At 73.3% G+C, this 41,485-nt stretch carries 37 protein-coding genes and 1 tRNA gene; 11 read left to right on the top strand and 27 right to left on the bottom strand.

Annotation, left to right across the window (positions count from 1 at the left end; translation table 11 throughout):
* Positions 1 to 73: 73 nt before the first annotated feature.
* Positions 74 to 1,498, bottom strand: a complete 1,425-nt coding sequence (locus ACWGJO_RS26220) for a choice-of-anchor A family protein (protein WP_452187373.1) — start codon at positions 1,496 to 1,498, stop codon at positions 74 to 76.
* A gap of 299 nt (positions 1,499 to 1,797) precedes the next feature.
* On the opposite strand from ACWGJO_RS26220, the gene ACWGJO_RS26215 reads away from it, so the two are divergent.
* From ACWGJO_RS26215 to ACWGJO_RS26205, 3 genes are all read left to right on the top strand, one after another.
* Positions 1,798 to 2,505, top strand: a complete 708-nt coding sequence (locus ACWGJO_RS26215) for a 4'-phosphopantetheinyl transferase family protein (protein WP_387689576.1) — start codon at positions 1,798 to 1,800, stop codon at positions 2,503 to 2,505.
* 161 nt (positions 2,506 to 2,666) lie between these two features.
* Positions 2,667 to 3,149, top strand: coding sequence for a hypothetical protein (locus ACWGJO_RS26210; RefSeq protein WP_452187371.1), 483 nt, complete (start codon positions 2,667 to 2,669; stop codon positions 3,147 to 3,149).
* A gap of 181 nt (positions 3,150 to 3,330) precedes the next feature.
* The gene (locus tag ACWGJO_RS26205; protein ID WP_452187368.1) at positions 3,331 to 4,218 is read left to right on the top strand and encodes a helix-turn-helix domain-containing protein; all 888 of its coding nucleotides are present in this window, start codon (positions 3,331 to 3,333) and stop codon (positions 4,216 to 4,218) included.
* On the opposite strand, the gene ACWGJO_RS26200 is transcribed toward ACWGJO_RS26205, so the two are convergent.
* Both ACWGJO_RS26200 and ACWGJO_RS26195 read right to left on the bottom strand, forming a co-directional pair.
* On the bottom strand, positions 4,215 to 4,649 hold the full coding sequence (locus ACWGJO_RS26200) for a hypothetical protein (RefSeq protein ID WP_452187366.1): 435 nt from the start codon (positions 4,647 to 4,649) through the stop codon (positions 4,215 to 4,217). The genes ACWGJO_RS26205 and ACWGJO_RS26200 overlap by 4 nt on opposite strands.
* A gap of 170 nt (positions 4,650 to 4,819) precedes the next feature.
* Positions 4,820 to 5,812 (bottom strand): Lrp/AsnC family transcriptional regulator, encoded by a 993-nt coding sequence (locus ACWGJO_RS26195; RefSeq protein ID WP_452187364.1) that lies wholly within the window; start codon positions 5,810 to 5,812, stop codon positions 4,820 to 4,822.
* Between the two features lie 221 nt (positions 5,813 to 6,033).
* On the opposite strand from ACWGJO_RS26195, the gene ACWGJO_RS26190 reads away from it, so the two are divergent.
* The gene (locus tag ACWGJO_RS26190) at positions 6,034 to 6,837 is read left to right on the top strand and encodes an inositol monophosphatase family protein (protein ID WP_452187362.1); all 804 of its coding nucleotides are present in this window, start codon (positions 6,034 to 6,036) and stop codon (positions 6,835 to 6,837) included.
* On the opposite strand, the gene ACWGJO_RS26185 is transcribed toward ACWGJO_RS26190, so the two are convergent.
* From ACWGJO_RS26185 to ACWGJO_RS26160, 6 genes are all read right to left on the bottom strand, one after another.
* Positions 6,838 to 7,677 carry an amidohydrolase family protein gene (locus ACWGJO_RS26185; protein ID WP_452187375.1) on the bottom strand — a complete coding sequence of 280 codons (840 nt, stop codon included), beginning with the start codon at positions 7,675 to 7,677 and terminating at the stop codon, positions 6,838 to 6,840.
* A gap of 101 nt (positions 7,678 to 7,778) precedes the next feature.
* Positions 7,779 to 9,413, bottom strand: a complete 1,635-nt coding sequence (locus ACWGJO_RS26180; protein WP_452187360.1) for an acyl-CoA dehydrogenase family protein — start codon at positions 9,411 to 9,413, stop codon at positions 7,779 to 7,781.
* A complete protein-coding gene (locus tag ACWGJO_RS26175) occupies positions 9,397 to 10,128 on the bottom strand; it encodes a TetR/AcrR family transcriptional regulator (protein ID WP_452187358.1) in 732 nt (243 codons plus the stop codon). The genes ACWGJO_RS26180 and ACWGJO_RS26175 overlap by 17 nt, the downstream gene beginning before the upstream one ends.
* A gap of 176 nt (positions 10,129 to 10,304) precedes the next feature.
* Positions 10,305 to 11,825: a S28 family serine protease gene (locus ACWGJO_RS26170; protein ID WP_452187356.1), complete on the bottom strand. Its 1,521-nt coding sequence runs from the start codon at positions 11,823 to 11,825 to the stop codon at positions 10,305 to 10,307.
* Positions 11,826 to 12,049: 224 nt separating this feature from the next.
* Complete coding sequence (locus tag ACWGJO_RS26165) at positions 12,050 to 12,904, bottom strand: S1 family peptidase (protein ID WP_452187355.1); 855 nt, start codon at positions 12,902 to 12,904, stop codon at positions 12,050 to 12,052.
* 406 nt (positions 12,905 to 13,310) lie between these two features.
* On the bottom strand, positions 13,311 to 13,940 hold the full coding sequence (locus tag ACWGJO_RS26160; RefSeq protein WP_452187353.1) for a TetR family transcriptional regulator: 630 nt from the start codon (positions 13,938 to 13,940) through the stop codon (positions 13,311 to 13,313).
* A 120-nt stretch (positions 13,941 to 14,060) separates the two neighbouring features.
* On the opposite strand from ACWGJO_RS26160, the gene ACWGJO_RS26155 reads away from it, so the two are divergent.
* The 3 genes from ACWGJO_RS26155 (at position 14,061) to ACWGJO_RS26145 (ending at position 15,784) form a co-directional block, all read left to right on the top strand.
* A complete protein-coding gene (locus tag ACWGJO_RS26155; protein WP_224277104.1) occupies positions 14,061 to 14,216 on the top strand; it encodes a hypothetical protein in 156 nt (51 codons plus the stop codon).
* A gap of 57 nt (positions 14,217 to 14,273) precedes the next feature.
* Positions 14,274 to 14,657: a hypothetical protein gene (locus ACWGJO_RS26150; protein ID WP_452187351.1), complete on the top strand. Its 384-nt coding sequence runs from the start codon at positions 14,274 to 14,276 to the stop codon at positions 14,655 to 14,657.
* Between the two features lie 311 nt (positions 14,658 to 14,968).
* The gene (locus ACWGJO_RS26145; RefSeq protein WP_452187349.1) at positions 14,969 to 15,784 is read left to right on the top strand and encodes a metallophosphoesterase family protein; all 816 of its coding nucleotides are present in this window, start codon (positions 14,969 to 14,971) and stop codon (positions 15,782 to 15,784) included.
* 87 nt (positions 15,785 to 15,871) lie between these two features.
* Here ACWGJO_RS26145 and ACWGJO_RS26140 read toward each other — a convergent pair whose 3' ends face one another.
* The 10 genes from ACWGJO_RS26140 to ACWGJO_RS26095 form a co-directional block, all read right to left on the bottom strand.
* Positions 15,872 to 18,445, bottom strand: coding sequence for an ABC transporter permease (locus tag ACWGJO_RS26140; RefSeq protein WP_452187347.1), 2,574 nt, complete (start codon positions 18,443 to 18,445; stop codon positions 15,872 to 15,874).
* Positions 18,442 to 19,197 carry an ABC transporter ATP-binding protein gene (locus ACWGJO_RS26135; protein WP_452187345.1) on the bottom strand — a complete coding sequence of 252 codons (756 nt, stop codon included), beginning with the start codon at positions 19,195 to 19,197 and terminating at the stop codon, positions 18,442 to 18,444. Before ACWGJO_RS26135 ends, ACWGJO_RS26140 begins: the two co-directional genes overlap by 4 nt.
* Positions 19,194 to 19,511, bottom strand: a complete 318-nt coding sequence (locus tag ACWGJO_RS26130; RefSeq protein WP_452187343.1) for an SHOCT domain-containing protein — start codon at positions 19,509 to 19,511, stop codon at positions 19,194 to 19,196. The genes ACWGJO_RS26135 and ACWGJO_RS26130 overlap by 4 nt, the downstream gene beginning before the upstream one ends.
* A gap of 269 nt (positions 19,512 to 19,780) precedes the next feature.
* Positions 19,781 to 20,458 carry a response regulator transcription factor gene (locus ACWGJO_RS26125; RefSeq protein WP_359907250.1) on the bottom strand — a complete coding sequence of 226 codons (678 nt, stop codon included), beginning with the start codon at positions 20,456 to 20,458 and terminating at the stop codon, positions 19,781 to 19,783.
* Positions 20,455 to 21,699, bottom strand: coding sequence for a sensor histidine kinase (locus tag ACWGJO_RS26120; RefSeq protein WP_452187341.1), 1,245 nt, complete (start codon positions 21,697 to 21,699; stop codon positions 20,455 to 20,457). Before ACWGJO_RS26120 ends, ACWGJO_RS26125 begins: the two co-directional genes overlap by 4 nt.
* Before the next feature lie 106 nt (positions 21,700 to 21,805).
* Positions 21,806 to 24,358, bottom strand: coding sequence for an ATP-dependent Clp protease ATP-binding subunit (locus tag ACWGJO_RS26115; protein WP_452187339.1), 2,553 nt, complete (start codon positions 24,356 to 24,358; stop codon positions 21,806 to 21,808).
* A 198-nt stretch (positions 24,359 to 24,556) separates the two neighbouring features.
* Positions 24,557 to 25,261, bottom strand: coding sequence for a VIT1/CCC1 transporter family protein (locus tag ACWGJO_RS26110; RefSeq protein ID WP_452187338.1), 705 nt, complete (start codon positions 25,259 to 25,261; stop codon positions 24,557 to 24,559).
* 69 nt (positions 25,262 to 25,330) lie between these two features.
* Positions 25,331 to 25,900: an HAD family hydrolase gene (locus ACWGJO_RS26105; protein WP_452187337.1), complete on the bottom strand. Its 570-nt coding sequence runs from the start codon at positions 25,898 to 25,900 to the stop codon at positions 25,331 to 25,333.
* Complete coding sequence (locus ACWGJO_RS26100; protein ID WP_452187335.1) at positions 25,839 to 26,885, bottom strand: hypothetical protein; 1,047 nt, start codon at positions 26,883 to 26,885, stop codon at positions 25,839 to 25,841. Before ACWGJO_RS26100 ends, ACWGJO_RS26105 begins: the two co-directional genes overlap by 62 nt.
* A gap of 114 nt (positions 26,886 to 26,999) precedes the next feature.
* Positions 27,000 to 27,071 (bottom strand) — tRNA-Val (locus ACWGJO_RS26095).
* 172 nt (positions 27,072 to 27,243) lie between these two features.
* Between ACWGJO_RS26095 and ACWGJO_RS26090 the strand changes: the two genes are divergently transcribed.
* Positions 27,244 to 28,653, top strand: a complete 1,410-nt coding sequence (locus ACWGJO_RS26090) for a hypothetical protein (protein WP_452187333.1) — start codon at positions 27,244 to 27,246, stop codon at positions 28,651 to 28,653.
* A gap of 115 nt (positions 28,654 to 28,768) precedes the next feature.
* A complete protein-coding gene (locus tag ACWGJO_RS26085; RefSeq protein ID WP_359914456.1) occupies positions 28,769 to 28,987 on the top strand; it encodes an FmdB family zinc ribbon protein in 219 nt (72 codons plus the stop codon).
* A gap of 16 nt (positions 28,988 to 29,003) precedes the next feature.
* Here the strand turns inward: ACWGJO_RS26085 and ACWGJO_RS26080 are convergent, their stop codons facing one another.
* From ACWGJO_RS26080 to ACWGJO_RS26070, 3 genes are all read right to left on the bottom strand, one after another.
* Positions 29,004 to 29,837 (bottom strand): HAD family hydrolase, encoded by an 834-nt coding sequence (locus ACWGJO_RS26080; RefSeq protein WP_452187331.1) that lies wholly within the window; start codon positions 29,835 to 29,837, stop codon positions 29,004 to 29,006.
* Complete coding sequence (locus tag ACWGJO_RS26075) at positions 29,837 to 32,446, bottom strand: phosphoribosyltransferase (protein ID WP_452187330.1); 2,610 nt, start codon at positions 32,444 to 32,446, stop codon at positions 29,837 to 29,839. Before ACWGJO_RS26075 ends, ACWGJO_RS26080 begins: the two co-directional genes overlap by 1 nt.
* 191 nt (positions 32,447 to 32,637) lie before the next feature.
* Positions 32,638 to 33,897: an HpcH/HpaI aldolase/citrate lyase family protein gene (locus ACWGJO_RS26070; RefSeq protein WP_452187328.1), complete on the bottom strand. Its 1,260-nt coding sequence runs from the start codon at positions 33,895 to 33,897 to the stop codon at positions 32,638 to 32,640.
* 356 nt (positions 33,898 to 34,253) lie between these two features.
* Between ACWGJO_RS26070 and ACWGJO_RS26065 the strand changes: the two genes are divergently transcribed.
* Positions 34,254 to 35,438, top strand: a complete 1,185-nt coding sequence (locus ACWGJO_RS26065; protein WP_452187326.1) for a TerD family protein — start codon at positions 34,254 to 34,256, stop codon at positions 35,436 to 35,438.
* Between the two features lie 157 nt (positions 35,439 to 35,595).
* On the opposite strand, the gene ACWGJO_RS26060 is transcribed toward ACWGJO_RS26065, so the two are convergent.
* Positions 35,596 to 36,336 (bottom strand): Tellurium resistance, encoded by a 741-nt coding sequence (locus ACWGJO_RS26060; RefSeq protein ID WP_387689633.1) that lies wholly within the window; start codon positions 36,334 to 36,336, stop codon positions 35,596 to 35,598.
* 340 nt (positions 36,337 to 36,676) lie between these two features.
* Between ACWGJO_RS26060 and ACWGJO_RS26055 the strand changes: the two genes are divergently transcribed.
* Positions 36,677 to 37,852: a DUF2637 domain-containing protein gene (locus ACWGJO_RS26055; protein WP_452187324.1), complete on the top strand. Its 1,176-nt coding sequence runs from the start codon at positions 36,677 to 36,679 to the stop codon at positions 37,850 to 37,852.
* A gap of 89 nt (positions 37,853 to 37,941) precedes the next feature.
* On the opposite strand, the gene ACWGJO_RS26050 is transcribed toward ACWGJO_RS26055, so the two are convergent.
* The 4 genes from ACWGJO_RS26050 to ACWGJO_RS26035 all read right to left on the bottom strand — a co-directional run bounded on the left by ACWGJO_RS26050 (position 37,942) and on the right by ACWGJO_RS26035 (position 41,276).
* Complete coding sequence (locus ACWGJO_RS26050) at positions 37,942 to 39,036, bottom strand: DUF475 domain-containing protein (protein WP_452187322.1); 1,095 nt, start codon at positions 39,034 to 39,036, stop codon at positions 37,942 to 37,944.
* A 147-nt stretch (positions 39,037 to 39,183) separates the two neighbouring features.
* On the bottom strand, positions 39,184 to 39,762 hold the full coding sequence (locus ACWGJO_RS26045; RefSeq protein ID WP_359914478.1) for a TerD family protein: 579 nt from the start codon (positions 39,760 to 39,762) through the stop codon (positions 39,184 to 39,186).
* 226 nt (positions 39,763 to 39,988) lie between these two features.
* Positions 39,989 to 40,564 (bottom strand): TerD family protein, encoded by a 576-nt coding sequence (locus ACWGJO_RS26040; protein WP_359915653.1) that lies wholly within the window; start codon positions 40,562 to 40,564, stop codon positions 39,989 to 39,991.
* A gap of 253 nt (positions 40,565 to 40,817) precedes the next feature.
* Positions 40,818 to 41,276, bottom strand: a complete 459-nt coding sequence (locus ACWGJO_RS26035; protein WP_359915651.1) for a peroxiredoxin — start codon at positions 41,274 to 41,276, stop codon at positions 40,818 to 40,820.
* Positions 41,277 to 41,485: the final 209 nt, after the last annotated feature.

Below are 41,485 nucleotides of genomic sequence, written 5' to 3'. Positions count from 1 at the left end.
GGGCGAGTCGACCCGGGCGGCCTGCGCCACTGTTCGGCTGTTCGGCTCCTCAGCTCCTCAGCGGTACGGACCGTCAGCCGTGGCGGCCGCGACGACGGCGGGCGGCCAGCACGGCCAGTCCGCCGAGGCCGAGCAGGCCGACGCCCGCAACGCCGAAGACCACCGGGGCGTTGCCCGCGCCGGTGGAGGGCAACTCACCGCCGCCACCAGGGTGGTGACTGGTCGGCTGCCCGGTCGGACGGTGGCTGGTCGGGGCCGGACCGGCACTCGACGTCGTCGCACTGGCCGACGGCGAGGTGGGCGAGGTCGGCGACGGGGACGTCGGGGTCGGAGACGTCGGCGACGGTGACGGTGACGTGGGGGACGGCGAGGTCGGCGACGGGGACGTCGGGCTCGGAGACGTCGGCGACGGCGAGGTCGGGGACGGCGAGGTCGGCGAGGGCGAAGGCGTCGATGAGGTCGGCGACGGGCTGGGTGTCACGACGCAGTCCGGCAGGTCGCCGTCGAACGGGTAACTGTGGATCTCGTAGCCGCCGGTACCGGTGTGGATCAGGTTGCCCGCGAGGTACACCCGGCCGTTCATGCCCGGCTGGGCGATGGTCGTGGTGCCGCCGGGGTTGCCGGCCATGACCGAGCCCTGGAACTGTGCGCTGCCGAGGATCTGTGCCGAGGTCGCGGTCGGGAAGTTGTACATGAGCTTCGAGCGCATGTCGGTGGTCTGGTCGCCGGCCAGCCCGGTGCCGGTGTAGGTGTTGATGATCGGGCTGTCCCCGAGCATGTTCACCACGACGGTGGCGCCGGCCGGGATGTTGTTGAAGACCAGGCCGATCTGCCCGCCGGACGGCGAGGCGAGGTTCTGGGCGACGTTGAAGACCTGCTTCATGCTGGTCCCGTCACCGGTGAAGGTCGCCTGACTGGAGGAGATGTCGACAGTGCCGGTCGCGGTGGCCCGGCCGACGCAGTCGGAGACCTCCTCGATCTGGGTCAGCACCGTCTGGTACGGCGCGGCGGCGTTCGGGTCATGGATCGACTCGCCGGTGGGGTCGATGTTCACGGTGCCGGTGACGGAGCCCGCGTGCCGCAGGTTGCCGAAGGCCGGCCCGTGCGAGTCGCTGCCACCGATCAGGATCGCGTTGCCGGTCACCACGTCGACATTGCCGCCGGCGGTCACGAAGTCGCTGCCGTTCGGCGGCACCACGCGCGAACCGACACCGACGACGCCCATGTTGTAGACGCCGCCGCCGTTCTTGTCGACGGTCAGGTTCCCCAGTGCGACGATCTTGCCCTCGGCCTCCGCGGCCCGGCCGTTCACGGTGTAGTTGCCACCGGTGAAGACGTTGATGGTGGAGTCGCGGCCGGTGAAGTCGCCGTTGTTGGGCGGCGGCCAGGTGGCGGGGCAGTCGGGTCCCGTGCAGGCGCCCAGCGGCGGGGCCAGCGGAGCGGCCGAACCGACCGTCAGCACCGCGGCCAGCGGCAGCGCGGTGACGGCGGTCGCCACCGCGATCCTGATGGCCCGGCGCCCGCGCGTCGCCGGAGTTCTCACGGCGGTCGTTCTGTGATCCGGCGAACCGGTGGCCTGATCCATCGACAATTCCTCCGTGTACGAGAAAGGGCGAGACCGGATGACCCGCCATGTTTCATACGATCTGCTGGCGATCCCATAGATCCGGGATATCCAATACCAAAACGGACTTATCGCAGCCTACAGACCATCAGATCGGATCCGAAACTCACACGTACGGAGCAGGGATCCCCAGGGCGGGCGCCGACCGGCGGCAAGGGCCTAGGTTGGGAGGCATGACCACCGAGGCCCAGGAACAGAGCGCGCCGCTCGTCTCCGTCGCGTCCGCCGACGCCGTACTGCGGCACCCCGAGGCGGGCGAGCACCTGCTGACCGCCATGGAGCGGGAACGCGCCGCGCGCTTCCGGCACGAGTCCGGTCGGATCGACTTCACCGCCGGGCACCTGCTGGTCCGGCTCTGCGCCGCCCGGCTTCTCGACGTACCGGTGGCCGGCCTCGTCCTCGCCCAGCAGTGCCCGGACTGCGGGCTCGCCGACCACGGCAAGCCCTACCTGCCGGACCACCCCGGGGTGCACGTCAGCCTGTCGCACACCCGGGGCGTGGTCGCCGCCGGCGCCGGGTTCCAGCCGGTCGGGGTCGACGTCGAGCTGTCCGCCCGGAGCGGCTCGCTGCGTTCGGTCGCCCGCCGGGTGCTGGCCCCGGCCGAGCTCGCCCTGGTCGAGGCCGACCCGGAGCCGGAGCAGGCCTTCCTGCGGCTCTGGGTGCGCAAGGAATCGCTGATCAAGATCGGACGGGCCACCCTGGACACACTCGGCCGGGTCGACCTCTCCGCCCTGCCGCTGTCCGTCCCGCCGGGCCCGCCGCTGCGCAGCCGGTGGGAGGACCTGCACCTGCTCGACTGGACCGACCCAGAGCACGCCGCCGCCGTGGGCGCCGTCAGCACCGCCCCGCCCCGGATCGTGGAGCTCACGGCGGCGGGCTGAGCGGCCGGGCCGGGGGCTCGGCGCCGGGCCGGAGCGGGCTCCCCGGCGCCGACCCGCGCGGTGGGCCGGGAAATAAGCGGTGTTAGCGTGCCTGGTCGTGGGCACGCCGAACGCGCGTGCCCGCCCACCAGCTGCCCACCGGATCCAAAGGGTGCCCCGCCATGGCCAAGTTCCTGCTGAGCCTGCACGTCCTCGTGTCGGTCCTGTTCATAGGCCCGGTCGCGGTGGCCGTCAGCATGTTCCCGCGCCGGGCGAAGGCCGCGCTGGCCGGCGGCCCGGACCGGACCTCCGACGCCGGCGTGCTGCGCGTGCTGCACCGGATCACCCAGGTCTACGCGCTGCTCGGGGTCGCGGTGCCGGTGCTGGGCATCGGCCTGGCCCAGGTGATGGACGTGCTCGGGCAGTCCTGGGTGATCGTCTCGATGGTGCTGACCGCGATCGCCGCGCTCGCCCTGCTGCTCTTCGTACTGCCCGGCCAGCAGGCCGCGGTGGACGCGCTCGAACTCGACCCGTCGGACGAGCAGCACACCAAGGCCGTCGGCGGCCTGAAGATGCTGCCGATGACCGCCGGGGTGTTCAACCTGCTGTGGGCCGTGGTCGTGGTGCTCATGGTCATCCGCCCGGGGTCGAGCACCGGCGTCTGAGGCCCTGCTCTCCCGGCCCCTCCCGCTCTCCCGGTTCCCCCCGGTTCCTCCCGGCTTCTCCCGGCTTCTCCCGGCTTCTCCCGGCTTCTCCTGAGTTCTCCGGTCCGCTACTCTCGCCATGCCCTCCCGACCGCCGCGCCCCCTCCCGCCGACCGGGCCCGTTCGAGTACCGTCCTGGGCCATGACGATCATGGCGGGCATGGGCAGCCCGACGGGAACCGGCGTCGGCCCGCTGCTGCGCGGCTGGCGGGAACGACGGCAGCTCAGCCAGCTGCAACTGGCACTGCGGGCGGACTCCTCGGCCCGCCACCTCAGCTTCGTCGAGAACGGCCGCTCCCGGCCGAGCCGGGAGCTGGTGCTGCGACTGGCCGAGCAGCTGGACGTCCCGGTGCGCGAGCGCAACACCCTGCTGCTGGCGGCCGGCTACGCCCCGCACTACCGCGAGACACCGCTGGACGACCCGTCGATGGCCGCGCTGCGCGGCGGGCTGGAACGGCTGCTGGCCGCCCACGACCCGTACCCGGCGGTCGTGGTCGACGGGTCCTTCCGGGTGCTGGCGGCCAACCGCTCGCTCGGGCTGCTCATCGACGGCGTCGCCCCTCACCTGCTGGAACCGCCGTTCAACGCGATCCGCGTCACCCTGCACCCCGACGGGCTGGCTCCGCGCATCGTCAACCTGCGGCAGTGGCGGCAGCACCTGCTGGAGCGGATGGAACGGCAGCTGGAGCTGGTCCGCGCCGAGCCGCTGCGCCGACTGTACGAGGAGGTCCGCGGCTACCCCGAACCGCCCGCCGAGGACCCGGCGGGCGGACCGGACGGGAACGGACCGGCCGGGAACGGGTCGGCCGCGGGCGGACCGGTCACGGGCGGACCGGCCGTCGACGGGTTCCCGCTCGCGCTGCCGATGCGGATCCGGTACGAGGGACGGGTGCTCTCCTTCCTCTCCACCATCGCGACCTTCAACACGCCAGTGGACGTCACCGTCTCCGAGCTGGCCATGGAGACCTTCCTCCCCGCCGACACGGAGACGGCACGGTTCCTGCAGGCCGTCGTCGGGCCCGAACGCTAGGGCCGCTCCCGGGCCTCTCGCCGCAGGGCGGTGAACTGAAGGACGGCGAACAGGGCCACCGCCGCGGCCTGCACCGGGATCCAGACGGACCCGGCGGTGGTCGGCTCCAGCCACACCTCCATCGCGACCAGGCTGAGCACCACCCAGGCGAGGTTGACGTCGATCACGGCCCGCACCCCGAGCACCGGCGGCCGTCGGCGGGCGGCCAGCGCGCCGACCGCGAGCGCGTAGCCGAGGAGCAGCAGCCCGACATCGACCAGGGTGGTGCGGCCGGCGCCGAGCAGTTCGCCGAGCGGTCCGGAGAGGACCAGGTAGGCCAGGCCGTTGCCGCCGGTGACCAGGGCGTCCAGAGCCAGGGCGCCGCGCACCGTCCGGGGCGAGAAGACGGAACCGGGCCTGGCGGGGGTGAGGGTGTTCACGTGGGCGGACACGGCGGATCGCCTCCTGTCGGGGGTGGGAGCCCGGGACCGTGGCGGCCGCACCGGGTGCCACCACCCTGCCCGGTGCGGCGGCGGGCGTCGATTACCCCGCAGGTAACGGCCGTCGGATCCCCGGCGGACGCCTCCGCGCCGCGCACCCGACGGGAATTGTCAGACACGCCCTACGGCCTCCGGGGCGGCTGCCGGAGCAGCACTCCCGCCCGCTTCACCGCGCGGGCGGTGATGGTGGTCTCGGCGCGGGCGACGCCGAGCGGGCCGAGGGCGTCGGTGAGGAAGCGGTACAGCTCGCCGTGGTCCGGGCAGAACACCGTGGCCAGCAGGTTGGCCGGACCGCTGGTGGCGAACACCCCGTGTACCTGCGGGTGGCGGGCCAGCGCCGCCCCGACCTCGGCGATCCGGCCGGGCGGCACGTCCAGCCAGAGGTTGGCGTCCACAGCCATGCCGAGCAGCCGCGGGTCCACGGTGGCATGGGTGCGCAGCAGCCCCGCCCCGTCGAGCCGGTGCAGCCGGCGGCGCACCGTGGACTCGGGCGCGCCGACGGCCGCGGCCAGCACGGCGTGGGACTGCCGGGCGTCCTCGCCCAGCCGCTCCAGCAGCGCGCGGTCGAGGCCGTCCAGCGGCGGGGGTGCGGCGGGGCGCGGGACGGCGGGCCGGGCGAGCGCCTCGGCCTCCTCCTCGGTCAGGTACCCGGCCCGCCACTGCCCGGCGTCGGCGAAGGCGTGCAGCACCGCGTGGGTGGTGGTCTCGGTGACGGCGCCGGTCGCGGGCAGCTGCCCGTACAGCAGCCGGTCGCGGGAACCGGCGTCGGTGAGCATCACGGCACCGACCTCGTGGCCGCCGAGCATCACGTCGACGAACGGGACGTCGGGGCGGTCGGCGAGGGCCCGCGCGATGGCGTCCGCCCGGCCGCTCAGCACCCGGACCCGCAGCAGCAGCGCGCCCACCGTCGCGTCCTCGACGTCCGGCAGCCGGACCACCCGCAGCACCCCGGCCTGCCGCAGCCGGCCCAGCCGGCGGGTGACCGTCCGCGCGGACACGCCCAGAACCTCGGCGATCCGGCCGGGCTCGGCCCGCCCGTCCACCTGGAGGGCGCACACCAGGCGGCGGTCGAGGACGTCCAGCACGCTGTCCGGATCGGCGGTGGAGAGGTCCATGGTGTCCGATCTCCGTCACTCTCGGCGGCTGCTGCGTCCTGTTCGGCAGCCCTGACGGTACTCCTTGTCCCGGGCGGCCGGAGCACACACCGGCCCCGGGCCCCGGCCGGAAGCCCCGGTCCGGGAGCTCCGGTCGGGGAGCTCCGGTCGGACGCGTCGGCCCGGGGGCTCCGGTGGGGCACGTCGGCCCGGGGTGAGGAATCGAGGAGGAGGGAGTCACCGTGACGAACGAGCTGTGGACGCTGGCGGAGGGTGTGGAGGCCGCGGTGCGGGAGGTCGGTGCGGGGCTGGCGGCACGCCGGTCCGCCGACCCGGTCACCGCCCGGACCGCCGAGGAGGCGGCGGCCCGCTTCGCCGAACTGGACGGCCCGGCCGCCGCCGTACTGCGGGAGCGGCTGACGGCGCTGCACCCGCAGGCCGGCTGGGTGCCCGAGGAGCTGGACGGGTCGGTGCCCGCCGAGGGCGAGTGGTGGCTGTGCGACGCGACCGACGGCGCGGTGCAGTACCTGCTCGGGCAGCCGCACTGGGCGGTGACCGCCACGCTGGTGCGGGACGGCGCGGCGGTGCTGGCCGTGGTGCACGCCCCGGAACAGGACGGCCGCACCTACCGGGCGGTGCTCGGCGGCGGCGCCGAGCTGGACGGGCGGCCGATCGCGCCCCTGGAACGGGAGTTGGCCGTCACCGTCGCCGCCACCAGCCAGCCGCCCCGGGTGGCCGCCGACCCGGTCGCGCTGCGCCGGGCGGGCGAGTCGCTGTCCGCGATGGCGGGTGCCGTCCTGGCGGTGCGCAACCTCGGCCCGACCGCGCTCCAGGTGGCCCAGGTCGGCTCCGGCCACCTGGCGCTGTTCTGGGAGTACGGCCTCGACGCGGGCAACCTGCTGCCCGGCGCGCTGATCGCGCGCGAGGCGGGCGCCGCGGTGACGGACGCCGCCGGGTCGGCCTGGACGACCGGCTCCGACGGCTTCCTCGCCGCCGCGCCCGGGCTGCACGCCCGAGCGCTGCAACTGCTGCGGACGGTGCGGTGATCAGTCCTCGGACTTGATGCCGAAGAGGGCGGCCGCGTTGTCGTGGCAGACCGCCCGCAGCCACTCCTCCCCCAGCCCCAGCCCGGCCAGCGCCTCCAGCTGGTGCACGTACCGGTACGGGATGTTGGGGAAGTCGCTGCCGAGCAGGACGCGCTCCCGGAGCCCGCGCAGGCGCGGCAGCTCCCCGCGCGGGAACGGGACGTCGGCCTCGGCGAAGTCGGTGAACGCGATGGTGGTGTCCAGCCGGACGGCCGGATGGCGCTCGGCCAGGTCGAGGAAGCCGCGGTACTCGGGCATCCCGAGGTGGGCGACCACCAGGACCAGAGCCGGGTGCCGCTCCAGCACCGCGCCGATCGGGCCGGGGCCGGTGAACCTGCCCGGCACCGGCCCGGACCCGCAGTGGGTGACCACCGGGGTACCGGTCTCGGCGAGCAGCCCCCAGACCTCGTCCAGCAGCGGATCCGCCGGATCGTAGCCGCCGACCTGGAGGTGCGCCTTGAACACCCGGGCACCGTCCTCGATCGCCCGGGCCACGTAGCCGGGCGCCCCGGGCTCGGGGAAGAAGGTCGCGGTGTGCAGGCACTCCGGGGTGCGGGCGGCGAATTCGGCGGCCCAGGCGTTCAGCCAGCCGGCCATGCCGGGCTTGTGCGGGTAGAGCATGGACGTGAACGCCCGGACGCCGAAGTCCCGCAGCCGGCGGACCCGCTGTTCCTCGGCCTCGCGGTAGGTAATCGGCCAGGGCCGGTTCACCAGCGGGCCGGCCGCGTCGAAGTACGCCCACACCTTGTCGAGGACGTTCTTCGGCATGAAGTGGGTGTGCACGTCGATCAGCCCGGGCAGGCCGAGCTCCCGCCAGAACCGCCGTACGCCGTCCGCTTCCTGGTCGCTCGCCCGGTCCTGGTCGTTCTCCTGGCCCTGGTCGCTCGCCCGGTCCTGACCGCTCACACGATCACCGGGCGGGCGCGGTCGATGATCGCCGCGGTGTCGACCCCGGCCGGCAGGGTGCCGAAGGCCGCGCCGTGGTCGCCGCCCAGCCGGCTCGCGCAGAACGCGTCGGCCACCGCCGGGCTGCCGAACCGGACCAGCAGCGAGCCCTGGAAGGCCAGCGCCATCGACTCGACCAGCCGGCGGGTGCGGTACTCCAGGTCGCCCAGGTCGGTCAGCTCCTTGCGCAGCGCGGCGACGGCCGCGTCCAGCCGGCGGTCCGCGCCCGCGGCGGCGTCGAGTTCACCCAGGAACGCCTCGACGCTCTCGGGACGCCTGGCCATGGCACGCAGCGCGTCCAGGGCGGCGACGTTGCCGGAGCCCTCCCAGATCGACACCAGCGGCGCCTCCCGGTAGAGCCGGGGCATCCCGGACTCCTCGACGTAGCCGTTGCCGCCCAGGCACTCCAGCGCCTCGGCGGAGTGCGCCGGACCGCGCTTGCACACCCAGTACTTGGCCACCGCCAGGCCCAGCCGCCGGACCAGCGCCTCGTTCCCGTCCCCGGCGAGGGTCAGGTCGGTGGCCCGGGCGAGCCGCATGGCCGTGATCGTGGCCGCCTCGGACTCCACCACCAGGTCGGCGAGCACGTTGCGCATCAGCGGCTGGTCGACCAGCGCCTTGCCGAACGCCCGCCGGTGCAGGGCGTGGTGGACCGCCCGGGTAGCGCCGTAGCGCATGCCGGAGGCGGCACCGATGGTGCAGTCCAGCCGGGTCATATTGACCATCTCGATGATGGTCGGGACGCCCCGGCCCTCCTCGCCGACCAGCAGGCCGACGGCGCCGTCGTACTCCAGCTCGGCCGAGGCGTTGGACTTGTTGCCGAGCTTGTCCTTGAGCCGCATCAGCTGGAGGCGGTTGCGGCTGCCGTCCGGCAGGACGCGCGGCAGCACGAAGCAGCTGAGGCCGCCCGGGGCTTGGGCGAGGGTCAGGAAGAGGTCGGACATCGGCGCCGAGGTGAACCACTTGTGGCCGGTGAGCCGGTAGGTGCCGTCGGTGTGCGGGACGGCGGCGGTGGTGTTGGTGCGGACGTCCGAGCCGCCCTGCTTCTCCGTCATCGACATGCCGGCGATCAGCCCGCGCTTGGTGCGCGGCTCGCGCAGCCCGAAGTCGTACTCCCGCGCGGCCAGCAGCGGCTCCAGCTCGGCGGCCAGCGCCGGGTTGGCGCGCAGCGCCGGGACGGCGGCGTAGGTCATCGAGACCGGGCAGGTGTGGCCGGCCTCGACCTGGCCCCAGACGAAGAACCTGGCGGCACGCGCGGAGTGGGCCCCGGGGCGCTCGTCGCGCCAGGGCGCGGCGTGCAGGCCGTACGAGACGGCGGTGCGCATCAGCTCGTGCCAGGACGGGTGGAACTCGACCTCGTCGATGCGGTGGCCGAAGCGGTCGTGGGTGCGCAGCACCGGCGGGTTCTCGTTGGCCAGCCGGCCCCACTCGGCGGCCTGCTCGGAACCGGCCAGCCGGCCCAGCTCACGCAGCTCGGGCTCGGCCCAGCCGGCGTCGGCCCGCCGGAGGGCGTCGAGCAGGGTGGGGTCGGCGGCGGTGTCGTGGCCGTACGGCAGGGGCACCTGGTTGGTGACCTCATGCGTCGCTGTCATCGCGTCCTCCCAGGGCACGCAGGGTGAAGGAGACCAGGGCGGGGACCACCGCGGTGCTGTCGCTCCTGGTGGCGCCGCTGGCGGTGCTGCTGCTTGTGGTGGTGGTGGTGGTGCTTGTGGTGGTGGTGGTGGTGGTGCTGCTTGTGGTGCCGTCGCCGCGCTCGGGCCCGGCGACGGCGACCGGTGCGGCCGCGAGCGGTCCGGCCAGGGCCTCGCCGACCGCGCCGACCAGGGCGGCGGCGGTCAGCACCGGATCCTGCTCGGGCAGTTCGCCGCTCGCCACGGCGGCGGCGATCTCGGTGGCGATCACGTCCCGGAACGCCCGCCGGAAGACCAGGCGCTCCTCGTCCACGACCGCGTCGGCCGGCTCGACCAGCAGCGCGTACGCCAGCCGGGGCGCGCGCAGGGCACGGGCTGCGAAGGTCTCGACCACGGCGGCGATCCGCCGCCGCGGGGTGTCCCGGAGGGCGACGGCGGCGTTGACCGCGTCGATCTCGTGCGTGACCACCCGGCGGAAGAGCTGCACCGACAGCTCGGCCTTGCCGGAGAAGTGCTGGTACAGGCTGCCGGTGGCGATCCCGGCGCTGTCCGCCACGGCGGCCATCGTGCAACCGCCGTAGCCGCGCTCGGCGAGCAGGCCGACCGCCGACTGGAGCACCGCTTCCCGCTGGGCGTCCAGGCGGGCTTGTACGGCGGGGGTGCGTCGGTAGGCCATGGAAGCATTGAAGCACTGATTCACTGCTTCGGGGAGGGGGCCGGCCAGGCCGTTCCCGGCCCCGTTTCCGGCCCCGCGACCCGGCGCTTCCGGAACGACGTGAGGAGGCCGCCCCCCTGGTAAGCGGGGGCGGCCTCCTCCTCGTGCTTCGTGGCGCGGCCTACCGCGCGCGAGCGCTACAGCGGGCGACGCTCCTGCTCCAGCCGCTGGCCCTCGACGTCGAGCGGGCCGAACTCCGCGCCCGCCTGCGGCGACTTGGCGAGCGAACGGGCGGCGTTGGGGTCACCCAGGCCCGCCCACTCCAGCACCTTGGCGGTGGCCTCCGCCGACTGCGCGGCCGGCAGCTGCCCGATCTTCGAGCCGTGGTTGCCACCGGGGACGGTGTAGACGTAGCTGTCCTCGCTGCCCCGGCCGAGACGGAACGGCTTGGCGCCCCAGGGGTCGTTGCCGCCGTAGACGTACATGATCCGCTCACCCTCGCGCTTCACCCAGCGGTCGATGTCGGGCATCGCGTTCGGGTTGAAGACGGTCGGGATCTCCTTCGGCACGTAGCTGCGGACCGAGTAGAGCTCCTTGTAGTCGTAGTGCAGCACGCCCTTGAGGTGCGAGACGTCGAAGAACGGCGCACCCAGCTCGGTCGCGGCCTGGTAGTAGTACGCGGTGTACTTCGCCAGCGACTGGTCGCTGTTGCCGGTGATGCCGGACTGCGAGTCGAACCAGGCGTACAGCTCGTCGTCGGTCGCGGTGGCGGCCACCGGGACCTTGGCGCAGTCGGCCTCCAGGCTGTACTGCCAGAACGCCCAGACCACGTCCAGCACGCCGGCCTCGTAGGCACGGTCCGGGGTGCCGAGGGTGTTGAAGGTGGACCCGGCCGCCGTGTTGTCCGCGACGAAGCGGGCCTCCAGACGGTCGCGGCGCACCAGCAGCTCACGCTGGGCGGCGTTCAGCCTGGCCCGGCACTCGGGGGTGCCGACGGTCCGGAAGAACTCGCTGTACGCCGCGTAGTCGTTGACGTTCGTGTTGTTCGGCGCGACGTAGGCGATCGTGCCGGCCACGTCGTCCGGGTAGAAGCGGCGGTAGAAGGTGGAGGACATGCCGCCCTTGCTGGCACCGGTGGACAGCCACTCCTCCTGGTAGATCCGCTTGAGCGCGGTCACCAGCCGGTGCGAGTCCGCGGCGCCCTGGCGGATGCCGGCCTTGGACCAGTCCGCCGGGTTCGGGCGGGAGGGGGTGAAGAACCGGTACTCGATGGACACCTGGTTGCCGTCCACCAGCCGGGTCGGCTCGGTGCGGGACGGGTTGGTGCCCAGGGTGTAGCCGTTGGTGTAGAAGACGGTCGGGCGGTCGTAGCCGCGGTGCAGCAGGCTGAAGCGCTGCTGGAAGGTGCCCAGCCAGGGGCGGTTGTGGTCGATCGGCTGGGTGTACGTGGCGATGAAGTAGCGGTGACCGGTGGTGGTCGGCTTCTCCTCGGTGATGGTCACCCCGGGGATCGCCGCCAGACGGTCCTTGATGTCGGCGGTCGGGTCGTCGGCGGGGCTCCGGCCGTGGCGGGACCCGTTGCCCTGGCCGTCCTGCGCCCCCTGGGCACCCTGCGCGCCCTGGCCGTCGGCGGCGGACGCCGGGCTCGCCAGGCCGCCGAACGCGAGCAGCGGTATCAGCAGGGCCGACACCAGCAGCCTTCTCACGGTGGTGGTCATCAACTCTCCATCTGTTCAACTGACATGAATTCCGCCTGCCGGTACGGCCGTGCGGCGCGGGTCGTGCAGGTTGTGCTGGTCGTGCAGGTTGTGCTGGCCGTGCAGGTTGTGCGGATAGTGCGGGTGGTGCGGTGGCCGACCGATGGACGGCCGAATGGGCCACCCGCCGTTCGCGGATGGCCCATCGGGAAAAACGTGCTGGTCAGCGGGGTTGCCCTGGCTGCCTACGGGCGGGGCAGGGTGCAACCGGGGAGGGTGAGGTCGAAGCGGTTGCCGGCGGCGAAGCAGGCCGGGATCCCGTAGGTCTCCTGGGCGTAGCCGATCCCGGGACGAACCGTCACGGCACCGTTCTGGTCGACCTCACAGGGGTTGTCCAGGGTGCAGGTCTCGCCGCTCTCGTTGATCGTGTTGTTGACGGCGACCACCTGGCCGGTCGAGGCGTCGACCACCGGCGAGCCGGAGGTGCCGCCGATCACGTTGCAGGTGGAGGTGTAGCGGACCGAGTCCTTGAAGGTCCAGTCGGCTTCCTTCAGTCGGTAGGCGAAGCCGTCGACCGAGCAGGAGTAGATCTTCTTCCAGTAGCCGGAGACGACCCGGATCGAGGTGCCCTGGACCGGGTGGGTGGCGGCGAGGGTCAACGGGGCTATCCCGTACCGGGACTGGATCGACGCGTAGGTGGTGTTCAGCTGGTAGATCGACACGTCGGTGTCGGTCATCGCGCCATAGACGATCTTGGTCGCACGCAGTGTGGCCGCGCTGCCGCCGCTCGCGTTGAGCAGGGTGAAGCTCCGGCTGGAGGACCGGTTGAGGACGACCTGGCCCGGACCGGGCATACCGGTCTCCAGGCAGTGGCCATTGGAGAGCACGAGGGCCGGGTCGCTCGCGGCCGAACCGGGCATCCGCACCAGCGAGCCGGAGCAGTTGCTGAGCGCGACCGTCCCGGCGAAGGTGACGGCGGCGACAGGCTTCGCGGCGGGCTTGGCGGCCGTGGCTGCGGCCTGAGCCGGAACGGCTCCGACGAAGGCGGTGGCCCCGGCGACCATGAGTGTGGCAACCGTGCCTATGAGCGGCTTCTTCATGAGAGACCTCTCGGTGTGGGGGTCCACGGGTGGGGGTCCACCAAAGCTGGCGCGGACATGACCCACTGTCAAGAGTCAAAGCAACACCAAGAACCTCCCAAGGCGCATTGGCCGGTTACCGCCGCCGCTCAGCACGCGACTCGGCACGCGGACCGGGAGTGCGGACCGAAGTACGGACCGAAGTACGGACAGGAATGCGGACAGGAATGCGGACCGGGATCCGGACCGGCAAGCGATCCGGGACACAGGCCGAATCGCGGCCGGATCCACAGCCGGTTCACGGGCCGCGCGAACCGGATCCCGGGCCGGCCGGACCGGGACGCCACCGGATTCACAACCCCACCGCGGGCCGGCCGCGCGCCGGCCACTCGCCCCCGCCGGCCGGTCAACTGCCGCGCCCGTACGGTCAACCCGCCTGCCAGTGCTCCCGGCCGAGGCTGATCAGGCGCAGCTGGAAGCGCGCGGTGGCGGCGATCCGCCGCTCCCGCGCCGGGTCCGTCTCCAGCGCCTCCAGGAAGGCGGCGGCCGTGGAGACCATGTGGTCGACATACAGCTCGGCGAGCATCCGCAGGTCCCGCTCGCTCCACCCCCGTGACTCCGGTTGCAGCGCCAGGGCGGCTCCCACCTCGGCGGCGAAGCGGCCGAGTTCGGCGTCGATCGCCTCCCGCACCTGCCGGACCCCGCCGTGCCGCTCGCGCGCCAGGAAGCGGACGTGTCCCCGGTGCTCGCGGACGTGCCGTTCGATCACGTCCACCGCACGGTCGATCAGCTCCTCGGCACCACCGGCCTCGGCGAGCACCGCACGGATCATGATGTGCAGGCTGGCCAACGACTCCTCGACCAGTGCCACCCCGAGGGTCGCGAGGTCCGGGAAGTGCCGGTAGAAGGCGGCCGGGGAGAGCCCCGCCTCGCGGGTGACCTCGCGAACGCCCAGGCTCGCCAGGTTCTGATCGGCCAACAGGTGCAGTCCGGCGTCCAGCAAGGCCCGCCGACTCTGCTGCTTCTGGGCCTGCCTGGCCCCAACGGTGTGACTCACGCCATTCAGTAAACAATCGTTTGCTGAACTTGGCCAGCCGAGCGTACAGTGGAGCCGAAGTCAGTGAACACTTGTCAACCGAAATCGGCGCAGTCCCAGCCGCAGCCGAAGGAGCCAGCCGTGATCCTGTTCTCCGCCCTGGTCGCCATGGGTGTCCTGATCGGCACCGCCGCCCACACCTCGCTCCCGGTCTTCCTCGCCGCCTCCGCCGGCATCACCGCCTGGCTGCTCGCCTTCGGCGCCCGCGAGGGCATCGCCCGCCTCCGGCACCGCTGACCCTGCCGCTCCGCGGACCGCACCCGCGGCCACTCCACAGAGAGGACCCGCACCACCATGAGCACCGTCACCGACCACCCGGCCGCCTCGCTTCCGGCCGCCGTCCGGCGGATCGTCAGCCGCCCGGCGAGCCGCGGCCAGGCGACCGACCGTCAGGGACTCGACTGCCAGGGAACCGACCGTCAGGAACCCGACCGCCAGGGAACCGCCGAGGCAGACGGCCTCGCCATCGCCTCCTTCCTCCTCGGCCTGCCAGGCCTGCTGCTGTTCAACATCGTCCTCGGGCCGATCGCCATCACCCTGGCCACCCTGGCGTTGGTCCGCGGCACCAGCCGGCGCGGCCGCGCCCTCCTGGGCCTGGCCCTCGGCATCGCCTCACTGGCGATCCTCGCCGTCACCCTCGTCACCTCCCACGGGGTGCTCATCGACATCGGCTCCTGAACCCGCCCCAACTCCCCTTCCACTCTTGGGTCCTGTACTCGCCCCTCGCTGCTCTCCGTTCCCGATCCACCCTTCGCCCTTGATGCGCCCAGCGGTGCGCCGGTGGTTCTCGTGGCGGCTCACTCGGCGGATCCCGGCTGCCGGAGCGACTGTTCGAACGACTGATCCCGTCAACCCGCCCCGTTCCCCCGGCCCGCCCCGTAGGGTGGGCCCCATCGGCCGGACGACCTCAGGGGGCAGGAGTGACTACGGAGAACCGCAGCGACACGCAGCCGGAACGACCCACCCCAACGGGTGGACGGCTGCTCGCCGTGAGCGATCTGCACATCTCCTACCAGGAGAACCGCGACCTGGTGGAGAAGCTCCAGCCCTCCCACCCCGGCGACTGGCTGCTCGTCGCCGGTGACGTCGCCGAGCTCACCACCAGCATCGAATGGGCCCTCGGCCTGCTCGCCGAGCGCTTCGCCCGCGTGGTGTGGGTACCCGGCAACCACGAGCTGTGGACCCACCCCGAGGACCCGGTCCAGCTGCGCGGGGTGGCCCGCTACGAGCACCTGGTGGAACGCTGCCGCCGGCTCGGTGTGGTGACCCCCGAGGACCCGTACCCGGTCTGGGAGGGCCCCGGCGGTCCGGTCCGCATCGTCCCGCTCTTCCTCCTCTACGACTACACCTTCCGTGCGCCGGGCACGACCACCAAGGAGGCCTCCCTGGCGGCCGCCTACGAGACCGGCGTCGTCTGCGCGGACGAGCGGATGCTCTACCCGGACCCGTTCCCGGACCGCGACTCCTGGTGCCGCGAGCGCGTCCGGCTGACCGAGAAGCGGCTGGCCGCCTGCGACCCGGACGTCCCGCTGGTCTTCGTCAACCACTACCCGCTGGTCCGCCAGCCCACCGATGTCCTCTGGTACCCCGAGTTCGCCCAGTGGTGCGGGACCGAGCTGACCGCCGACTGGCACACCCGGTACAACACCGCGGCGATGATCTACGGCCACCTCCACATCCCGCGCCGGACCACCTACGACGGCGTCCCGTTCACGGAGGTCTCGCTCGGCTACCCGCGCGAGTGGCGCAAGCGCGGACTGCCTAACCCCCTGCTGCGGGAGGTCTTCCCGCAGACGGCGGACTGAGCATCCGGTTCAGCCGCTCCCACCTCCTTCTCCACCGCTCCTGCTCTGCCGTCTCCCGTTCCACCGCCTCCCGTTCCACCGCCTCTCCTACTCCGTCGCGATCGCCCGCAGGATGTCCAGCCGCGCCGCCCGGCCCGCCGGGCGGAGTCCGGCGACCGCGCCCGCCAGCAGCCCGGCCACCAGGACCACGGCCAGCTGGAGGGGCGGTATCGCGAACGATCCCGTCCCGGCGCTGTCCGAGGCCCGCACCAGGGCCCAGCCGAGGAAGGCTCCGAGCCCCAGACCGCCGACCGTCCCGAAGGCCGCCACCAGCACCGACTCCCAGCGCACCATGCCGCGCAGCTGGGCGCTGCTCTGACCGACCGCCCGCAGCAGCCCCAGCTCCCTGGTCCGCTCGTGCACCGCCAGCGTCAGGGTGTTGGTGATGCCCAGCAGCGCGATCAGCACCGCCAGCGCCAGCAGCGCGTAGACCACCGAGAGCATCGTGTCGACTCCGGAGGCCGCGCTCTTGGCGTACTCGGCACGGTCCTGCACCTGCGGGCTGCCGTACGGGACCAGCGCCCGTTCCACCGCCGCCTTGCCCGCGGCGGCCGGCACGCCGTCGCGCAGTCCGACCGCGACCATGGTGTCCGCGTCCTGTCCCCGGTGCGGGGCCCAGGCCTGCCGGGTCATCAGGTAGTCCCCGGCCAGGCTGCCGCCCTCGTACAGGGCACGGATCGTGAACGGACCGCTCGCACCGTCGGTGAAGCCCACGGTGACGGACTGGCCGAGCCGCCAGCCGCGCTGCTGCGCCTCGCTGCGGGAGACCGCCAGCCCGTCCGTGCCGAGCGCGGTCAGCGAGCCGTCGACCCGGCCGAGGTCCACGATCCCGGACAGCCGGGCCGGGTCGGTCACGTCCAGCGTCCGGCCGTGCCCGTCGATCCGGGCCACGCCGCGGCCGAGCCCGACCGTCTGCCGCACCTCGGGCAGGGCGGCCAGGACGTCCGCCGCCTTGGGGCTGATCCCGCTGCCGCCGGCCCCGAACGAGGCGGTGGTGACGGCGAGATCGCCCGCGAAGGACCTGCTCACCGTGGAGTCCAGGGTGGCCTTGATCGAGGCGCCGAAGACGGTGAACAGCGTGACCACCGCGACCCCGATCATCAGGGCGCTCGCGGTGGCCGCCGTCCGGCGCGGGTTGCGGGCCGCGTTGCGCCGGGCGAGCACCCCGGAGACCCCGCGCAGCCTGGGCAGCGGCGCGCCCAGCGTCCGCACCGCGAGGGCCGCGGCGACCGGGCCGAGCACCACCGTGCCGGCCAGTACCGCCAGGGCCCCGACGGCCGTCAGCGCCACGGACGGGCCGTCCGTCGCTCCGAGGACGGCCACCGGCACTCCCCCGGTCAGCAACAGGCCGCCGAACACCACCCGGACGACGCCCGAGCGCCCCTGCGCCGCCCGGTCGACCCCGGTCTCCCGCAGGGCCGCGAGCGGAGCCGTCCGCCCGGCCCGGACGGCCGGCAGCAGCGCGGAGCCCACCGCGACCAGCGTGCCGACCAGCAGCGGCAGCAGGACGGCGGCCGTGCCGATCACCATGCCGCCGGTCGGCAGGGCGAAGCCGAGTGCGGAGAAGAGCGCCTTGAGCCCGGCAGCCACCCCGATCCCGCCCAGCAGCCCGCCCAGCGAGGCCAGCAGGCCGACCGCCAGCGCCTCCGCCAGGGTCGCCCCGAGCACCTGGCCGCGCACCGCCCCGAGTGCCCGCAGCAGCGCGTTCTCCCTGGTCCGCTGGGCGACCACGATGGCGAAGGTGTTGTGGATGGTGAACGTCGCCACCAGCAGCGCGATCCCGGCGAAGACCAGCAGCAGCGTGGTGAACATGGTCAGGAACCGCCCGGACACCAGTTGGGTGGACTCCTGGGTGGCCGCCGCGCCGGTGATCGCCTGGACGCCTGCGGGCAGGTGCGGGGTGATCCGGTCGACCAGCTCCCGCTGGGAGACCCCGCCCGCGGCGCGGACCTGGATCGAACCGGCCTGGCCCTCGCCCTTGGGCGTGAGGTACCGCTCGGCGTCCGCGAAGGTCATCGCGGTGAAGGTGCTCGGCCCCATGCCGTCCGCGTCCGCCCCGAAGGTGGCGATGCCGACGACGGTGACCGGCACCGGATCGGGGGTGCGCAGCACGGTGGTCGAGCCGACGCGCAGCCCGCCCGACTTCGCCGCGCCCCGGTTCACCACCACCTCGCCCGGGGCGGCCGGCGCCCGGCCCTCGGCCAGCCGGTACGGATTGAGCCGGCCGTCGACCAGCCAGTTGCCCGCCAGGGTGGGCGGGCCCTGACCGCCGATCGGCTTGCCGTTGCTCCCGATGAGCTGGCCCGCGCCCTGGACGGACGGCTCCGCGGCCGCCACCCCCGGCACGGTGCGCAGCCGGTCGGCGAGCGTCACCGCCACCGGCGCCCGCACCCCGCCGACCGTGCCCGCCGAGTCCAGCACGTCGGCGCTGCGGACCACGACGTCGGTGCCGGCGTTGGCGTCGGCGAAGAGGGTGTCGAAGTTGGCCCGCAGGGTGTCGCCGAGCACCATCGTGCCGGTCAGGAAGCTCACCCCGAGCACGATGGACAGGAGGGTGCCGGCCAGCCGCCGTTTGTGGGCGCGCAGCGAGCGCAGGCTGAGCCGGAGGGGAACGGCGTTCACGACCGCCCCCGTTCGAAGGCCTTCATCCGGTCCAGCACCAGGGCGGAGGTGGGCTGCCGCATCCGGTCCACCAGCCGTCCGTCGGCGAGGAAGAGCGCCTCGTCGGCCCAGCCGGCGGCCGTCGGGTCGTGGGTGACCATGACCACGGCCCGGCCCATCTCGTCCACCGCCCGGCGCAACAGGCCGAGCACCTCGCCGCCGCTGCGGGAGTCGAGGTTGCCCGTCGGCTCGTCGGCGAAGACCACCCGGGGCCGCCCGGCCAGCGCCCGGGCCACCGCGACCCGCTGCTGCTGGCCGCCGGAGAGCTCGCTCGGACGGTGCCGCAGCCGGTCGCCGAGTCCAACCACGTCGACCAGCGTCTCCAGCCAGGCCTGGTCGGGGGCGGCCCCGGCCAGGTCGAGCGGGAGGGTGATGTTCTCCAGGACGGTGAGCGTGGGCACCAGGTTGAAGGCCTGGAACACGAAGCCGATCCGCTCCCGGCGCAGCAGCGTGAGCCGCCGGTCGTTGAGCGGGCCGAGCTCGGTGTCGCCGATCCAGGCGCTGCCGGCGGTGAGCCTGTCCAGCCCGGCCACGCAGTGCATCAGGGTGGACTTGCCCGAGCCGGACGGGCCCATGATCGCGGTGAACCGCCCGGTCGGGAACTCCACCGTCACGTGGTCCAGCGCGCGGACCTCGGTGCCGCCGACTCCGTAGACCTTCACGGCGTCGGCGACCCGGGCGGCGGTGCCCCGTACGACGTCCAGGGTGGTCACCTGGCGCCACCTCCCTTGGAGTCGTCCCGCGGCGACTCGCTGAGCACGGCCCGCTTGGCGCGGTACTCCTCGGCGTCGATGTCCCCCTCCGCGTAGCGCCGGCCCAGGACGGCCAGCGGATGCTCCGCCGCGGCTCCGGCTCCCGCCCCGGCTCCGGTTCCAACCCCGTAGCCGTACCCGAATCCGCAGCCGTGCCGCCGCCAGACCGTGCGGCGCAGCACCGCGATCACCAGGACCACCACGGCGATCCAGATCAATGGGATCAGCAGGATCCATGGGCCGGGGCCGTGCCAGTCGGCCAGCTGGGTGTACATGGTGGTTCAACTCCTCGGTGGTGGGCCTCCAGGACCTCGGGTGGTTCCCGAGGTGACTGGAGCGTCCCGCAACGAGGTCTCATCACGCGTCCTACCAGCAGCGGCAGTTGGGATACTCCCGGGAGAGTAGGAACCGCCCGCGACACGCGGGGCCGGAAGCAGGCGCGCGACGGCGACGCCTCCGGCGCACCCGCCCCGTGGACCGCAACCGCCCATGGACCGAACACCCGTGGACCAACCGCCCGCGGACCGCATCCGCCAGGAGCCGCTCAGCCCAGCCAGCCCGGCCGCACCAGCCCCGACTCGTAGGCCAGCACCACCAGTTGCGCCCGGTCCCGCACGCCGAGCTTCACCATCGCCCGGCTGACGTGCGTCTTCGCCGTCAGCGGGCTGACCACCAGCCGCCGGGCGATCTCCTCGTTGGACAGCCCCATCCCGACCAGGGCCAGCACCTCGCGCTCCCGCTCGGTCAGCATCGAGATGTCCGAGAGCCCCTCCGGCACGGCCTCGGGCGCCTTCGAGCGGGCGGCGAACTCGCCGATCAGCCGCCTGGTGACGCCCGGCGAGAGCAGTGCGTCCCCCGCGACGGCGACCCGGATCGCCCGCAGCAGTTCGGCCGGCTCGGTGTCCTTGACCAGGAAGCCCGCGGCCCCCGAGCGCAGTGCCTCGAACACGTACTCGTCCAGCTCGAAGGTGGTCAGCACGACCACCCGCACGGGGGACAGCGCCGGGTCCTCGGCGATCCTCCTGGTCGCCTCCAGCCCGTCCATCCGCGGCATCCGGATGTCCATCAGCACGACGTCCGGCACGAGTTCACGGGCGAGCCGCAGCGCGGCCTCGCCGTCGTCCGCCTCGCCGACCACCGTCAGGTCGTCCTGGAGGTCCAGCAGGGCCCGGAAGCCCGCCCTGACCAGCAGCTGGTCATCCGCCAGCAGTACCCGAATCAATCGCTCTCCGCCTTCGGTGTCGGCAGCTCCGCCCGGACCCGGAAGCCACCGTCGGGCAGCGGCCCCGCGGCGATGGTGCCACCGAACGCCGCCGCGCGTTCCCGCATCCCGACCAGCCCGCTGCCCGACCCGCCCGCGTCCGCGAGCACCGCGGGCCCCGGGTCCTCCACCCGGACCACCAGCACGGCCGGGTCCGTCCAGTCCAGCACCACGACCGCCTGGCGGGCCGCCGAGTGCCGGACCACGTTGGTGAGCGCCTCCTGGACGATCCGGAAGGCGGTGAGGTCGACGGCGGCGGACAGCGCACGCCGCTCGCCGCGCTCCTGCACCTCCGCCGCCAGGCCCACCCGGTCCGCCTGCTCGGTGAGTTCGTCCAGCCGGTCCAGCCCCGGGGCCGGCCCGCGCGGCGCCGCCCCGGGCCCGCGCAGCGTCGCGAGCACCTGGCGAACCTCGCCGAGCGCCTCCTTGCTGGTCGACTTGATCGTGACCAGCGCGCCGCGGGCCTCCTCCGGCCGACGGTCGAGCAGCGCCAGCGCGACCCCGGCCTGGATGCTGATCAGCGACAGGCTGTGCGCCAGGATGTCGTGCAGCTCCCGGGCCATCCTGAGCCGTTCCTCGTTGGCCCGGCGCTCCTCCAGCTGCTGCCGGTAGGCCCGGTGGGCGGCGATCCGCTCGCGCCGGAACCGGACCAGCTCGCCCCCCGCCATCACCAGCAGCAGCCAGGCCAGCAGCCCCAGCTCCTGCAGCCAGACGCTGCCGGACGGTGGGGCCGCGCGCTGCCAGCTCTGCGGCAGGACGAAGATGCCGAGCAGGTGCACCAGGTAGACGCCCCCCGCGCCGGCCCAGGCCGCCCGGCGGTGCCCGGAGCCGATCGCCACGCAGCAGGCGATCAGCCAGCTCACGAAAGCCGGCCCGTACGGGTACCCGGCGGCCAGGTACCCGGCGGTGACCACCGAGGTGCCGGCCACCACCGCGACCGGCCGGCGCTCGCGCAGCACCAGCAGCGCCGGCCCGAGCAGCAGCAGGAGGTAGCCGAGGGCGTCCAGCGGGGCCCGCCCGTGCTGGTTGTGACCGGCGAAGGTCGAGCCGACCACCTGGAGCACCGCGACCGCCGCCGCCGTCCCGAGCGGGTAGCCCGCCTTGGCCGCGCGCACCCACGGCGGGCGCCACGGCTCGGGCGGCTCCTCCGGCGGCTGCGCCGGTGGCCGCTCCGCCGAAGGCGGCTCGGCCGGCGGGGACATGGGCGGCATCATGCCCACAAGCTAGACCCGCGACGCGTCCCCGCGCGTCCTCCACCAGTGGCGTTCGGGCGTACTCCCGTTGGAGTACGCCCGCCCCCGGTCGTCCTCAGTCCCCCGCGGCGGCCGAGCCGGCCCGGGCCTTCGCCTCCGCCTCCGCCTCCTCGAAGGTCGCCGACGCCTCCGGCCGCGCCAGCGTCACCACCAGTTCCCCGTCGCTCACGTCCGCGATCAGCGTGTCCCCCTCCCGCACCGAACCGTCCAGCAGCAGGTTGGAGATCCGGTTGTCCAGCTCCGACTGGATCGTCCGGCGCAGCGGCCGGGCCCCGAACTCCGGCTGGTAGCCCCGGTCGACCAGGTACTCCTTGGCCGTCCCGGTGACGTCCAGCTCGACGCCCTGGGCCCTCAGCCGGCGCCGGCTGCGGTCCAGCAGCAGGTCCACCACCGAGAGCAGGTCCTTCCGGGTGAGCGCGTGGAAGACGATCACCTCGTCGATCCGGTTGAGGAACTCCGGCCGGAACTGCTGCCTCAGGTCGCGCATCAGGTCGTCACGGATCTCGTCCACGTTCCCCGCGTGGTCGAGGATCCGCTGGGAGCCGATGTTGCTGGTCATGATCACCACGGTGTTGCGGAAGTCGACCGTACGCCCCTGGGAGTCGGTCAGCCGCCCGTCGTCCAACACCTGGAGCAGCAGGTTGAAGACGTCCGGGTGCGCCTTCTCCACCTCGTCGAAGAGCAGCACGCTGTACGGCTTGCGGCGCACCGCCTCGGTCAGCTGCCCGGCCTCCTCGTAACCGACGTACCCGGGCGGGGAGCCGACCAGTCGGGAGACTGTGTGCTTCTCCTGGAACTCGCTCATGTCGAAGCGGATCATCCGGTCCGGGTCGCCGAACAGCAGCGCCGCCAGCGCCTTCGCCAGCTCGGTCTTGCCGACGCCGGTCGGCCCGAGGAAGAGGAAGGAACCGGTCGGACGGTCCGGGTCGCCCATCCCGGCCCGGCCGCGGCGCACCGCCTGGGCGACCGCCGTGACCGCCTCGTCCTGGCCGATCACCTTCTCGTGCAGGTGCTCCTCCAGCTTGAGCAGCCGCTCCTTCTCGGTCGCGTTCAACTCCGCGACCGGGATGCCGGTCCGGGAGGAGAGCACCTGCGCGATGTCGTCGGCCGTCACGTCGACGACCTCCTCGCGGGACTCGGCCATCGCCGCCAGCTCGTCCTCGGTCTGCCGCAGCTCGGTCTTCAGGTTGGCGGCCCGGACGAACTCCTCGTCCGCGACGGCCTCGTCCAGCTCCCGCTTCAACTTGGTGATCCGGTCCTGCACCCCGGTCGCCTCGGTCGACCCGCTCAGGCTGCGCAGCCGGACCCGCGCGCCGGCCTGGTCCAACAGGTCGATCGCCTTGTCGGGCAGGAAACGGTCGCTGACGTACCGGTCGGAGAGCGTCGCCGCCGCGTCCAGCGCCTCGTCGGTGAACCGCACCTGGTGGTGCGCCTCGTACGCGTCGCGCAGCCCGTGGAGGATCTCGACGGTCTCCTCGACGCTCGGCTCGGGCACCAGCACCGGCTGGAAGCGGCGCTCCAGCGCGGCGTCCTTCTCCACGTGCTTGCGGTACTCGTCCAGCGTGGTCGCGCCGACCACGCTCAACTCACCGCGCGCGAGCGCCGGTTTGAGGATGTTGCCGGCGTCCATCGAGCCCTCGCCACCGCCGCCGGCGCCGACCACGGTGTGCAGCTCGTCCAGGAACAGGATCACGCTCTTCTCGGCCGCGGTGACCTCGTCGATCACGTTCTTCAGCCGCTCCTCGAACTCGCCCCGGTACTTGGAACCGGCCACCAGCGCGGTCAGGTCGAGGGTGACCACCCGCTTCTCCCTGAGGCTCTGCGGCACGTCCCCGGAGACGATCCGCTGGGCCAGGCCCTCGACGATCGCCGTCTTGCCGACGCCCGGCTCACCGATCAGCACCGGATTGTTCTTGGTCCGCCGGGAGAGGATCTCGACGGTCTGCTCGATCTCCTCGGCCCGGCCCACCACCGGGTCCAACCGGCCCGAACGCGCCTCCTCGGTGAGGTCGCGCCCGTACTCGTCCAGCGTCGGCGTCTCGCTCGGGCGGGCACCCGTACTGCTGCGCTCGCCGCCGGTGCCGCGCCCCTCCAGCACCGACTTCAGCGCCTCCTGCGAGGGCGCCGCGTTGCGCAGCGCCACCCCGGCCCCCGAGCGCTCCTGGTCGAGCAGCGCGCCGAGGATGTGCTCCGGGCCGATGTACGAGGCGCCCACCGCCTGCGACTGGGCGTGCGCGGCGAGCAGCGCGCGCTTGGCCGAGGGGGTGAGCGCCGGCCGGCCGTCCACCGCCTCGGGACCGCCCGCGGGCAGGGCGTGCTCCAGGTCCCCGGAGAGCCGGTCCGGATCGATACCGGCCCGTTCCAGCATCCGGCGCGAGGGTTCCACCCGGGTGGCCGCCCAGGCCAGGTGCGCGGTGTCGAGGTCACTGGAGCCGTCCTCGGCCGCTCGCCGCGCGGCCAGCGCGAGCAGCTCCTGCGAGGACTCGCTGAGCAACCGTCCGATCGGCACCCGCTGCACGGCGGGCGGGGAAGCCAGCGGGCTCATCCCGAAGAACCGGCTGAGCAGATCGGAGAACGGATCGTTCGATCCGAACGGGGGCACGGTCACGGCGTTTCACCTCTCCCAAGCGGTTTGCAGCCACACAAACACAGGCCGCGGCACCTCGCCTGTCGAGCCGGACGGCGCCGTCACCCGGCGTGCCCGGGCCTCGCCGCCGGCGGGACGTGCGGGCGGACACGCCGGCGGGACGTGCGGGCGGACGTGCGGGCCCGACACAGAACCGTTCACGGGGCCGGGAACTCGCGTTCACCCGGTGACCCGATCCAGCAGCACACCGCCGCTGTACGTCACCCCCATCGCCAGCAGCCCGCCCACGACGTTGCGCATGATCGCCCGCCCCGGGCCGGCCCCGCCCAACCGGGCGCTCGTCCAGCCCGACACGGTCAGCGCGACCACCACCGCCACCACCGTCACCAGCAGCCGCCACGACTCCGGCGGCAGCAGCACCGCCAACAGCGGCACCAGCGCGCCCAGCGTGAACGCCGCCGCGCTCGCCAGCGCCGCCTCCCAGGGGTTGGTCAACACGTCCGGGTCGATGCCCAGTTCGGTCTGCGCGTGGGCCGCCAGCGCGTCCCGCTCGGTCAGCGCCGTCGCCACCTCCCGGGCCAGGCCGTCCTCCAGCCCGCTGCCCCGGTAGTAGTCGGTCAGCTCGTCGAGCTCCCCCTCCGGATCCTCCGCGAGCTCCCGCCGCTCCTGCGCCAACGCGGCCCGCTCGGTGTCCCGCTGGGTGCTGACCGAGACGTACTCGCCCGCCGCCATCGACATCGCCCCCGCCAGCAGCCCGGCCACCCCGGCCGCGAGCAGCGCCGTCCGAGAACCCTCCGCGCCCGCCACACCGGTCACGAGGCCGGCCGTCGACACCACGCCGTCATTGGCCCCCAGCACGGCCGCGCGCAGCCAGTTCAGGCGCGAGGAAAGCTCCGCCCGCGACTCCCCGACCTGCTCAGCCATCCGCCACCGCTCTCAGGGGTCCGCCCGGTCCCCCCGATCCTTGCCCGCCACCCGCGGCCGCGCCACCCGCTACCCCAGCACCGGCGCCAGCGCCCGCCGCAGGTCCTCCGGTCCCCGGTAGCGCACCCCGGTCATGCCCAGCGCCACCGCCGCATCCACGTTCTCCTGCCGGTCGTCCACGAACAGGCACCGCTCCGGCACCACGCCGGCCCGCTCGGCGGCGATCTCGTAGATCCGCCGGTCCGGCTTGGCACTGCCCACCCGAGAGCTGTTCACCACGGCGTCCGCCAGGTCCGTCAGCCCCAGCAGCGCCAGGTCCTCGTCCAGCCACGCCGTCGCATTGGTCACCAGCACCACCCGGCAGTGCTCCCGCACCCGCCGCAACAACCCCACCAGTACCTCGTCCGCCCGGAACGGCGAGTTCGCGAACGCCTCCGCCAGCCCGCGCGCCTGCGCGCCCGTCACCCGCCCGACCAGCCCCCGCGCGATCGACTCCACCCACTCCGCCTTCCCGATCCGCCCGAGCAACAACGGCAGGTCGTTCTCCGGCGCGAACCCGACCTCCGCCGTACTCCCCTCACCCACCCCCGCCGCCCGCTCCAACGCCGCCACCTCGGCCCCGTCGAAGAACCGGATCACCCCGTCCACATCGCACAGCACCGCATCGAACGCCCTGGTCAACATCCCCCCTCCCTACCACCCCGGCCCACCACCGCCACCCGGCAACCCCCACCCCCGACCGGCGAAGGGCCCCAGGCCCGGCGCACCGCCAGGACCCGGAAACGGCCGAGGGCCGGTCCAGGAGGTGGTGCCTCCCGAACCGGCCCTCGCAGTGGTGGACCCGGACGGTTTCGAACCGCCGACATCTGCTCCTGGCCACTACTCTGGCAATCTGCTCGGCAGATACCAGGCCGTCCGGCCTGATGCACTTCGCCTGCCCCAGAACGACCAGTTTGGTACCGGCCAGACCGCTGCCGATATCCAACCGCCCGACGGAGTCCGCCCCGCCGTCCCCCGACCGACGGGTCAGCCAACCTTCGTTGTACTTGTGACCGGACGCCCGCATCACCTTCGCAGCAGCGACCGCAGCCAAGACCTCGAACGCGTGCTTGTCCTTGTCGAACCGCTTGCAGACCGCCTGGAGGTCCGCCTCGACCGAGCTGCCCGGAGTCGGCCGTTGGTCACGAACGTTGACGACCTGCGACCGTGCCACTCGCACCGACCGGAACAGCAGCAGCGGCGCTGCACCGGCCCTCTCCTCAGCTGTAGGCGCTTGGTGGCAGCCGAACGCCTCCAGCAATGCCGCGTTGCCCGTGGTGGTGCCGACCGGCTTCGCCATCTCCGGCTTGTGGTCACCGAAGTAACGAACATGTCCGTTGTCGATGTCGAACACGTCGTGCCACGGTATCTGTTCCGATCCTGCCTTCCACGGACTCGACCGGATCATCGCCGCCGGCCGCCGCATCCCCTGGTCCGCCTTGACCTTGGCCATCGCATTGATCCCCGCTTCGAGCAGGGCCCGCTTCTGACCGGGACTGTCCGTGACGAAGTAGAAGTTGTCGAACCCGTCGACTGTCGCCGGCACCGTGTCCTTCGAAGCCGTGTACCGAAGCACGTCACCCACACGCAACGACAAGAGACCCGCCTGCTCCCTCGATGGGCGGCGGGACAGGGGCGCGGAAACGATCGAGGGCCAGCTCGGGAGGACGCTGCCTCCGAACTGGCCCTTCTCCATCTGTGGGCGCGGACGGTTTCGAACCGCCGACATCTGCTTTGTAAGAGCAGCGCTCTACCACTGAGCTACGCGCCCCCTGCCGTATGCCCGGTGGGCGTACGACGAGTGCCTAGGGTACCTGGTCCCGGGAGGTGGTGTGGGCCGGGTGTCCGGTGGGGTGGCGGGTGGGCGGGGGTGCGGCGGGGTGCGGGGCCGTGAGGTGGATGGGGTGGGAGGGGGTGCCGGGCCGGTGGGGGGATCGGGGAGAATGGAGGCCGGATCAGCGGGTCGGAGCAGGGAGCGCGCAGTGACGGTGGCCGGCGGGAGCGGGCGGGGGCGGCGTCGGGCGGGGAGTGCGCTGGCCGACGCGTTGGTGTTGCCGGTGGTGCTGGCGGGTGCGCTGGGGGCGGTCGGGCTGGCCTCGGCCGGGACCGGCGGCTGGTGGGGCCGGCGCGGCGGCGGTGAGGGCGGACGGGCACAGGCCCGGGAGGCCCGGGCGGCGGCCCAGGAGGCGTTCTACGAGCTGGAGGAGACCCAGCGCGAGGTGCAGCTCGCGGTGGAGACGGTCCGTGCGGCGGAGGAGGGCCAGGCGGCGCAGCGCGCGCTGGCCGACCTGGCGGCGATCTCCGGCCGGGTCGACCGGGTCACCGTGAACTACCTCGCCGCGCTCGACGCCCACAACCTGGACAGCGAGACCCTGGACGCGGGCACGGCCGCGCAGGCCAAGCGCCAGTTGGAGGACGTGAAGGGCCAGCTGGGCTCGGCCCGGGCGGAGCTGAACGACTTCCTGCGCCGCCTGCAGCCGACCGTCCAGCACGCCGAGCAGCAGCTGATGCGGGTCACCCCGGCGGTCGAGCAGGCCAAGCGCGCGCTGCTCGCGGCCACCACCGCGCTGGACGAGGCGCGCGGCGCCGGCCTGCGGGCGGACGACCTGGCGGCCCGGCTGGCCGAGCTGGCGCCCGAGCTCGGCCGGCTGAACGAGGGCCCGGCCCGGCACGGGGTCGCGGACACCCTGCGGCGCGCGGACGACGTGAAGCACCGCGCCGAGGCGATCGCCGCCGACGCCGGGCAGTTGCCGGAGCGGGCGCGGGAGATCGACCGGCGGGTGGCGAGCCTGCGGACCCGCATCCAGGCGCTGGAGACCAAGGCCGCGACGGTCGAGCCCGCTCTGAGCGAGCTGCGCCGCCGGTTCAGCACCGCCTGCTGGCAGGACCTCCAGCGGGTGTCGGACCAGGTCGCGGAGACCGGCCGCGCCGCCGAGCGCAAGCTCGCCGAGGCCGCCCGGGCGCGGGACGAGCAGCGCTGGGCGGACGCCACCGCCGCGATCGGGACGGTCCGCGCGCTGCTGGAGACCGCCGACGGCTCGGTGTCCGCGGTGAACGACCGGCTGCGGCAGCTGAACGAGGTGCAGCACGACCCCAACCGGGAGATCGAGCGTGCCCGCTTCGCGATCCGGGACGCGCAGCGGCTGGCGATGGCCGGGCGCAGCGCGCCGGACCCGCGGCACGCCGCCCCGCTGGACGAGGCGGTGGCCCGGCTGGACCGCGCGGTGGCCGCGCTGGAGGCGGCGGGCCGGCACCCCGACTACTGGCACTTCCTGACCGAGCTCGCGGGCGTGCGGGACACGGCGGCGCGGGTGATCGAGCTGATCCGCGGGGACCTCGGCGGTCACCGGTAGGACGACCGGGAACGCCGGTAGGACCGGTAGGACCGGTAGGACCGGTGGCGCCGACGGCACAAGCAGCGCCGGAACAGGGCTCCCGGCGGCCACCCCCGCTGGGTACGCTGCCGGTATGCCACGCTACGACTTCCGCTGCCGCTCCTGCGGCGCCACCTTCGAGCTCCGCCGCCCGATGGCCCAGGCCAACGACCCCGCCGTCTGCCCGCAGGGCCACGAGGACACCGTGAAGCTGCTGTCCACCGTCGCCGTCACGGGTGGCGCGGCCGCCGCCCAGCAGGCCCCCGCCGCCGGGGGCGGGGGCGGTTGCTGCGGGGGCGGCTGCTGCGGCTGACCGGGGCCGGTCCCGGTCAGACCCCGACCGGCAGGACGGACGCTCCGGCGAGGAACCGCCGGACGATCTCCTCCCCGGCCGTCACCCCCACCTCCGTCAGGGCGGTGACGCCGGGGGCCGTCCAGCCGCTGTCGGCGAGTTCGCCGTGTCCCGGGCGCCAGCCCGCGTCCGCCGCGAGCAGCAGGTCCGCGTCGAGCAGTGAGTCCCCGGCCGCCAGCACCGTGTCGGCGCCGGCGCGCCGGACGACCTCGGCCAGTGCGGCGCTCTTGGTGAGCGGCGCGGGCACCGCATACACCTTGCGGCCCTGCAGGGAGACCGTCCAGCCGCGTTCGGCGCACCAGCCGGTCAGTTCGTCGAGCCAGCCCTCCGGCAGCGCGGCGCGCTCGACCACCAGGTAGGCGAACAGCTCGTCGGCGACCCGCCGCTTGTGCGTCCACTCCGGGTCGGCGCAGAGGGCGAGCCGCCGGGTCACCTCGTCCAGCGGGGCCGAGCCGGCCGCGATCCGCGTGGTGATCTCGGCCCGCCAGTCGCGGTCCGGAACGCCGTCCACCAGCAGCTGCCCGCCGTTGGCGCAGATCGCGTACGCGGGGACCCAGTCCGGCGTCGGGCCAGGCAGGTTGACCCGCCCGTACTGCTCCGGTGTCCGGGTGGTGGCCGGGACGAAGCAGACCTCCCGGGCGAGGTCGGCGAGCAGCCCGGCGGCCCGCTCGGTCATGAAGGACAGCGGCCGCCCCTGGTACACCTCGACGCAGAGCAGCCGCGGCGCGAGCCGGTCGGGCTCGGCCAGGGCTATCGCCCGTTCGGAGTAGATCAGCGTCCGGTCGAGGTCGCTGGCCACCAGAACACCCATCAGGATTCCCTCCCCGTAGTCTCGGTCGCGACGCGCCCATCGGTGAAGGCACGTCGGTCGGTCGCGGCGCTCCCGTCGGTGCCGGGGTGCCCGTCGGTGCCGGCACGCACGTCGGTGCCGGGGTGCCCGTCGGTCACGGCACGCCCGTCGCCCCCGGTCGCCCCGCGGCTGTAGCGGGGGTGGATCAGGCCGACGCAGGTGTACGGCAGGCCGTCCACCTCCTCGACCTCGACTCCGCGCTGGGCGGCGAGCAGCCGGACGTGGTCGAGGTCCGCGCCGGCGCCGCGCCGGGCGAGGATCCGCCAGGGGACGCGCCGCAGCAGCACCCGCGTCGTCTCGCCGACGCCGGGCTTGACCAGGTTGACGTTGTCGATGCCGTACTCGGCGCTGATCCGCTCGACCGCGGCCCAGCCGGCCCAGTCGGGCGCCCGCTGCGGGTCGTCGGCGAGCCGGCCGGCGCCCTCGGCCACCGCGGCACGGACCTCGCCGAAGCGGGCGGCCACCGCGTCCAGGAAGGCCGCCGAGACGTCGCTCCCGGCCAGTTCGGCGTAGTGCTTGGCGCCGTGGAAGTCGTCCGGCCCGATCAGCCCGGCCCGCAGCACGGTGCGCGAGACCAGACCGGAGACGGTGGAGTTGAGGCAGGCGGACGGGATCAGGAAGTCGTCCCGGGTGCCGTACGTCCGCACGCAGCGGCCCGGGTCGGCCAGCACCGCGAGGTCCGGGTCGAAGTCGGTGCCGGCCAGCGCGCCGGCCAGTTCGCGGGTGATCGCGCCCTTGCCGGTCCAGCCGTCGACGAACACCACGTCCTGCGCGCGGTGGTGGGCCGCCAGGTACCGCAGCGCGACCGGGTCGATGCCGCGGCCGCGCACGATCGAGACCGCGTAGTGCGGGACGGACAGGCCGTGCGCGAAGGCCAGCCAGCGACGGACCAGGATGCCGACGGGCGTGCCGGCGCGGGCCAGCGAGGCGAGCACCAGCCCGGGGCCGCGCTCGCGCAGCAGCGTCTCGGCGACGGTGCCGACGGCGAGCGCGATCCGGCCGGCGGAGCCGCGCAGTGCCTGCTGGAACAGCTCCTGGTACTCGGGGCTGGGCTGGTACTCGACCGGCAGCGACTCGGCGTAGTGCGCGCCGCCGTTCTGGACGGCCTCCTCGCGCTCCTCGGTGGGGGCTTCGAGCGCGACCCCGGAGAGGTCCTTGAGCAGCCAGGCCACCTCCTCGGCCGGGTACGAGGAGAACGCCGGCCCGTACAGCGGCACGGGCAGCGACGGTGACGGCGACGGCGAAATGGACGGCGCAGCAGGCCCAGCCGGCGAAGCGGAACCCCCGGCCACCGGCCGGTGCGAGGGCAGCACGGCGAGCACCACCCGGTCGGTCACCTGCCGCAGCTGGCCGAGCAGCGCCCGCTCGCCCTCGTGCAGCGCCGGGGTGTCGGCCATGTCGTCCACCACCAGTACCACCGCGTCGAAGCGCCGCGCCGGGTCGCTGCCGGGGGCGACGTTGTACGCGTAGCGCTCGGGCGAGCCGCCGTCCTGCGGGTCGTCGTGGGCGGGGAAGGCGAGCCGGGTGCGGATGGCGTAGCCGGGGTCGTCCACCGCCAGGACGGGCGAGCGGGTGGTGGTGGAGAACCGGACGCGGTTGCCGCCGAGCCGTTCGTCGAGAGCGTCGGCCAGGCGCAGCGGCGCGTACATCAGCTCCTCGAAGCCGAGCACCAGCACCCGCCGTGCCCCTGCGGGCAGGGCCGCGGCCAGCTGTCCGGCGAGTCGGGGCAGTGCGGCGTCCAGCCGGGCGCGGTCGCGGGCGGTGAAGCCGTGCCGGCCGCCGTCCGGGAGTCCGGCGGGCCAGTCCAGCGCGATCCGGGCCAGCGGCGCCGCGGGGGCCGCCGGTGGCGCTTCCTCCGGTGCCGCCCCGGCGATCAGCCGCTCGGCCCGTGCCACGACGTCCTCGGGCAGCTCGACGGTCCCGCTCGCGGTGGCCACCAGGTCCAGCCGGACGCCGAGTTCGGCGGCGGCCTCGTCGAGCCGGCGCCGGTCGGCCGCGGAGCGCAGGTCCACCAGGGCGACCACCACGTAGTGGCCGCGGGGGTGGCGGGCGTGCAGGTCGCGGATGGTGTTGAGCACCGTGCGGCCGGTGGAGAACTCGTCGTCCACCAGCACCAGCGGCCCGTCCCCGGCGAGGAGTGCGGGGTCGGCGGGGAGCAGCAGGTGCGAGGTGGCGTGCGAGTGCTCCTCCTCGAAGCCGCCGACCGCGGCCAGGCCGGGCACCGGTCGGCGGGTGGAGTGCAGGTAGGGGGCGTCCAGGCCGTCGGCGACGCTGTGGCCGAGGCCGGTGGCCGTCTCCGCGTAGCCGAGCACGACGGCGCGCGCGGTGGCCGCGGCGCCGAGCAGTTCGCGGACCCGGCGGCCGAGTTCGAGCCCGGTGCCGTGGACCACCGAGGGCCGCTGCGGCACGTGCTTGCCGAGCACGTTGGAGACCAGCAGGTGGGCGCGCTTGGGGTTCCCCGAGCGCAGCGCCAGGCCGACGAGTTCGGGGAGGCGCTCGGATCCGGTCAGCGCGATCCCGGCCCGGTCGGCGACCCAACGGCCGGTCCACGTCTGCGGTGTTGCTGTCACTGCTGGTCCTGCCTTCGATGGTGCGTTGGTGCGTTCGTGCGTTCGTGCGCTGGTGCGTTGCTTCGTCGGTTCGTCGGTTCGTCGGTTCGTCGGTGCGTCGGTGCCCCGCCACTCACGGATCCGTCATATCCCCGCCGGGGGAACCGGAGGGAACGGCTCGGGTTCGGTCGCGGAAACAGTCGGCCGCACAGTCAGCCGCACAGGCAGGCCGACAGCAGTTCCGCGAAGCTCACGTCCTCCCGGGCCACCCCGAACACCTCCGCCCGCAGCAGCACCCGCTCCGCCCAGGCCCGGTGCGGCCGGGCCTCGTTCATCTTGTTGGTGTACGCCGAGCGCAGTACCCCGCCGCCGTCCTGCTCCTGCCGGAGGATGTCTCGGGCGTCGCAGTACTCCTCGTGCGTGACCACGGAGAGGGCGTGCACGGCCGGCACATGGCTGGGGTGGATGCAGGTCTTGCCGAGCAGGCCGTTGGCCCGGTCGAGTTCGACCTCCCGGATCAGCCCGTCCAGGTCGTGTTCGATGATCCGTCGGCGGACCTCCTCCCCGGAGGCCCGCAGTGTCCCGGCGGCCCCGGCGGCCCCGGCGACCCCGGCCGCAGCCCCGGCCGCAGCCCCGGCCGCGGCGGAGACGGACGCCCCGGCGAACGGCGTCCGGCGCAGCTGCGGCTTGAACATCCGCTCGTGCACCGGGAAGTACTCCCAGACCGGTCCGGTGACGGTGTACCCGGTGCCGTCCGCCCGGCCGAGCACGTTGACCACGTCCCCGATCACCGACGCGACCAGCGCCACGTCGTACGCGGTGAGGTCGGGCGAGCGCCGCAGGCCGTACGCGGAGCAGAGGTCGGTGACGCCGAGCCGGACGGCGAGCACCCGCTCGCGGTGGCCGGCGAGCAGGTCGGCGATGCCGAAGAGCTGGTCCCGCCTGGTCTCCAGGTGGGCGAGTTCGGGCGACTCCAGGACGGGCATGGCGAACAGCCGCCGCCCGGTCGCGGCCTCGGCGGCGGCCAGCGCGGCCAGGTACTCGCCACCGTTCTCGGGGGTGAACTTCGGCAGCACGAAGCCGCTCAGCAGTTCGACGGCCGGTCCGAGGCGCCGGGCCAGGTCGAGGATCTGGGTGGCGGTGCGGACCCTGATGAAGAGCAGGGGATGACTCTGTGCACAGGAGGTGAAATCCTTGACCAGGTCATTCAGTTGCTCGACCAGGTTCCGCTCGCCCGCGTCCACCTCGTGGTCGGCGATCGCGTCCTCCAGGCAGAGCACCATCGACACCACGCCCCGACCAGCGAGTTTGCGGATGTCGGCGGCCAGGGCGGGCCGGGTGGCCGGGCTGTAGAGGGTACCGCCGAGGGCGGTGGCGAGCACCGTCGGCTCGCTCCGCACGTCGAACGGGCGCGGCTGTTCCAGGAAGAGCCGGCCGCGTACGTCCTCGGCGAGGTGGCCGAAATGGCGCAAGGTGCTCTCCTCCAGGAAGTGGACCGGCCCCCGGCCGGTTGCCGACGACACCCTGGTCAACCGGCCGACCGGGCGCCTTGGTTCCCGGGGCGCCTCCGCCGGGCGCCCCTGCGTCGAAACCCCGGGGACCTTTCGACCGCCCATCGTACGGACGGGATCCGGCCGGTCCCGGTTCCCCGGCACTGAACTCCCGGAACATCCCGGTCCACTTGGACGATCATGGGCGGAACCACGGCGAACCCCGGAAACGACGGCGGCAAACCTCGGAAAGCGCAAGTCTTGGCAAAGTCCGACCCGGCACGGACCGGTCCGGTCACGTTGTCCGAAGGGGTGGCGAACAGGCAGGATGGTCGGCTATGACGCACGTGATGGCCAAGGGCGCCAACATCGCACTGCCGGCGGCGGCGGTCCGCGCCGTGCTGCGCTGGAGCGCCACGCCCGGTGCGCCGGACGTGGACGCGTCGGCGCTGCTGCTCGGCGCCTCCGGCAAGGTCCGCTCGGACGCCGACTTCGTCTTCTACAACCAGCCCCGCCACCCCTCCGGCCTGGTCCGCCACCTGCCCAAGCAGCAGACCTCCGGCGGCACCGAGATCATCGACACGGTCGAGGTCGAGCTGGGCAAGCTGCCCGCCGAGGTGGACCGGGTGGTGCTGGCCGGCTCCTCCGAGGGCGGACCGTTCCGCGCGGTGCCGGGGCTGCGCCTGCTGCTCTTCGACGCCACGGCCGGCGAGGGCGTGCCCGCGCTCGCCGAGTTCGGGATCGACGACGCCGAGAACGTCACCGCCCTGGTCGCCGGCGAGCTGTACCGCCGGTCCGGGTCCTGGAAGTTCCGGGCGATCGGCCAGGGCTACACCTCCGGGCTGATCGGTCTCGCCACCGACTTCGGCATCATGGTGGACGACGAGGCGGAGGCCGACCAGGTGCCCGCCCAGGTGCCCGTGTCCACCACCCCGTCCGGCACTCTCGACCCGCGCAGCACCGCGATGCCGGACCCGCGCTCGACCACCCCCGAGCCGGGCACCTTCACGCTGGCCCCGGCCGTCCCGCAGTCGCCGCCGGCCCAGCCGCCCGCCCCGGCCCAGCCGCCCGTCCAGCCACCGGCCACCGCCCCGGCACCGGCCACCGCCGCCGCGAGCGCCTCGCCCGCACCGGCGACCCCGCCTCCGCCCGCGGCCCCGCCGACGATGCCCCCGCCGCCCACCGCACCCCCGGGCCACCAGCCCGGCACCGGCTACGGCTACCCCCAGCAGACCGGCCCGGCGTACGGCCACCCCCAGCAGCAGCCCGCCGGCGGCTACGGCTACCCGCAGCCGGGCACCGGCCAGCAGCCCTACCAGCAGCAGCCGGGCGGTTACGGCTATCCCCAGCCGAACCAGCCCGTCCCGCCGCAGCAGCAGCGCCCCGCCGGCTACGGCTACCCGCAGCCCGGCACCGGCCAACAGCCGCCCGTCCCGCCGCAGCCGCCGACGGCCCAGCCCCCGGCCGCGACCGGCGAGGAGTTCGCGCTGCCCCCGCAGGGCCCGCAGTTCCAGCCCCGCTGACGCCCCCGGCGGGGCCGCCCGACAGCCGCCCCGCCGATGGCCCGGCCCCGGCCCCGCACGACCCCGGCCCCGACCCCGGCCCCGCCGTGGAACCGCCGAGCCGCGGCACCGGCCCGGCACCACCACCGAACCGCCGACCGCCGACCGCCGACCGCCGTCAGTCGCTCTTGTACCCGCGCTGCCACTGCAGCCCGAAGCCGTACAGCCGGTCGATGTCCGCCTGGAACCCGTTGACGTACCGCACCTCACGCCGCACCGTCAGCTGGTTGTCCCCCGAGTTCTCGATCAGCACCACCGCGCAGGAGCGCGCCGCCCGGGCCCGCTCCTCCAGCTTGATCTCGATCCGCGGCCCGGTCTGCGGCACGATCGTGACCACCGCGTGCGACTGCTCGAAGGCCGGCGTGCCGTCGTAGATGTAGACGAAGATCAGCAGCCGCTTGAACTTGTCCTTCTTCTCCAGGTTGACGTACATCGTCTCGCCGGACGGCGCCCCGTACTGGTCGTCGCCGCTGAGCTTGATGTACGGCGCGTTCTGGAGGTCTCCGAAGAGCCCGCCGAGCGGCTGCACGACGCCGGTGCTCCCGTCGGAGAGCTCGTACATGCAGGCCAGGTCGAGGTCGACGTTCGTCGGCTCGGTGCCCTGCGGCGAGTCCGGGTCCTGCGGCCGCAGGATCCGCGGGCTGAAGAACCGCTTCACGGACTCCCGGGTGCTCGGCCGCGCGGCGCCTCCGGCGCTCATCGTCCAGTGCAGGTTGACGTAGAGGTAGCCGGTGGTGGCGGCCGACCCGGTGATCGCGTGCTGCGGGGCCGACTTGGTGAGTATGACCTTGTGCTGACCGCCGGGGTTGTCGAAGGTGTAGCTCTTGTCCCCGCGCAGGTACTCCCAGATCGAGACCATGCAGTCCTCTCCCCCTGCTCCCGCCAGGCGTTCTGACGGTCCGCCGACCAATGATCGGGCATCGGCCCGGCCGTCGGATACCCAGTCCGCGCCCTCCTCTACCCAACCTGGCCCGACCGGCGGGTCGATTGGCGGGAGGAAGCCGCCCTCCCGTAACATGCCGCCCCTTCGGACGCGATATCGTCTAGCCGCACAGGTGTCCCGTCCGCCCCTGCGCGGGCGCGGCGGGCCCGTCGTGCGGCGACGAACGAACCGTCAGGCAGCTCCCGCTCGGCGGGCCCTGACCGCCTGTGTCGCGCTGTGATCCTGTCCCCTGCGGAAACCCGAGGCCCGACCCGCAATGAACCTGACCTCCATACAGCTGGTCTGGACCGTCGTCGGCGGCGCAGCCCTGCTGTTCGTCGCCGTCCTGATGGCGACGCTGCGATTCAAGAGCTCGAAGAAGGACGAGTCCGGCGACTCCTGGGAGCGCAGCGAAGAGCGCCGTCGGCGCAAGGAGATGATCTACGGCATCTCCTCGTACACGCTGCTGTTCTGCTGCGCCGGTGTCGCGGCCGCGCTCTCCTTCCACGGCCTGGTCGGCTTCGGCAAGGAAAACCTGGGTCTGTCCGGCGGCTGGGAGTACCTCGTCCCGTTCGGTCTGGACGGTGCCGCGATGTTCTGCTCGGTGCTCGCCGTCCGCGAGGCCAGCCACGGTGACGCCGCGCTCGGTTCGCGCCTGCTGGTCTGGGTGTTCGCGATCGCCTCGGCCTGGTTCAACTGGGTGCACGCCCCGCGCGGCGTGTCGCACGACGGCGCCCCGCAGTTCTTCTCCGGCATGTCGATCTCGGCGGCGATCCTGTTCGACCGGGCGCTGAAGCAGACCCGCAAGGCCGCGCTGCGCGAGCAGGGCCTGGTGCCGCGCCCGCTGCCGCAGATCCGCATCGTCCGCTGGCTGCGCGCCCCGCGCGAGACCTACGCGGCCTGGTCGCTGATGCTGCTGGAGAACGTCCGCAGCCTGGACGAGGCGGTCGACGAGGTGCGCGAGGAGCGCCAGGCGAAGCTGGACGCCAAGGCCCGCGCCCGTACGGCCGACCGCCGCGAGCGGGCCGAGCTGAAGGCCATCTCCCGGCAGGGCGGCATGCTCGCCCGGACCCGCGGCGGCCGCCAGGTTCCCGCCCTCACGGCTGCCGGAGACGGCCCGAGCGCTACGGAGCCTGCCCTAGCCGCGGGATCCGACGCCACCACCTCGACCTCGGCCTCGCTCCTGTCCGGCGACTCGCCGGAGCCGGCCGCCCTGGACGCCGGCCGCCGCCCCCGCGCCGCCGTCGGCTCCTCGTACTCGTCCTCCTCCCACTCGTCCTCGTACTCGTCCTCCTCCTACTCCTCGTCCTCGTACTCGTCGTCCTCCTCCGGCGCCGGGTCGTCCCGCAGCGGCTCGGCCATCGACCTGACGGCCGACGACGACACCCTGTCGATGCCGAAGCTGGACTCGCTGGAGCGCAAGCTGCGCGCGATCGAGCAGCAGCTCGGCTGACCCCGGCACCCCGCGGGTACGACCGCGGACCACGAGGAACGGCCGCCCCCGGGAAATCCCGGAGGCGGCCGTTTCGCTTGCCCTGCGGACTACTTTCCGGTGCCGACCAGCTCCGGTTCCTCGTCCGCGCCCTCGCGCCGGTTGCGCAGGATCGACGAGCCGAGCGCCAGCCCGATGAACGCGACGCCGATCAGCCCGGTGACGATCTCCGGGATGTGGTACTTGATCCCGATCAGCAGGATCGCCGCCAGCGCGCCGATGGCGTAGTGCGCGCCGTGCTCCAGGTAGACGTAGTCGTCCAGGGTGCCCTTGCGGACCAGGAAGACGGTCAGCGAGCGGATGTACATCGCGCCGATGCCGAGGCCCAGGGTGATCTGGAAGATGTCGCTGGAGATGGCGAACGCGCCGACCACGCCGTCGAAGGAGAACGAGGCGTCCAGGACCTCCAGGTAGAGGAAGAGGAAGAACGCGGCCTTGCCGCCGACCTGGATGATCGACTTGCCGGCCTTCTCCGCCTCCTCCTCGCGCTCCTCCTCGGCCTCCAGCCCCGACTCGAAGATCGAGGAGAGGCCGTTGACGGCGAGGTAGGTGACCAGGCCGAGGACACCGGCGAGCAGAACGGTTTCGGCGTGCTCCCCGGCGAAGAAGTTGGAGGCGAGCAGCAGGGCGACCAGGGCGACGACGGTGGAGAAGGCCTCCAGCTTGCCGACCTTCTCCAGCGGGCGCTCGATCCAGGCCAGCCAGTTGTAGTCCTTCTCCTCGAAGATGAAGTCGAGGAAGATCATCAGCAGGAAGACGCCGCCGAAGGCCGCGATGGCCGGGTTGGCCGCTTCCAGGTACTGGCCGTAGGTGAGGCCCTCGTAGGTCTTGTCGGAGTGCAGCGCGAGGTCGATGACCGTCGCGGGGCTGAGCTTCGCGGTGAGGCCGACGACCAGCAGCGGGAAGACCAGGCGCATGCCGAAGACCGCGATGAGGACACCGACGGTCAGGAAGATCTTCTGCCAGTACGGGTTCATCCGCTTCAACACCGTGGCGTTGACCACGGCGTTGTCGAACGACAGGGAGATCTCCAGGATGGAGAGGATCAGCACGATGCCGAAGCCTTGGGCTCCCCAGAGCAGTCCGGCCGCGATCAGGCCGATGGCGGTGATCGCGAACGACCAGCCGAATGTGCGGAGGAACACGGGAGTTGGCTACCTTTCGGGTTCTGGCCGTGCCGGGGGCGGCCTCGTCCCCGAGACGTCCTGACCGGGCCCGGCCCGGTCAGGTCACCCCCGCACTGCCCTCTGTTCTCATGATCGGGTCGGGTGCGACAAGTCCGATTTCCGCCTTTACTGTACGTTCACGCCGAAGTCGAGCGCGATGCCACGCAGGCCGGAGGCGTACCCCTGGCCCACTGCGCGGAACTTCCACTCGCCCGCGTAGCGGTACAGCTCACCGAAGATCATCGCGGTCTCGCTGGACGCGTCCTCGGACAGGTCGTAGCGGGCGATCTCCTGGCCGTCGACCGAGTTGACCACCCGGATGTAGGCGTTGCGGACCTGACCGAAGTTCTGGAGCCGCGCCTCGGCCTCGTAGATCGAGACCGCGAAGATCACCTTGTCGGCCTGTGCCGGGACGAGGTCCAGGCTGACCAGGACCACCTCGTCGTCACCCGTTTCGTCGCCGCCGGTGAGGTTGTCGCCCTGGTGCTCCACCGAGCCCTCGGGGCTCTTGAGGTTGTTGTAGAAGACGAAGTACTCGTCACCGAGCACTCGCCCGCCACCGCAGATCAGGGCGCTCGCGTCGAGGTCGAACGGGGCGCCCGTGGTCGAACGGGCGGACCAGCCGAGGCCGATCTGGACCTGCGTCAGGTTCGGCGCGGCCTTGGTGAGCGAGACGTTGCCACCCTTGGCGAGCGTGACCACCATGACGTTCTTCCTCCCTTGCTTCTCCCGGGGCGCCATCCAGGTGTATCCCCCGCGGCCCCGGCCGACCGGTTCTGGTCGGCTGAACTTCCTGAACTCACATCCTCGCAGTGCGAGGAACCGCCGCGGCACCGGGCCGGACGAAGCCGGGGCGGCCCCGGACCTCGGAGGTCCGGGGCCGCCCCGGGAGAACGGCGCGCAGCCCGCGCCGCAGGGCGCCGGCGCGGGCTCAGACGTTGACGCCGAAGTCCTGCGCGATGCCGCGCAGACCGGAGGCGTAGCCCTGGCCGATGGCGCGGAACTTCCACTCCACGCCGTTGCGGTACAGCTCGCCGAAGACCATCGCGGTCTCGGTGGAGGCGTCCTCGGAGAGGTCGTAGCGGGCCAGCTCCGTGTTGTCGGCCTGGTTCACCACACGGATGAACGCGTTGCGCACCTGGCCGAAGTTCTGGCCGCGGGTCTCGGCGTCGTAGATCGACACCGGGAAGACGATCTTCTCGACGTCCACCGGCACGCCGGCCAGGTTGACCTTGATCGCCTCGTCGTCGCCCTCGCCCTCGCCGGTCAGGTTGTCACCGGTGTGCTCGACCGAGCCGTCCGGGCTCTTCAGGTTGTTGAAGAACACGAAGTTGCCGTCCGAGGTGACCTTGCCCTGGGCGTTGCACAGCAGGGCGCTGGCGTCCAGGTCGAAGTCCGCGCCGGTGGTGGTCCGGACGTCCCAGCCCAGGCCGACGACCACGGCGGTGAGGCCGGGTGCCTCCTTGGTGAGCGAGACGTTGCCGCCCTTGCTGAGGCTGACTCCCACTAGTCCTCCAAGAATCGGGAGGCACGTCCAGTGGTGCCCCCGGTGGTGCGGTCCGGGGCGGCGGGAGGCCCATCGGCTCCCGCTTCCCACCCCGCCAACGGCCCGAGCGTAGTACGGGGTTCCCGTCCGCACCCCTGATCAGGCCGGACACGGCCCCGGGGCACTCGGCCGGCGGGTGCCCCGGGGCGCCCGCGACCCGGCCGAGGCGCGTGCGGGGCCCGGGCGGGGCACGTGCGGGGCCCGGGCGGGGATCTCAGAGCGCCGCGAGGACCTTCAGGTACTCCTGCTCGTCCCGGGCGTCCGGGAGGCCGTTGACGACGCTCCAGCGCACCGTGCCCGTGGTGTCGATCACGAAGGTGCCGCGCAGCGGGCAGCCCCGCTCCTCGTCGAGGACGCCGTAGGCCCGGGTGACCTCGCCGTGCGGCCAGAAGTCGGCCAGCAGCGGGAACTCCAGGCCCTCCCGGTCGGCGAAGACCCGCTGGGAGAACTGCGAGTCGCAGGAGAGGCCGAGCACCTGCACGGTGTCGTTCTGCAGGCCCGCCAGCTCCCGCTGGATCGCGCCCAGCTCGCCCGTGCACACACCGGTGAAGGCGAACGGGTAGAAGACCAGGACGACGTTCCGCCGGCCGCGGAAGTCGGAGAGCCGGACGGCCTCGCCGTGCTGGTTGTTGAGCTCGAAGTCCGGAGCCGGGGTGCCGACCTCGATGGCCATGAGCGGGACCTTTCTGACGCGACCGCGCCGCGCGGCGGGCGCGGCGGGCCACATCCTCGCATTCGTTTACGGCCGTTGCGCCGAACGGATGAGGCGGGTGGCCGCGGCCCACCGCGTTCGCCGTCCGCGAACGCCCCGGGGGGCCGGCACGGGGCCCGGAACCGGCCTCCGCGACGGCGCACATGCGGCGGGCCCCGCCGGCGGGATTC

It is taken from the genome of Kitasatospora sp. NPDC054795 (genome assembly GCF_053611565.1).
This window is presented reverse-complemented; position numbering and strand designations above follow the sequence as displayed.

Bases quoted from the DNA above. Each gene is read 5' to 3' on its own strand.
- ACWGJO_RS26120 (WP_452187341.1), bottom strand. From the start codon at position 21,699: ATGTCCCCGCCGGCCGAGCCGCCTTCGGCGGAGCGGCCACCGGCGCAG.
- ACWGJO_RS26080 (WP_452187331.1), bottom strand. From the start codon at position 29,837: ATGGGTGTTCTGGTGGCCAGCGACCTCGACCGGACGCTGATCTACTCC.
- ACWGJO_RS26065 (WP_452187326.1), top strand. From the start codon at position 34,254: ATGACGCACGTGATGGCCAAGGGCGCCAACATCGCACTGCCGGCGGCG.
- ACWGJO_RS26150 (WP_452187351.1), top strand. From the start codon at position 14,274: ATGAGCACCGTCACCGACCACCCGGCCGCCTCGCTTCCGGCCGCCGTC.
- ACWGJO_RS26170 (WP_452187356.1), bottom strand. From the start codon at position 11,825: ATGACCACCACCGTGAGAAGGCTGCTGGTGTCGGCCCTGCTGATACCG.
- ACWGJO_RS26180 (WP_452187360.1), bottom strand. From the start codon at position 9,413: ATGACAGCGACGCATGAGGTCACCAACCAGGTGCCCCTGCCGTACGGC.
- ACWGJO_RS26060 (WP_387689633.1), bottom strand. From the start codon at position 36,336: ATGGTCTCGATCTGGGAGTACCTGCGCGGGGACAAGAGCTACACCTTC.
- ACWGJO_RS26090 (WP_452187333.1), top strand. From the start codon at position 27,244: ATGGAGGCCGGATCAGCGGGTCGGAGCAGGGAGCGCGCAGTGACGGTG.
- ACWGJO_RS26165 (WP_452187355.1), bottom strand. From the start codon at position 12,904: ATGAAGAAGCCGCTCATAGGCACGGTTGCCACACTCATGGTCGCCGGG.
- ACWGJO_RS26055 (WP_452187324.1), top strand. From the start codon at position 36,677: ATGAACCTGACCTCCATACAGCTGGTCTGGACCGTCGTCGGCGGCGCA.
- ACWGJO_RS26215 (WP_387689576.1), top strand. From the start codon at position 1,798: ATGACCACCGAGGCCCAGGAACAGAGCGCGCCGCTCGTCTCCGTCGCG.
- ACWGJO_RS26130 (WP_452187343.1), bottom strand. From the start codon at position 19,511: ATGTACACCCAGCTGGCCGACTGGCACGGCCCCGGCCCATGGATCCTG.
- ACWGJO_RS26205 (WP_452187368.1), top strand. From the start codon at position 3,331: ATGACGATCATGGCGGGCATGGGCAGCCCGACGGGAACCGGCGTCGGC.
- ACWGJO_RS26045 (WP_359914478.1), bottom strand. From the start codon at position 39,762: ATGGTGGTCACGCTCGCCAAGGGTGGCAACGTCTCGCTCACCAAGGCC.
- ACWGJO_RS26195 (WP_452187364.1), bottom strand. From the start codon at position 5,812: ATGGACCTCTCCACCGCCGATCCGGACAGCGTGCTGGACGTCCTCGAC.
- ACWGJO_RS26210 (WP_452187371.1), top strand. From the start codon at position 2,667: ATGGCCAAGTTCCTGCTGAGCCTGCACGTCCTCGTGTCGGTCCTGTTC.
- ACWGJO_RS26035 (WP_359915651.1), bottom strand. From the start codon at position 41,276: ATGGCCATCGAGGTCGGCACCCCGGCTCCGGACTTCGAGCTCAACAAC.
- ACWGJO_RS26085 (WP_359914456.1), top strand. From the start codon at position 28,769: ATGCCACGCTACGACTTCCGCTGCCGCTCCTGCGGCGCCACCTTCGAG.
- ACWGJO_RS26110 (WP_452187338.1), bottom strand. From the start codon at position 25,261: ATGGCTGAGCAGGTCGGGGAGTCGCGGGCGGAGCTTTCCTCGCGCCTG.
- ACWGJO_RS26175 (WP_452187358.1), bottom strand. From the start codon at position 10,128: ATGGCCTACCGACGCACCCCCGCCGTACAAGCCCGCCTGGACGCCCAG.